General features: G+C 71.5%; 37 protein-coding genes. 16 read left to right on the forward strand and 21 right to left on the reverse strand.

Annotation, left to right across the window (positions count from 1 at the left end; all coding sequences use genetic code 11):
• Window positions 1-1,558: ATP-dependent helicase (locus ACIOEW_RS25345; protein ID WP_401966131.1), on the reverse strand; the 1,558-nt coding region annotated here is incomplete at its 3' end.
• A 318-nt stretch (window positions 1,559-1,876) separates the two neighbouring features.
• Window positions 1,877-2,266: an MGMT family protein gene (locus ACIOEW_RS25350; protein WP_401966134.1), complete on the reverse strand. Its 390-nt coding sequence runs from the start codon at window positions 2,264-2,266 to the stop codon at window positions 1,877-1,879.
• Window positions 2,267-2,487: 221 nt separating this feature from the next.
• Here ACIOEW_RS25350 and ACIOEW_RS25355 point away from each other — a divergent pair, with 221 nt between their 5' ends.
• The 3 genes from ACIOEW_RS25355 (at window position 2,488) to ACIOEW_RS25365 (ending at window position 8,543) form a co-directional block, all read left to right on the forward strand.
• On the forward strand, window positions 2,488-5,220 hold the full coding sequence (locus ACIOEW_RS25355; protein WP_362557520.1) for a lysylphosphatidylglycerol synthase domain-containing protein: 2,733 nt from the start codon (window positions 2,488-2,490) through the stop codon (window positions 5,218-5,220).
• 78 nt (window positions 5,221-5,298) lie between these two features.
• Window positions 5,299-6,885: an alpha/beta hydrolase gene (locus ACIOEW_RS25360; RefSeq protein ID WP_401966136.1), complete on the forward strand. Its 1,587-nt coding sequence runs from the start codon at window positions 5,299-5,301 to the stop codon at window positions 6,883-6,885.
• A gap of 83 nt (window positions 6,886-6,968) precedes the next feature.
• Window positions 6,969-8,543 carry an alpha/beta hydrolase gene (locus ACIOEW_RS25365; protein WP_362557516.1) on the forward strand — a complete coding sequence of 525 codons (1,575 nt, stop codon included), beginning with the start codon at window positions 6,969-6,971 and terminating at the stop codon, window positions 8,541-8,543.
• Window positions 8,544-8,612: 69 nt separating this feature from the next.
• Here the strand turns inward: ACIOEW_RS25365 and moeZ are convergent, their stop codons facing one another.
• The 12 genes from moeZ to ACIOEW_RS25425 all read right to left on the reverse strand — a co-directional run bounded on the left by moeZ (window position 8,613) and on the right by ACIOEW_RS25425 (window position 23,977).
• Window positions 8,613-9,791, reverse strand: coding sequence for an adenylyltransferase/sulfurtransferase MoeZ (moeZ, locus tag ACIOEW_RS25370; RefSeq protein ID WP_362557514.1), 1,179 nt, complete (start codon window positions 9,789-9,791; stop codon window positions 8,613-8,615).
• An 85-nt stretch (window positions 9,792-9,876) separates the two neighbouring features.
• Window positions 9,877-10,719: a spherulation-specific family 4 protein gene (locus ACIOEW_RS25375; RefSeq protein WP_401966139.1), complete on the reverse strand. Its 843-nt coding sequence runs from the start codon at window positions 10,717-10,719 to the stop codon at window positions 9,877-9,879.
• Window positions 10,707-11,672 carry an NAD-dependent epimerase/dehydratase family protein gene (locus tag ACIOEW_RS25380; RefSeq protein ID WP_351002632.1) on the reverse strand — a complete coding sequence of 322 codons (966 nt, stop codon included), beginning with the start codon at window positions 11,670-11,672 and terminating at the stop codon, window positions 10,707-10,709. The genes ACIOEW_RS25375 and ACIOEW_RS25380 overlap by 13 nt, the downstream gene beginning before the upstream one ends.
• A 219-nt stretch (window positions 11,673-11,891) precedes the next feature.
• On the reverse strand, window positions 11,892-13,685 hold the full coding sequence (locus ACIOEW_RS25385; RefSeq protein WP_401966142.1) for a hypothetical protein: 1,794 nt from the start codon (window positions 13,683-13,685) through the stop codon (window positions 11,892-11,894).
• Window positions 13,686-13,782: 97 nt separating this feature from the next.
• A complete protein-coding gene (locus tag ACIOEW_RS25390; protein ID WP_401966184.1) occupies window positions 13,783-15,624 on the reverse strand; it encodes a DUF3492 domain-containing protein in 1,842 nt (613 codons plus the stop codon).
• 190 nt (window positions 15,625-15,814) lie between these two features.
• Window positions 15,815-17,407 (reverse strand): dipeptide ABC transporter ATP-binding protein, encoded by a 1,593-nt coding sequence (locus ACIOEW_RS25395; protein ID WP_401966143.1) that lies wholly within the window; start codon window positions 17,405-17,407, stop codon window positions 15,815-15,817.
• Window positions 17,404-18,393, reverse strand: a complete 990-nt coding sequence (locus tag ACIOEW_RS25400; RefSeq protein ID WP_362556235.1) for an ABC transporter permease — start codon at window positions 18,391-18,393, stop codon at window positions 17,404-17,406. The genes ACIOEW_RS25395 and ACIOEW_RS25400 overlap by 4 nt, the downstream gene beginning before the upstream one ends.
• A complete protein-coding gene (locus ACIOEW_RS25405) occupies window positions 18,390-19,373 on the reverse strand; it encodes an ABC transporter permease (RefSeq protein WP_401966146.1) in 984 nt (327 codons plus the stop codon). Before ACIOEW_RS25405 ends, ACIOEW_RS25400 begins: the two co-directional genes overlap by 4 nt.
• A gap of 2 nt (window positions 19,374-19,375) precedes the next feature.
• Complete coding sequence (locus ACIOEW_RS25410; RefSeq protein WP_362556239.1) at window positions 19,376-21,103, reverse strand: ABC transporter substrate-binding protein; 1,728 nt, start codon at window positions 21,101-21,103, stop codon at window positions 19,376-19,378.
• Window positions 21,104-21,330: 227 nt separating this feature from the next.
• On the reverse strand, window positions 21,331-21,426 hold the full coding sequence (locus ACIOEW_RS25415) for an Ms4533A family Cys-rich leader peptide (protein WP_326738590.1): 96 nt from the start codon (window positions 21,424-21,426) through the stop codon (window positions 21,331-21,333).
• A 158-nt stretch (window positions 21,427-21,584) separates the two neighbouring features.
• Window positions 21,585-23,027, reverse strand: coding sequence for a DUF3152 domain-containing protein (locus ACIOEW_RS25420; RefSeq protein WP_401966150.1), 1,443 nt, complete (start codon window positions 23,025-23,027; stop codon window positions 21,585-21,587).
• Window positions 23,012-23,977, reverse strand: coding sequence for an alpha/beta hydrolase (locus ACIOEW_RS25425; RefSeq protein WP_362556243.1), 966 nt, complete (start codon window positions 23,975-23,977; stop codon window positions 23,012-23,014). The genes ACIOEW_RS25420 and ACIOEW_RS25425 overlap by 16 nt, the downstream gene beginning before the upstream one ends.
• A gap of 109 nt (window positions 23,978-24,086) precedes the next feature.
• On the opposite strand from ACIOEW_RS25425, the gene ACIOEW_RS25430 reads away from it, so the two are divergent.
• The 4 genes from ACIOEW_RS25430 (at window position 24,087) to ACIOEW_RS25445 (ending at window position 25,989) form a co-directional block, all read left to right on the forward strand.
• The gene (locus ACIOEW_RS25430) at window positions 24,087-24,302 is read left to right on the forward strand and encodes a hypothetical protein (RefSeq protein WP_362556244.1); all 216 of its coding nucleotides are present in this window, start codon (window positions 24,087-24,089) and stop codon (window positions 24,300-24,302) included.
• 168 nt (window positions 24,303-24,470) lie between these two features.
• Window positions 24,471-25,112, forward strand: a complete 642-nt coding sequence (locus ACIOEW_RS25435; RefSeq protein ID WP_362556246.1) for a TetR/AcrR family transcriptional regulator — start codon at window positions 24,471-24,473, stop codon at window positions 25,110-25,112.
• A gap of 132 nt (window positions 25,113-25,244) precedes the next feature.
• On the forward strand, window positions 25,245-25,472 hold the full coding sequence (locus ACIOEW_RS25440; RefSeq protein WP_024490505.1) for a DUF3107 domain-containing protein: 228 nt from the start codon (window positions 25,245-25,247) through the stop codon (window positions 25,470-25,472).
• Between the two features lie 247 nt (window positions 25,473-25,719).
• A complete protein-coding gene (locus tag ACIOEW_RS25445) occupies window positions 25,720-25,989 on the forward strand; it encodes a hypothetical protein (protein WP_362556248.1) in 270 nt (89 codons plus the stop codon).
• Window positions 25,990-26,012: 23 nt separating this feature from the next.
• On the opposite strand, the gene ACIOEW_RS25450 is transcribed toward ACIOEW_RS25445, so the two are convergent.
• Window positions 26,013-26,756 carry a ferritin-like fold-containing protein gene (locus ACIOEW_RS25450; protein WP_401966186.1) on the reverse strand — a complete coding sequence of 248 codons (744 nt, stop codon included), beginning with the start codon at window positions 26,754-26,756 and terminating at the stop codon, window positions 26,013-26,015.
• A gap of 466 nt (window positions 26,757-27,222) precedes the next feature.
• Here ACIOEW_RS25450 and ACIOEW_RS25455 point away from each other — a divergent pair, with 466 nt between their 5' ends.
• Window positions 27,223-29,160 carry a DEAD/DEAH box helicase gene (locus tag ACIOEW_RS25455; protein ID WP_401966154.1) on the forward strand — a complete coding sequence of 646 codons (1,938 nt, stop codon included), beginning with the start codon at window positions 27,223-27,225 and terminating at the stop codon, window positions 29,158-29,160.
• A 107-nt stretch (window positions 29,161-29,267) separates the two neighbouring features.
• Window positions 29,268-30,113: an alpha/beta fold hydrolase gene (locus ACIOEW_RS25460; RefSeq protein WP_401966157.1), complete on the forward strand. Its 846-nt coding sequence runs from the start codon at window positions 29,268-29,270 to the stop codon at window positions 30,111-30,113.
• Between the two features lie 41 nt (window positions 30,114-30,154).
• Here ACIOEW_RS25460 and ACIOEW_RS25465 read toward each other — a convergent pair whose 3' ends face one another.
• Entirely contained in the window at window positions 30,155-31,042 is an 888-nt protein-coding gene (locus ACIOEW_RS25465; RefSeq protein WP_362556255.1) for an NYN domain-containing protein, read from the reverse strand.
• A gap of 221 nt (window positions 31,043-31,263) precedes the next feature.
• Here ACIOEW_RS25465 and ACIOEW_RS25470 point away from each other — a divergent pair, with 221 nt between their 5' ends.
• Entirely contained in the window at window positions 31,264-31,416 is a 153-nt protein-coding gene (locus ACIOEW_RS25470; RefSeq protein ID WP_177328023.1) for a hypothetical protein, read from the forward strand.
• A 93-nt stretch (window positions 31,417-31,509) separates the two neighbouring features.
• Here the strand turns inward: ACIOEW_RS25470 and ACIOEW_RS25475 are convergent, their stop codons facing one another.
• The 3 genes from ACIOEW_RS25475 to ACIOEW_RS25485 form a co-directional block, all read right to left on the reverse strand.
• Window positions 31,510-32,115, reverse strand: a complete 606-nt coding sequence (locus tag ACIOEW_RS25475; protein WP_351002313.1) for a MarC family protein — start codon at window positions 32,113-32,115, stop codon at window positions 31,510-31,512.
• A 175-nt stretch (window positions 32,116-32,290) separates the two neighbouring features.
• Complete coding sequence (locus ACIOEW_RS25480) at window positions 32,291-33,157, reverse strand: PHP domain-containing protein (RefSeq protein ID WP_362556257.1); 867 nt, start codon at window positions 33,155-33,157, stop codon at window positions 32,291-32,293.
• 75 nt (window positions 33,158-33,232) lie between these two features.
• The gene (locus ACIOEW_RS25485) at window positions 33,233-33,877 is read right to left on the reverse strand and encodes a DUF6758 family protein (RefSeq protein ID WP_362556259.1); all 645 of its coding nucleotides are present in this window, start codon (window positions 33,875-33,877) and stop codon (window positions 33,233-33,235) included.
• A gap of 157 nt (window positions 33,878-34,034) precedes the next feature.
• Here ACIOEW_RS25485 and ACIOEW_RS25490 point away from each other — a divergent pair, with 157 nt between their 5' ends.
• Window positions 34,035-35,267 (forward strand): MFS transporter, encoded by a 1,233-nt coding sequence (locus ACIOEW_RS25490; RefSeq protein WP_401966161.1) that lies wholly within the window; start codon window positions 34,035-34,037, stop codon window positions 35,265-35,267.
• A gap of 70 nt (window positions 35,268-35,337) precedes the next feature.
• Here ACIOEW_RS25490 and ACIOEW_RS25495 read toward each other — a convergent pair whose 3' ends face one another.
• Window positions 35,338-35,922, reverse strand: coding sequence for a suppressor of fused domain protein (locus ACIOEW_RS25495; RefSeq protein WP_351002309.1), 585 nt, complete (start codon window positions 35,920-35,922; stop codon window positions 35,338-35,340).
• A gap of 410 nt (window positions 35,923-36,332) precedes the next feature.
• Between ACIOEW_RS25495 and ACIOEW_RS25500 the strand changes: the two genes are divergently transcribed.
• The gene (locus ACIOEW_RS25500; RefSeq protein WP_362556263.1) at window positions 36,333-37,454 is read left to right on the forward strand and encodes a magnesium and cobalt transport protein CorA; all 1,122 of its coding nucleotides are present in this window, start codon (window positions 36,333-36,335) and stop codon (window positions 37,452-37,454) included.
• 32 nt (window positions 37,455-37,486) lie between these two features.
• Entirely contained in the window at window positions 37,487-38,005 is a 519-nt protein-coding gene (locus ACIOEW_RS25505) for a hypothetical protein (RefSeq protein ID WP_401966163.1), read from the forward strand.
• Here the strand turns inward: ACIOEW_RS25505 and ACIOEW_RS25510 are convergent, their stop codons facing one another.
• A complete protein-coding gene (locus ACIOEW_RS25510; RefSeq protein ID WP_401966164.1) occupies window positions 38,006-38,788 on the reverse strand; it encodes a hypothetical protein in 783 nt (260 codons plus the stop codon).
• 252 nt (window positions 38,789-39,040) lie between these two features.
• Between ACIOEW_RS25510 and ACIOEW_RS25515 the strand changes: the two genes are divergently transcribed.
• From ACIOEW_RS25515 to ACIOEW_RS25525, 3 genes are read left to right on the forward strand one after another with little or no spacing between them, the layout of a single operon-like run.
• The gene (locus ACIOEW_RS25515) at window positions 39,041-40,315 is read left to right on the forward strand and encodes a magnesium transporter MgtE N-terminal domain-containing protein (RefSeq protein ID WP_362556268.1); all 1,275 of its coding nucleotides are present in this window, start codon (window positions 39,041-39,043) and stop codon (window positions 40,313-40,315) included.
• Window positions 40,305-40,859: a DUF1003 domain-containing protein gene (locus ACIOEW_RS25520; RefSeq protein WP_362556270.1), complete on the forward strand. Its 555-nt coding sequence runs from the start codon at window positions 40,305-40,307 to the stop codon at window positions 40,857-40,859. Before ACIOEW_RS25515 ends, ACIOEW_RS25520 begins: the two co-directional genes overlap by 11 nt.
• Window positions 40,860-40,903: 44 nt before the next feature.
• Window positions 40,904-42,037 carry an Mrp/NBP35 family ATP-binding protein gene (locus ACIOEW_RS25525; RefSeq protein WP_362556272.1) on the forward strand — a complete coding sequence of 378 codons (1,134 nt, stop codon included), beginning with the start codon at window positions 40,904-40,906 and terminating at the stop codon, window positions 42,035-42,037.
• The last annotated feature ends 146 nt before the right edge of the window (window positions 42,038-42,183 follow it).

Consider the following 42,183-nt stretch of genomic DNA (forward strand, 5'->3'; position numbering starts at 1 on the left):
ACTCGGACTCGGACTCGGACTCGGACTCGGACTCGGACTCGGACTCGGACTCGGACTCGGACTCGGACTCGGACTCGGACTCGGACTCGGACTCGGCCCCGGCCTCCGGCACCGGGCCCGCGTCCGCGTGCCTGCGAAGCGCCGCCATGGCCACGGTGCGCAGGGCGGTCAGCAGCGGGGCCACCGCCGGTTCGTGGCGCAGGGGCAGGTCGTCGCCGTCGACCTCCAGCGGCACGCCCGCCGAGGTCAGGGCCCGGCGCACCGCGGGGATGGTGCGGCCGCCGGCCCTGACCAGGACCGCCATCTCGTGCCACGGCACCCCGTCCTCCAGATGCGCCCGGCGCAGCAGGTCGGCGATGTTCTCCAGCTCCGTGGACGCGGTCGGGTAGGTGTACGTCTCCACGCTGCCGCCCTCGCGGACAGCGCCGAGCTCCCGATGGGCGCGCACCTTCGCCGACGGCAGCCGGGTGAGCGGCATCCGGCGGGTGAGGAGCCGGGTCGCGGCAAGCAGCCGGTCGCCGGAACGGCGCGAGGTGGTGAGGACGCCGACCGGGGCCGGGTCGCCGTCCGCACGCCGGAACTCGTCCGGGAAGTCGAGGATGCCGTTCACATCGGCGCCGCGGAAGGCGTAGATCGACTGGTCCGGGTCACCGAACGCGATCAGATTCCGGCCACCGCCGCCGCCCGGGGCGCTCCCCCGGTTCCCGGCCAGCGCATGGAGCAGCCGCACCTGCGCCGGGTCGGTGTCCTGGTACTCGTCGACGAACACGGTGTCGTACTGACCGGCCAGCAGCGCCGACACCTCGGGTCGCTCCGCGAGCAGCACGGCGCGGTGGACCAGCTCCGCGTAGTCCAGCACGCCCTGGGCGTCCAGCACGTCCAGGTACTCGGCGAGGAACGCGGCGGCCGCACCCCAGTCGGGGCGGCCGGTGCGCCGGGCGAAGTCGGCGAGGGCGTCCGGGCCCAGGCCCAGCTCACGGCTGCGGGCGAGCACCGCGCGTACCTCGTCGGCGAAGCCGCGTGTGGTCAGGCAGGCCCGCAGTTCGTCGGGCCAGCGGATGTGGGCGCGCCCCTGCTTCTCCAGGTCGAGCTGGCCGGCCAGCAGATCGCGGACGGTGACGTCCTGTTCCGGTCCGGAGAGCAGCCGCAACGGGTCCGCGAAGAGGTCGGCGTCCTGGTGAGCGCGCACCAGGGCGTAACAGAAGGAGTGGAAGGTGGTGGCCTGCGGTCCGCGGACGGCTCCGAGCCGGGCGGCCATCCGGTCACGCAGCTCCACGGCGGCCTTGCGGCTGAAGGTGAGGATCAGCATGCGGGCCGGGTCGCCGCCCCTGGCGACACGGGCGGCGACCGCTTCGACGAGCGTGGTGGTCTTGCCGGTCCCGGGCCCCGCGAGAACCAGCAGCGGGCCACCGGCGTGGTCAACCACCGCCCGTTGCGCCGCGTCCAGGAGAGGGGGATCCACGGAGCCCGGCAGGGTTCGCACCAGCCGGTACGCGCCCGTGGTCCGACGCCGTGCCTGGCGGTGCGGACTGTTCCGGGTGGTGGAGGAGGAGCTCACGTGGCGATCGCCGGTCCTGGTGGGTGTGCTGGGGTGCTGGAGGTGAGGGCGCGACGCGTGCCGCGAACTGACGACGCTACTCCGGCGAGGCCGCCGATTGGGGCGGGACGGATGCGTGGATCGTCACGTTCCGCCGGGGATCGTGGTGCTGCGTGGGCGAAGAGCGCGGCACGGCCGGCGAGTGGGACCGGGACGCGAGGCTCCGCCGGGCCGGAAGGACCCACCGGCGGGAAGAACCCCGGGCCGTACCCGCTTCACGCTTCCTCTACGTCGTACGGGCCCGGCTCCGCCCGATGTGCCGCCGGATGGCCGAAGCTGTCAGGTGTGAGCTCCCCCGCCGTCGTCGCCCTCCCTGCCCGGCCCGCCCGGTGCGCCGTCCCACCGTGCACTCCGCATGTCGAGACGCGGGACGTGGCCGTCCGCGGAGCGCGAGGCCTCGCGCAGCGGGGTGTTCTCCTCGCGGTAGTGATCGAGCGCCCGCAGCTCGTGGCCGGGCAGCAGCGCACCGTCGGCGCGCACCACACGCCACCACGGCACCGCCGCCCCGTAGAGCGCCATGACCCGGCCGACCTGGCGCGGGCCGCCGTCTCCCAGCCACTCCGCGACGTCGCCGTACGTCATGACGCGGCCGGGCGGGATCAGCTCGGCCACGTCGAGCACGCGCTCCGCGTACTCCGGCAACGCGTCGCTCGTCGGTTGTTCGCTCATCCGGCCCATCCTGCCGTACGCCACCGACAGTCCGGCCTCTTCCGTGTCCGGCCGGACACGGAGTGTGCGCGGGAGCGGAATGGAGCGTATCTTGCGCATCGCGCGCCCCCGCATCGCACCCTGATGCCCCCCTCAGCCCGGCGGCCGTGCCACCATCATGCGGGCGGTGACCGGTGATACGAGAACACGAAGACCAATCAGAGGCGACGAAGGAGCAGGGCGTGCAGCCACCGAAGGCGGCCGACGCCTCTGATGCCGAGCCCCACCCCGAAGAGAGCGGGCAGGAGCCCGGCACCGGCCCGCAGACCCCCTCGGATCACCGGGAAGGCTCGACGCTCTCGACCTCCGACGCGGCACTGTCCGACCGCGTCTCCGGGGACGAACCCCTGCTCCCCGCCCGGGTGCACCGCCCCTCCGATCTGCTGCGGCTCCTCATCGGGGTCCTTGCGGTGGTCGTGCTGTTCGCCGTCGCCGCATTCGCCCACGGCACGACGGCCGGCCTCGAACAGGACATCAACAAGGGCACAGGACAGGCGCCCGATCTGCTCATCAAGATCGCCGGTCTCGTCTCCAGCATCGCCGTGCTGCTCGTCCCGGTGGCCTTCGCCATCGAGCGGCTGATCAAACGCGACGGGCTGCGGATCGCGGACGGTGTCCTGGCCGCCGTGCTCGCGCACGGGGTGACGCTCGCCACGGATCTGTGGGTGTCCAATTCCGCGTCCGGCACCATTCAGGACGCCCTGACCCAGCCGCAGCCCGGTGACGCGCTCACCGACCCCGTACACGGCTATCTCGCCCCGGTGATCGCCTATATGACGGCGGTCGGCATGGCGAGACGGCCCCGGTGGCGGGTCGTGCTGTGGGTGGTGCTGCTGCTCGACGCCTTCACCATGCTGGTGGGCGGCTACACGACCCCGCTCTCGATCATCCTCACGGTGCTGATCGGCTGGACGGTCGCGTACGGCACGCTGTACGCGGTCGGCTCGCCGAACGTCCGGCCGACCGGCCAGCACCTGATGGCCGGTCTGCGCCACGTCGGCTTCCGGCCGGTCACCGCGATGCGCGCCGACGACGCCCCCGACTCGGGTGGCGACCAGAGCGACCGCGGGCGCCGCTACGTGGTCTCCCTGGAGGACGGGCCACCGCTCGACGTGACGGTCGTGGACCGCGAACAGCAGGCGCAGGGCTTCTTCTACCGTGTGTGGCGCAGGCTCACCCTGCGCGGCATCACCCAGCGGCGTTCCATCCAGTCGCTGCGCCAGGCACTGGAGCAGGAGGCGCTGCTCGCGTACGCGGCGATCGCCGCCGGCGCCAACGCCCCCAAGCTGATCGCCACCTCCGAGCTCGGTCCGGACGCCGTGATGCTGGTGTACGAGCACATCGGCGGGCGCTCGCTGGACGCGCTGGAGGACGCCGAGATCACCGACGACCTGGTGCGCGGCGCCTGGCGGCAGGTGAAGGCGCTCCAGTCGCGCCGGATCGCGCACCGCAGGCTCACCGGTGACGCCATCCTGGTGGACCGTTCCGGCAAGGTGTTCGTCACGGATCTGCGGGGCGGCGAGATCGCGGCCGGTGACCTGGTCCTGCGGATGGACGTCGCCCAACTGCTCACCACCACCGGCCTGCGGGTGGGCGCCGAGCGGGCGGTCGCGTCCGCACTGGCGGTGCTCGGCCCGGACGCCGTCGCGGACTCACTGCCGCTGCTCCAGCCGATCGCGCTCAGCCGCTCCACCCGCGCCCACCTGCGCAGGCTCGCCCGGGAGCGGTCGCAGCGCGAGCGCGAGGCCGTACTGGACGCGTCGGACGCGGCCAAGCGGGCCCGGGCCCAGGACGCGGAGCTCCCCGACGACGCCGGCCGCAAGACCGCCCGCAAGTCGCTGCGCACCGAGAAGCAGGCCGAGAAGCGGGCCATGGACGACGCGCTGGACGGGGCCCGCGAGGAGGATCTGCTCTCCCAGATCCGCCAGGAGGTGCTGCTGATCCGGCCGCAGGCCCCGGTCGAGCCGGTCCGTCTGGAGCGCATCAAGCCGCGCACTCTGTTCAGCTTCATCGCCGGTGCCATCGCCGCGTACTTCCTGATCTCGCAGGTCACCGAGGCCGACTTCGGTGCGGTTGTCGAGCAGGCGGAATGGGGCTGGGTGGCGGCCGCGCTCGGATTCTCGGCGCTCAGCTACATCGCGGCCGCGATGAGCCTGCTGGGCTTCGTGCCCGAACGGGTGGCGTTCGGCAGGACGGTACTGGCGCAGGTGGCCGGCTCGTTCGTGAAGATCGTGGCCCCTGCCGCGGTGGGCGGAGTCGCGCTGAACACCCGGTTCCTCCAGCGTGCCGGCGTGCGCCCGGGGCTGGCGGTCGCGAGTGTCGGCGCCTCGCAGCTTTTCGGTCTCGGGTGCCACATCCTGCTGCTCGCCGCCTTCGGGTATCTGACCGGTACGGAGAAGACCCCGTCCTCGCTCACCCCGTCCAGGACCGTGATCGCGGGGCTGCTGACGGTCGCCGTGCTGGTGCTGGTGGTGACGGCGATCCCCTTCCTGCGGAAGTTCGTGGCGACCCGGGTGCGGTCGCTGTTCGCCGGGGTCGTGCCGCGCATGCTCGATGTCGTGCAGCGGCCCCAGAAGCTGCTCACCGGAATCGGCGGGATGCTGCTGCTGACCGGCCTGTTCGTGATGTGTCTGGACGCGTCGGTCCGGGCGTTCAGCGGTCCGGACACGCCGCACCTCAGTTACGCGAGCATCGCGGTGGTCTTCCTCGCCGGCAACGCGCTGGGCTCGGCGGCGCCGACCCCGGGCGGTATGGGCGCGGTCGAGGGTGCGCTGACCCTCGGTCTGATCGCGGTCGGCCTGCCCAAGGAGGTCGCGGCACCCGCGGTGCTGTTGTACCGGCTGCTCACGCTGTGGCTGCCGGTGCTTCCCGGCTGGCTCTGCTTCAACCATCTGACGCGCAAGGGCGAGCTCTAGAGGCTGCGGCCCGCAGGCGTCCACCCGCTTGGACCGGCGCCCCGTGCACCCCCCGGGGCGCCGCTACACGATGGAGCGATGAGGACCTCCCCTGCCCTGCGCACCGCGGCCCTCGCCGCCACCGTGACCGTGCTGCTCCCCCTCGCCGGCTGTTCGGACGGGGGTGGCGAGGAGAGCCCGCCCCGCTCCGCCGAGGCCGCCGCGGCCACCACCCCCTCCGGCCTCGCCTCCCAGCAGCTGAAGTGGACGCCGTGCCCGGCCCCCTCCCAGGCACAGGGCGGCGGAGCCTCACCCACCCCACTGCCCGGCGGGGCCGTCTGGGAGTGCTCGTTCATGAATGTCCCGCTCGACTACGCGGAGCCGGACGGCGAGACCATCGAGCTGGCGCTCGTCCGCGCGAAGGCGATGAACGCGAAGAAGCGGATCGGCTCGCTCATCTTCAACTTCGGCGGCCCGGGCGCTTCCGGTGTCGCCACCCTGCCCGCCTTCGGCACGGAGTACGACAAGCTCCGCACACGGTACGACCTGGTGAGCTTCGACCCGCGCGGAGTCGGCCGCAGTGCGGGCGTGGAGTGCGAGGACGACGCACAGCTGGACGCGCGGTACGAGGGCGACGGCACGCCCGACGACGCGGCGGAGGAGAAGGAGTTCACCGAATCCACGAAGGCGTACGCGGCGGCCTGCGAGAAGAACTCGGGCAAGAAGCTCCCCTTCGTGGGAACGACGAACGCGGCCCGCGACATGGACCTGATGCGCCAGGTCCTCGGCGACGACAAGCTGTACTACTTCGGCATCTCGTACGGAACCGAACTGGGCGGCGTCTACGCGCACTTGTTCCCCAAGCACGTCGGCAGGTCGGTCCTGGACGCGGTGGTCGACCCGACGGAGGACGCGGAACAGTCCTCCCTCGGCCAGGCCAAGGGATTCCAGCTCGCGCTGGACAACTTCGCCAAGAACTGCGTGGACCGGGGCGACGCCTGCACGCTGCCCGGCTCCACCGCCGAGGAGGTCGAGCAGGGGGTGTCCGGCCTTCTCGACCGGCTGGAAACGAAGCCCGTACCGGGCATCGGTTCCCGGAAGCTGACGCAGACACAGGCCACCACCGGCATCGCGGCCGCCCTCTACTCCAAGGAGACCTGGCCCCTGCTGGAGCAGGGCGTGGACGAGGCCGACGGCGGCAACGGCGCGCTTCTCCTCGCCCTCGCGGACTCCCTCAACGGGCGCTCCGAGGACGGCCGCTACGACAACTCCGCCGCGGCCAACACCGCCATCAACTGCGCCGATTCCAAAGAGCGGTTCACCCTCGACCGGACCAAGGAGAAGCTCCCCGCGTTCCACGACGCCTCACCGGTGTTCGGCGACTACCTCGGCTGGGGTCTGATGGCGTGCACCGGGTGGCCGGTGGCGGGCGCCTGGGACACCCCGGACGTCAGCGCCGAGGGCGCTGCCCCCGTCCTGGTCATCGGCAACACCGGCGACCCGGCGACTCCGTACGCGGGCGCGAAGGCGATGGCCGAGGAGCTGGGCGAGGGCGTCGGCGTGGAGATGACGTACAGGGGCGAGGGCCATGGCGCGTACAACAGCGGCAGCTCCTGTGTGCAGAAGGCGGTGGGCGGCTACCTCCTCGACGGCAAGGTGCCGGCCGCCGGGACGGTCTGCGGATAGGTGTGCGACAGACGTGCCGGTCCGCGCGCCTACCATGGGCGCGAACTGCCGGACGGGCAGGCACGACGGGGAGGGATGTACACGTGGTCGCATACGTACGGGCCGGGGCGCTGGCCGCCGCCGCACTGCTGCTGACGGGAGCGCTCGCGGGCTGCGAGGACGGCGCGGACGACAAGCCGGGCAAGCAGGCGGAAGGCACCACGGCTCCGGCCGCCTCACCGTCCGCCGCCCCGTCGGCCGAGGCGAGCGACAAGCCCGTGCCCTCCTCCCTCACCTCGCAGCGCCTTGACTGGAAGCGGTGCGAGGCCCCGGAGGGCGGCAGCGCCCCGGGCTCGGCCTGGCGCTGCACAACGGTCAAGGTCCCGCTGGACTACGCGAAGCCGGACGGCGACACGATCGGGATCGCGCTGATCCGCAAGGAGGCCCGGAACAAGGACCGGCGACTCGGCTCGATGCTGTTCAACTTCGGCGGACCGGGCGGCTCGGGCGTCTCCATACTGCCTCGCGCCGCCGGCTCGTACGGGACGCTCAACACCCGCTACGACCTGGTGGGTTTCGATCCGCGGGGGGTGGCGCAGAGCGCCGGGGTGCGGTGTCGCACGGACCGGGAGCAGGACAGCGCCAACCGGAACGTCGACATGACGCCGGACACGGCGGCGGAGGAGGCGGCGTTCATGAGGGACGGCGCCGGCTTCGGCGCGGGCTGCGAGCGCCGCTCGGGCAAGGTCCTGCCGTTCGTCGGCACGACGAACGCCGCCCGGGACATGGACCTGATCCGCGAGGTCCTCGGCGACAAGAAGCTGACGTACTTCGGTATGTCGTACGGCACCGAGCTGGGCGGCACCTACGCGCACCTCTTCCCCGAGAAGGTCGGCCGCACCGTCTTCGACGCCGTCGTCGACCCGACCGCGGACACCACCGGTCACGCCCGCAACCAGACCACCGGCTTCCAGCGGGCGCTGGAGAACTACCTCAAGGACCGCGGCCAGGACCCGGAGAAGGGGACGCAGCGCATCGCCGCGCTGCTGAAGCGGATCGACGCGAAGCCGCTGCCGACCGGTACGAGCCGCGAGCTCAACGAGTCGCTGGCGATCACCGGCATCGTGCTGCCGCTCTACTCCAAGGACAGCTGGCCGACGCTCACGCAGGCCCTGGACGAGGCGGAAGGCGGCACCGGCTCCATGCTGCTGCAGCTCGCCGACTCGTACAACGGCCGCGACGAGAAGGGCCATTACGACACCCAGAACCACTCGCAGCGCGCCATCTCCTGCGCGGACTCCACGGCCCGGCCGACGGCGGCCGAGGCGAAGGCGTTGCTGCCCGAGTTCAAGAAGCTGTCCCCGGTCTTCGGCCCGTTCCTGGCCTGGGACACCGCGGGCTGGTGCTCCGACTGGCCGGTGGCGGGCGAGCACGACACCCCGGAGGCCAGTGCTCCGGGCGCCGGTCCCATCCTGGTCGTGGGCACGACCGGCGACCCGGCGACACCGTACGAGGGTGCGCGGAAGATGGCGGACGAGCTGGGCAAGGGCGTCGGCATCCTGCTCACCAACAAGGGTGAGGGGCACGGCGCGTACGGCGGGAACAGCTGTGTGACGTCGACGGTGGACACGTACTTCCTGGACGGGAAGGTGCCGACGGACGGCAAGACCTGTTCGTAGCGCAACCGTGTGTACGTCGAAGGGGCCGGCCCGCGTGATGCGGACCGGCCCCTTCGAAGCGTTCAGCCTCTAGTACACCGGCTTCTCGGGCTCGATCTGGTTGACCCAGCCGATCACGCCGCCGCCGACGTGCACCGCGTCGGCGAAGCCCGCCGACTTGAGGACCGCGAGGACCTCGGCACTGCGGACACCGGTCTTGCAGTTCAGGACGATGCGCTTGTCCTGCGGGAGGTCCTGGAGGGCGTTGCCCATCAGGAACTCGTTCTTCGGGATCAGCTTGGCGCCGGGGATCGCGACGATCTCGAACTCGTTCGGCTCGCGAACGTCGATGAGCTCGATCTTCTCGTCCGCGTCGATCCACTCCTTGAGCTGCTTGGGAGTGATCGTGGAGCCGAGCGCCGCCTCCTGGGCCTCCTCGGACACGACGCCGCAGAAGGCCTCGTAGTCGATGAGCTCGGTGACGGTCGGGTTCTCGCCGCAGACCGCGCAGTCGGGGTCCTTGCGGACCTTGACCTGGCGGTACTGCATCTCCAGCGCGTCATAGATCATCAGCCGGCCGACAAGCGGGTCGCCGATGCCGGCGAGCAGCTTGATGGCCTCGTTGACCTGGATGGAGCCGATGGACGCGCAGAGCACGCCCAGGACACCGCCCTCGGCGCAGGACGGAACCATGCCGGGGGGCGGCGGCTCCGGGTAGAGGCAGCGGTAGCAGGGACCGTGCTCGGACCAGAAGACGGACGCCTGGCCGTCGAAACGGTAGATCGAACCCCAGACGTACGGCTTGTTCAGAAGCACCGCGGCGTCGTTGACGAGATAGCGGGTGGCGAAGTTGTCCGTGCCGTCCACGATCAGGTCGTACTGGGCGAAGATCTCCATCACGTTCTCGGCTTCGAGCCGTTCCTCGTGAAGGATCACGTTCACCAGCGGGTTGATGCCCAGCACCGAGTCCTTGGCGGACTGGGCCTTGGACCGGCCGATATCGGCCTGGCTGTGGATGATCTGGCGCTGCAGGTTCGACTCGTCGACCTCGTCGAACTCCACGATGCCGAGCGTTCCGACACCGGCGGCGGCCAGGTACATCAGAGCCGGGGAGCCGAGACCGCCGGCGCCCACACAGAGCACCTTCGCGTTCTTCAGCCGCTTCTGCCCGTCCATCCCGACATCCGGGATGATCAGGTGGCGGGAGTACCTGCGGACCTCGTCGACGGTGAGCTCAGCAGCTGGCTCGACCAGGGGTGGCAGCGACACAGGAACCTCAACAATGCAGGTGGTCGGTTTTTACGTACTTCGGCTACGTACGGTTGTTCTTGCCGTAACACTGCCACGCCCCCTCTCATTCCGAGATACCAGGTCCGATCCGCGAGACAATTTCGTCCCAGTACCTGGGCAGAGTCGCAAATGGATCACTTTGTCCGCGCCCGTTTCCGGGATCGGCCTCTCCGGTGCGGTCCGTGAAGAAGATCGTCCCTGCACCCTGCCAGCGGGCGATGCGCATCGCCTCGTCCAGATGGGTGCGCGGAACACCGTGGACGAAGTGGGCGAAACGGCCGGGCGGGTAGGCGGCGGTCCACTCCGCCACCTGCGACCAGCGGTAGTCGGTCCACGCGCCGCGGAAGGTGACGAGCTGGTCGGCGGCCTCCGCGTAGCCGGGATAGGGATGGGTGTCGTGCCCGAGCACCAGATGCCCGCCGTGCTGTGCGCTGTCGCTGTCCGCCAGGAGGGCGGACAGGGTGCTCGTGAGACGGCGTACGGCCGGGAGGCCCGCGCGCTCCGCCGGGCAGCGGTCGACATAGAAGCCGTCGACGCGGTACCAGTCCAGATAGGACCGCGCGTCGGCGACCAGCTCACCGAAGGGCCGGTTGCCGTGGGCCAGGTCGAGCCGGCCGAGCAGCCGGCCGGCCGAGGCCCGCACCGCGTCGAGCGGCTCTTCGCCGTGTACGGCCCGTTCGCGGGCGTTGCGGAGCCGGCCCGCGGCTTCCAGGCAGTGCGGGTCGGGGCGGGCGCCGGGGCCGTTGTCGATATCGAGAACAGCCCAGTGCAGCGGGGTGCCGGGGCGGGCGAGTTCGGCCCATTCGGCCGGTGCGAGCAGCGGGTGCGCGTACCCCGGGACGCCGAAGCCGAGCTGATCGGCGCCGCTGGTGCGGCGGGCGGTGCCGGTACTGGTCAGATACGGCACGCCGCCTCCATCCAGATATCGGCGAGCGACTCCTCCAGATTGATCCGGGGCCGCCAGCCGAGCCGGTCCCTCGCGGTGCGCACATCGGCCTGCTGCCACGCACCGCAGCCGTCCGGATAAGGGGACGGGGTGACCGCGAGGTGCTCCATGACCGATTCGGCGGAGGTTCGCGGGGCGCCGATGGGCAGGCGGGCGGGGGGCGTGTCCAGCTCGTGGAGTGCGCCCGCGTATCCGGCGACCTTGGCCAGGACGGCCGCGGCGTCGCGCAGGCGCACGGCGCGGCCGGTGCCGATGTTGACGACGCCCTGCGCGGCGGAGAGCGAGGCCGCGTGCACGGCGCGTGCGACGTCCCGGACGTCGACGAAGTCGCGCTGTACGCCGAGGCCGCTGAGCTTCAGCTCGCCGTCGCCCGACTGCATGGCGCGGCGCATCGCCTCGGCGAGCCGGCCGAGCGGGGAGCCGGCCGGGGTGCCGGGGCCGACCGGCGAGAAGACCCTGAGCACGACCGCGTCGAGGCCGGAGCCGAGGACGAGCTCGGTGGCGGCGAGCTTGCTGACACCGTACGGGCCGCCGGGGCGCGGAATGGCGTCCTCGGCCGTGGACGAGCCGGGCTGCGAGGGTCCGTACTCCGAGGAGCAGCCGACCTGGACCAGCCGGGCGGTGCAGCCGCTGCGCCGCATCGCCTCGCAGACCGTGGCGACGGCGACGGTGTTGTGACGGGTCAGGTCGCGGGCCCCGCCCCGGGTGGCGCCGGCGCAGTTGACGACGACTCCGGGGTGGACGGCGTCCAGGAAGCGGGTGAGCGCCCCCGGGCTGCCGCCGGCGAGGTCGAACCGTACGTCGGCGTCGTCGCCGCGGCCGAGCGCCGTGAGGTGGACGGCGGGGTCGGCAAGCAGCCGGTCGGCCACGAACCGGCCGAGGAATCCGTTGGCTCCGAGCAGCAGCACCCTCATCGCGCGCCCCCTCGGTGCCGACGGCGGGCTGCCGGTGCGAGGTATTGGGGGGTCATGTCCGGTTTCTCCTTGAGCAGTTGTGTGCGTTCGGGAAGGGGCCCGCGGCGTCGGCTCCGCGGGGTTCTGGTGTGCGGGGTAACTCGTGTGCGGAGGGGCTCTGGTGTGCGGGGGTGTTCGTGTGCGGGGGTGTTCGTGTAGGGAGGTGTTCGTGTGCGGGGGTCAGTCGGCGGTGTGGGCGGACGCCCGGGAGAGCGCCACGGTGGCGGTGGTCAGCAGGCCGAGCGCGGCCGCGCCGCAGGCGACGGCGGGTACGGCCCCGGCGCCCGCCGCCGCGACGAGCACGTCGACGGGGCGGGCAAGGGCATCGAGGCCGGGCAGCCGGCCGGCCAGGACGAGGGCGGGGGCGGCGGCCTCGACGGCGCAGGCGGCGGCCAGGCCGGTGGCTGCCGGTTCGGGGAAGCCGTGGACGGTGAGGAGGCGGGCCAGCAGAAGCAGCACGCCCAGTGCCGCGGCCCCGACCGGGGCGCCGCCCGCGCCGATCCCGAGCCGGGCCACGTACAGCAGCCCGCCGAGGACGCAGAGGAAGAAGGCGACGGCGGCGAACAGCAGGGGGCGCACACCTGCGGCGAACTCCTCCAGCGCCCGGCTGCCGTTGAGCTTGCGGTGCGCGTGTACGGAGAAGAGGTGGGCGCACCAGGCTGCGGGAGCGACAGCCACGGCGAGGCCGAGCAGCGGCGCCGGGGTGATGTCCCAGGGGCCTTCGGGGCCACCGCTGAGGACCTGGTGGAGCAGTGCGTCGCCGTACAGGACGTAGCCGAGCAGCCAGCAGCCGAACAGGCCCGCGGCGCCCGACGAGCGGCCTTCGGCGGAGAGGGGGCCGGTACGCAGGGCGAGGGCGAGCCCGATGAACGCGAGGAGACCGCCGCCGATGCCGATGGCGAGCCGTGCCCCGCTGTCGAGCACGCCCTCGGTGAGCCGCAGCGCGACGAAGGTCGCGAGACAGGCGGCGCCCGGCAGCAAGGCCCGGAGCGACCACGCGGCGCGCGTCTCGATGTCGCGCGCCGGGGCGAAGGCCGCGCCCACGGGCTCCCCCGCAACAGCCGGAACCCGTGCGAACAGCTCCTCGGCGAGCGAGAACACGTCGCGGTGCCGGTAGCGGGCCGCGGTGCGGTCGGTGACTCCGTGGGCCTCCAGTCCGGCGGCGATCTCCAGGGGGTCGACGGCCCGCTCGCAGAGCTCGCGGTGCCGGTGCATCAGGGTTTTCACCGGATCGGCCGGCCCGCGCCGCCCGGTGGCGAGTTTGCGTGCCGGAGAGGTGTGGGCGACCTCGGGAGCCCGGGAGGTCGGGTGCTGCGCGGGGTTGCCGGGGGGCGCCGGATCGTCGGGGGGCGTCGGAGCGTCGGGGGGCGTCGGGTTCTTGGCGGGCGCCGGATCGTCGAGGGGCGTCGGGTTCTTGGCGGGCGCCGGAGCTTCGGGGGGCGTTGAGCCCGTGGCGGTTGCCTGGTCCTTGGCGGGCGCCGAACGAGGCGACGGGTCCCCGGGGGCGGAGGGCGCTTCGTCAACGGCTTCGGGGGGCGTGGGGGTTGAGGTCGGCTCGGGCCCGACCGCCTCGGGCCCGACCGCCTCGGGCCCGGTCGGCGTCGGGCCGGACCCGGTCGGCGTCGGCTCGGGCCCGACCGGCTCGGGGGCGTGCGCGGGCGCGGCGTCGGGCTCCAGGAGCGGCCCGCCCCCGGAGGCGTCCTCCCGCGCCGGGCGCGCGCTCCCCATCCCGTCCACCGGCGTACCCACTGCCTCGTTCACCGGCGTACCCACTGCCTCGTCCGCCGGCACACCCACGGCCCCATTCACGGGCACACCCGCCGCCCCATCCGGTTGCGCGGCGGGCAGTCCCCACGCCGGTTCGGAGATGTCGGCGAGCAGGGTGCCGGAGGTCGACGCCCACGAGCGATGGTCCCCGTTGCTGCTGGTCATCGGCGTGCCGAGCGCCTCGGGCACTTCGGTCGGGCGGCCCATCGTCGTTCCTCCGTGCTCGTCACCCCGGGCAGCGACTGCCCCAGGCGCACCGGTCGGACCCGGTCGGTTCGTGCGGCCCCGTGCGGCCGCTTCCTGGTCACGCATCGCCGTCCCCCACGCCGTGCGCTCCCGCGCCGACTTCCTGCACGGCCCAGCTGGGTGTCCGCCCGGCCGGCCCTTGGCCGCGGTCGAGACCGGAGCCGTCTCCCGGCTCCGCCCAAAGACCGAGGACATGGGCCTCCGGCGGGGTGGCGAAGGGGCGTGGCCCGCCGGCGGCAGGCACCGGCCCCCTGCGCACCGGTGCCTGCGCGATCAGCTCCAGGTAAATGCCGCGAAATGCCGCGAGGTTCTGTTCGACGGTAAAGAGTTCAAGTGCGCGGGCGCGCGCCGCCGCTCCCAGGCGCGCACGGCGCTCCGGATCACGCAGCAGAGCCAGGCAGGCGTCCGCAAGGGCCCGGGGATTGCGCGGCGGCACCACTAGTCCCGTACCGCCGATGACCTCGACGACCGCACCGACGTCCGTGGACACCGTCGCCCGGCCGCAGAACATCGCCTCGACCAGACTGATCGGGAAGCCCTCGACCACGCTGGAGAGCACCACGACCCCGCCCGCCGCGTACGCCTGGACGAGATCGGGGACCTCGGCCCCGCCGATGTCCTCGAAGGAGACCGGACTGTCGCCGACGGCGTGCGCGTCCACGGCCTCGTCGGGGAACAACTGCGCGGCGAGCGCCCGGCAGTGGGCGAGATAGTCGGCGCCCTCCGCCCCCTGGGCAGCCGCACCGATGATGCGTAACCGGGCGTCGGGCTCGGTCCTGCGCACCTCGGCGAAGGCGTGCAGCAGGGCGATCAGGTCCTTGGCCGGCTCGATCCGGCCCACCCAGACCAGCGTGTCCGGGCCACCGTCGTCCTCGTTCTCGCCGAGCGCCGCGAAGCGGCCGGACTCCATGCCGGGATAGACCGTGCGCACCTTGGCGGGTTCGGCGCCGCAACGCTCCTGCCAGCGGCGGGCGTGGTTGTTGCCCGGGGTGATGAGCGCGGCCTGCCGGTACACCTCGGCGGCGAGCCGCCTGTGGAAGTTCGCGAGCAGCGCGCGTACCGGCGCACTCACCGGCGTACCGATGTCCGAGAGGTAGTGCGCGCGCAGCTGCACGGCGTGCTCGGTGACGAGCAGCGGCACCCCGAAGAATCGCTTGGCCAGCAGTCCCGGCAGCGCGGCGGCGCCGCCGGACGCGGCATGGCACAGGTCGACGGCGCCGAGGCTCTCCTCGTCGTACCAGTCGAGGGAGAGCGGCCGCAGCACGCGGTCGAGCTCCCGGGCGAAGGCGAGGAGATCGGGGACGGTGGCGGACTGGACGGTGCGTCCGGTGCCATGGGCACGGCAGGCGGCCTCGAGGATCCTCACCGCGGTCTCGGAGCGGAGGGCGGCGGGAAGCCCGCCGTGCTCGCAGGCCAGCTCGGCGAGCCCGTAGAGACCCTCCGTGAACTGCGCATCCGCGACCGCGTCCGTGGACCGCGGGTCGTCCGGCCGTGCGCCCGTACGGTCGGCAACGGCGTTCGCGCCCTCGCCCCCGTCGCTCTGGTCGCCGCCCGTCACGCACACCGAGCCCGCGAGCGCCGTGAAGTGGGTGATGAAGCGCCGCCGTTCGCGCCGCCCGTACGTCCGTGCGCCCCCGCCGGTCAGCAGCCGCGAGAGCAGTCCTCTGGGGGCGTGGAGGCCGAGGGTGTCCTCGTCCGCGGTCCACAGAGGTGCCGTCCGCACCCGGCTGACCTGGGCCGGGAGCTGGACCCAGCCCTGCGCCTCCTGTTCGGCGCTGCGGCTGAGCGCGAAGAGATCGAACTCGTGCTGCGCGAGCCCGCGCACCAGACGGTCGCACCAGAGTCTGGACTCACCGGACGCATACGGATAGCCACCTTCGGTGAGCAGTCCGATCCGCACGAGCACACCCCCGATCTCCCTTGTGAGCGGCCGCCGTTGAATCGGCGACTCGCAGCGGGACGACCGTAAGCGGATACGCCGGTGGTGCGACGGACGGTTGTCCGTCGCACCACCGAAAGGGGTGAACCGGCGTAACTTTCCCACCCCGGTAGCGTTCTGTCGCGCTATAGAAGCGGTAGGTCACCTACCGTCAGGCTGCAGCCAGCTCTTTGCGGGCCGCGCGGCGCACCGCCGCGAGGGCCGGATCGAGCGCCGGCACGGCGGCCAGCAACTGCCGCGTGTACGGGTCGCGGGGGTCCGCGTACACCTGCTCCACCGGGCCCTCCTCGACGATCCGGCCCCGTCGCATGACGGCGACCCGGTCACTCACCTGCCGTACGACAGCGAGGTCGTGGGCGATGAAGACCAGGGCGAGCCCCAGCTCCTGCTGCAGTTCCGACAGCAGGGCGGTCACCTGGGCCTGGGTCGTCACGTCGAGCGCGGAGACCGCCTCGTCGCAGACGATGAGTTCGGGTTCGGCGGCCAGGGCCCGGGCGATGCCGACGCGTTGGCGCTGGCCGCCGCTGAACTCGTGCGGGTAGCGGTCGTACTGCTCCGGGTCGAGTCCGACGCGCTCCAGCAGATCCCGTACGCGCGCCCTGATCACGTCCTCGTCGCGCTCCCCGCGCGCCCGCAGCGGGTCGGCGACCGACTCGCCGACGGAGCGGCGCGGATTGAGCGAGGAGACCGGGTCCTGGAAGACCATCTGCACCCGGGCCGCCCGGCCGATCCGGCCGGACGTGGGTTCCAGCAGGCCGACGAGCATCCGCCCCAGGGTGGTCTTGCCGCTGCCGCTCTCGCCGACGATGCCGAGCGTCTCGCCGCGCCGGACGGTGAGGGAGACCCCGTCGACGGCGGCCAGGGCGGACTTCCCCCGACCGAAGACCTGGCGCACCTCTTCGGCCTCGACCAGCACCTCGGCCTCGGGGTGCGCCGCTCCCACGGTCGCGGCGGCGGGGCCGCCGGGCCCGGGGCCGATGCGCGGCACGGCTGACAGCAGCGCCTTCGTGTACGGCTCGCGGGGCGCACCGAGCACCTCGGCCACCGGCCCGCGTTCCACCGCGAGGCCGGACCGCATGACGAGCACCTCGTCCACCGACTCCGCCGCCACGCCGACGTCATGGGTGACCAGCAGCAGTCCCATGCCCGTCTCGCGGCGCAGGTCGTGCAGCAGGTCGAGGATCTGGGCCTGGACGGTGACGTCGAGCGCGGTCGTCGGCTCGTCGGCGATCAGCAGCTGGGGCTCGCAGGCCAGCGCCATCGCGATCAGCGCCCGCTGGCGCATGCCGCCGGAGAACTCGTGCGGCCGGGACCGTGAGCGGCGCACCGCGTCGGGAATCCCGACCCGGTCCAGCACCTCCACGGCCCGGGCCCGCGCCGCCCGCCGGGTGACGCGGTGGTGGACGCGGTACACCTGGGCGATCTGGTCGCCGACCGCGTAGTACGGGTCCAGCGAGGAGAGCGGGTCCTGGAAGACCATCGCGGCCTTCGCCCCGCGCAGCCCGCGCAGTTCCGCGTCGCCGGCGGCCTGGACGTCCACGCCGGCGACCCGGATCGAGCCGTCGACCTTCGCACCGGTCCCCCGGTGCAGGCCGAGCAGCGCGTACGCCGAGGCGCTCTTGCCGGAGCCGGACTCACCGACGACGCCGAGCGCGCCGCCGGCCTCCAGCGAGAACGACAGTCCGCGCACCGCGTGCACGTCGCCGAACGAGATCGAGAGATCGGTGACCTCGACGAGACTCATGACAGCACCACCCGTCGGTCGGCCATCGCCTGGAGGATGTCCGCGACGGCATTGGCGAGGACGACGAAGAATCCGGTGACGAGCACCAGACCGACGACGACCGGAAGGTCCACCTGCTTGACGGACTCGACGAGTTCGCGGCCGACGCCCGGAATCCCGAAGAGCGATTCGGTGAGCACGGCGCCGCCGAACATCGAGCCGACGTCGAGTGCGCCCAGCGCGATCACGGGGGCCAGCGCCCCGCGCAGCGCGTGCCGTCCGACGATCGTCCGCTCGCTGACCCCGTACGCCCTGAAGGTGCGCACATGGTCCTCGGCCAGCGTCTCCAGCATCGAGGCCCGGGTCATCCGGGCGTACGGGGCGGCGGTGATGAGCGCGAGCGAGATCCAGGGCAGCAGCAGGTTCCAGGCCCACTGCTCCGGGTTCTCGGTGAAGGGGACGTAGTCCGGGAAAGGCAGGATCTGGAGCGCCGTGACGCAGATGATGATCAGCAGCAGGCCGATCACGAAGACGGGCGTGGCCATGCCGGCCAGGGTGATCCCGGTGAGGATGCGTTCGGTGACGCGGCCGCGCCGCCACACCGAGAGCAGTCCGGTACCGACCCCGAGCACCATCCACAGCACGAACGCGCCGACGGCGAGCGAGGCGGTGGCGGGCAGCTTGGCAAGGATCAGCTGGGTGACCTGCTGACCACTCTGGTACGAGAGTCCCAGGCACGGGGCCTGGCAGTGCACCACACCGGTTCCGGTCGAGTAGTCGCGGCCCGCGACCAGGCTCTGGAGGAAGTGCGCGTACTGCACGTACACCGGGTCGCCGAGGCGCAGTTGCTCGCTGACCTGAGCGACCTGCGCGGGCGAGCAGCGCGGTCCGCAGGCGATCTGCGCGACGTCGCCCGGGGCGACGTAGAAGGCGGCGTAGACGACGACGCTCAGGGCGAGGAGGACGAACAGCGCCCCGCCGAGGCGTCGCAGCAGGAATCCGCTCATGCGCCGGCCTCCTTCTTGCGTCCGGTGCCGATCCGCAGCCGGGAGGCGGCGCGCGGGTCGAGCGCGGTGCGCACGCCCTCACCGAGGACGGTGAGCGCCAGCACGGTGACGAAGAGCAGCAGGGCCGGGATGAGCAGATAGGTGGGCGCCGCCTGGTACCAGGTGTCGGCGTCGCTGAGCATCTGTCCCCAGGAGGGTGTGGGCGGCTTGATGCCCACACCGAGGAAGGACAGGGCCGCCTCGACGACGATGTTGCTGGGGAAGAGCAGGACGGCGTACGTGATGACGGGCGCGGCCAGAGCCGGCAGCAGCTCGCGCCGGGCGATCTGCCAGGAGCCCCAGCCGCTGAGCCGGGCGGCCGCGACGTGGTCGCGCGACTTGAGGGACAGCGTCTGGGCGCGCACGATCTTCGAGATGCCGGACCAGCCGACCAGGCCGACGATCACGGAGATCAGTACCGGGCGGGGGAAGCCCGCCGGGACGACGGCGAGCGCGCCGAGCGCGGTCACCATGACCGGCAGGGCGACCACGACATCGGTGACCCGGCTGAGCGCCTGGTCGACGAAGCGGTTACCGAGACCGGCCGAGAGGCCGACGACGACGCCGATGACAACCTGGAGCAGGGTCGCGCCGAGTGCGACGCCGAGCGAGACCCGGGCGCCGTACGCGACGCGGGCGAAGAGGTCGCGTCCGGTGAGCGGTTCGACGCCGAGCCAGTGCTCGGCGCTGATGCCGCCGAAGGAGCCGAGCGGAACCCCGCCGGTGGCGGAGTCGACGAGGTCGGGGTGGAACGTGGTGGGGTTCTGGCCCTCGATGCCCGTGAGGAGGGGGGCGGCGAGCGCGAGGAGGACCAGCAGGGCGACGACGGCCGCCGCCACGAGGGCGGAGCGGTGGGCGCGCAGCCGCCGCCAGAACGGATGGGCCCCGGAGGCGGGGGCCACGACGGCCCCCGCCTCCTTGACCAGCAGTGCTTCGGCCATGGTTACTTGACCGCGACCTGCGAGATGTCGAGTACGCCGGTCCAGTCGCTGATCACGACGTTCTTGACGGACTCGCCGTACAGGCGCTTGTAGACCGGGTGGAACAGCGGCACGGTCAGCGCCTGCTCACCGACCTTCTTGTCGAGCGCGCCCCAGCGCTTGGCGGCGGCGCTCAGGTCGGTCAGCTTGTTGATCTCGTCGATCTCCTTGTTGACCGCGGGGTCGTTCAGCTGGGCGGAGTTGAAGTTGTACCCGGCCTTGACGATCTGGCGTCCGTCGAAGATCGGGGCGAAGAACGGACCGCCGGAGGGCCAGTCGGCACCCCAGCCGCCGAGGAAGAAGCCGGGCTCGGTCTTCACGTTGTAGACCGTGTCCGAGTAGGCGTTGTCCTCCAGGCCCTGGAGCTTGACGGTGATGCCGGCCTTCTTCAGCGCCTCCTGGAGCGCGGTGGCGACCTCCGGGCTGGTGGCGAAGTTCTTCTCGTTGTTGTGCGTGAGGGTGACGGTCAGCCCGTTGGGATAGCCGGCCTCCTTCAGCAGCTCCTTGGCCTTCGCCGCGTTGCCGTTCTTGCCTGCCGGGAAGGAGTCGTACGGCGTGTAGCCGAAGGACGCCTGGTCGGGCAGGAAGGTGGTGGCGGGCTCGGCGAGCGAGGAGCCGCCGGCGGCGTTGACCACGGAGCCGCGGTCGACGGCGTACGAGATGGCCTGGCGCACCTTCGGGTTGTCGAACGGCTTCACCTTCGGGTTGAAGGCGATGTAGTTCGTGTAGCCGAAGTGGCCGGTGCCGACGCGGGCGGCGAGCTTCTTGTCGCCGCTGACCTTGGCGAGCTCGGCCGGGCCGAGGTTGGTGTCGGTGGTGACGGCCGCGGCGTCGGCGCCCTGCGAGGCGGACAGCCGCTGGTTGATGACGGCGGAGTCGAGCCCGGAACGGACGTCGATCCGGTCGGGGTAGGCCTTGCGCTCCTCGTCGGTGGCGGCCGACCAGTGGGTGTTGCGCTCCAGGACGAGACGCTCGCCGTCGCCCTCGTTCCTGACGACCTTGTACGGACCCGAGGAGACCGGGTGCTCCTCGTACTTCGTGCCGGTGTCCTTGGCCTTCGGCACCGGGGTGGTCTGCGTCTGGGTGGCCAGGTAGGGGAACTCGCCCTCGGGCTTGTTGAGGTGGAAGACGATGGTCTTCGCGTCGGGCGTCTCGATCGAGCCGAGGCCCTTCTTGTCCTTGTACGGGCCCTGGTAGTCGGCCCCGCCGATCAGCCAGTCACGCAGGTAGGGCGCGCCGCCGGAGAGCTCGGCGGCGAAGGAGCGCTCGATGCCGTACTTGATGTCGGCGCTCGTGATCGCGGTGCCGTCCTCGTACTTGATGCCGTCCTTGAGGGTGTACGTCCAGACGGTGGCGTTCTTGCTGGGCGTGCCCAGGTCCGTCGCCAGGTCGGGGACGACCTTCGCACCCTCCGCGCCGTCCTCCCGGTTGCGGGTGGTGAGGGTACGGAAGACGAGGGAGGGGAGGTTGCCGCCGCCGGAGGTGTAGAGCCGTGCCGGGTCGAAGTCCTCCTGAGAGGCGCTGTTGAGGACGGTGAGCGTGCCGCCCTTCTTGGGCGCGCCCGCTGCGCCGGAGGTGCCGTCGCTGTCCTTGCTGCTGCCCTCGGGCCCGCAGGCCGCGGCGCCCGCGGCCACGAGGAGTACTGCGGCGGCCGCTGCTACGCGGCGCGATATGACGGACGGATGACGCATCGGAAGATGACCTCTCGGAGTACTGCCTGGGTGAAGGAAACAGAAAGTGATTCCGTGCAGGCGGCGACGAGAGGCATGTGCACACGACCGGTCGTGACGGGTGAAGGTGACCGGAACACTGGAACTGCCGCGCCTGCGGACGGAGTACGCCCGGGCGCGGCAGTCGGGGAAGGGCGGTCCGGACCGTCAGGGTCCGGACGGGGGGCCGACGCGCACGCGGGCAGGCGTCAGCAACAGTCGATGTCGGCGACGCTGTGCCCGGTCACGCCGATGAGCGCCAGCTCAATGGCGGCGCGATCGGAGGTGACGAGGCTGCGTGACATGCCGAGAAATATCGGCCACGGCCTGCCCGATGTCAACGCAATATGAGACAGCCGTCTCGCTATACGGACACCCGTTCCGGGCGAGCGGTCCGCGAGCCACCCCCCTGCGCGCCCGTCCGGGGCGGCCGGACGGCCACCTCGGCCGCCCCGTCCCGGGCTCAACCCTTCGGGTACACCCAGGCATTGGGGCGGCATTTGATGCCGTCGATGTCGAGCGACTTGGTCTGCTGCTGCATCACCGGAGCGAGGGCACCCTTCGTGCCGCAGCTCACATGGTTGTGCCCCAGCCGGTGGCCGACCTCGTGGTTGATCAGCATCTGGCGATAGGCGAAGAGCTTGTCCGGTCCGAAGGTGGCAGAGCCCTGGGCCCAGCGGTAGGCGTTGATCATGACGCGCTCGGTGGCCGCGGAGTCGCAGGACACGTTGTCCTCCATCGTGTCCAGACCCGACTTCTCGCACCACTCGCCCGTGGTCCCGGGGCTCGCCAGCGTGATGACGAAATCCGGCTCCCCGGTGGAAATCCGTTCGAAGGTCATGTCGCCGTCGTGCGCCCAACTCCGGTCATCATTCAGAGTTTTCTGTACCGCCTCGGCAAAGAGCGCGGAGTCGAGCCCGAGCCCCTTCTCGACGTCGATCCGGTAGCGGTACCTGTGCCCCTTGCCCGGGGCCTTCGCCGTGCCGGCGACCGCCGCGAATTTCCCCGAAGCGGTCAGCTTCGGCGCCAGCGGATAGGCCTTGGCCATCTTCTGCTCGTACGAAAGGGGCTTGGCCACCGCCACCTTCGGGGCGGGTGTCGTCCGGTCGTCCGAGCGGGAGGCGTCGCCGTCGCCGCCCCGGCCCACACCCGCGGCCTGCGCGGCGCCGGTCGGGCTGCCGCTGTCGTGGGCGACCTGGCCGGCCACGACCACCGCGAGCACCGTCGTCACCGCGGCTGCGGCGATGCCGGTGAAGGTGCGGCCCCTGCCGCCCCTGCTGTCCTTGGCGCCCTTGGCGTCCTCGGCGCCCTTGGCGTCCTTGGCAGGAGCCTCCGCGGCCTCGTCCGCAGCCGGCGGGCGTTCGTCCCACTCGGTGACGGAGCGGTACGGATCCGCCGGCCCGGAACGCGCCGCGGCCGGGCCACGGGGTGCCGGTGGGACAGGTGAGCTGTCGAAGGCCTCGACGAACTCGCGCCGCGGTCCCGGCACCAGCGGCCTGGTTGCGGCGCCCTGCGCGTTCCGCGGTGTCTGTGGAGTCCGCGGCCCCTGCGGCCGTCCCGGCGCCTGCGCCTGGGCCTGGTTGCCGGTGCGGCCGCCCGGTCCCGCGCCGTGCGGCGGGGCCGGGCGTTCGCCGTACCGCCCGACGGGCCCGGCCCCCCAGCCGCCGCCCGGTTCACGCTGTTCGGGATGGCCGCCGCGCACCTGGGGCGCGCCCTGGAACGGGGTGTGGCCCTCGGTTCCGGGAGGCGCGTCACCCGGCCGTCTGCGCCGGCCGCTGCCTACGGCGGGCCGGGCGCCCTCGCGCCCCGCTTCCGCGTTCGCCCCGTCCGGCCCGGTCTCGGGCGCCCTGGGCGCAGGGCCCTTTCGGCTGTGTCGTCCCACGCCCCGGATCAGCTCCCGCCGCATTCGTCGAGCAGTTCCCGGAACGCCTGGGCGACCGCTTCCGGGTACTCCATCATCGCCACGTGCCCGGCGTCGGGCAGTGTCAGCAGTCGCGCATCGCGGAAGGCCGCGGACGCCCTGCGTGCCATCCGGTGCGAGACGAGTCTGTCCCGTCCGCCGTACACGAGCTGGGTCGGCGCGAGCACCCGCCCGGCCTGGCGCCACAGCCCGTGCTGGCCCCCCAGTGTGTACGCGTCGACGATGCCACGTGCCGAGCGCGCCATCGCGTCCCAGAAGTACGGCAGCGCCAGCCGCCGCTCCATTTCGGCCACCGCGTTACGGAAGCCCTCCGCGGAGACACGTGCCGGATCGCCGTAACAGAGTGCCATGACTCCGCGGGTGCGTTCTTCCGCGCTCCAGCCCCGGGTCATCCGGGCGAACAGGGACACGATGCCCGGAACGGCGAGCAGTGCGGTCGGCGCGGCCGACCACTGCACCCGGATCTCGGGGAGCGCGGGCGAGATCAGGGTGAGGGTGCGCACCAGGTCGGGACGGACCGCGGCGACCCGCGTCGCCACCGCCCCGCCCAGCGAGTTGCCGAACAGGTGGACGGGGCCGCGCTCCCCCGCGTCCAGGAAGCGGATCACCGCACGGGCGTGGCCGGTGACCGAGTAGTTGCCGTCGTCCGGCGGCGGGGAGTCCCCGAAACCGGGCAGGTCGAGCGCCTCGCTGTCCAGCACGTCCTGGAGCAGCGGCATCAGCGCGGTCCAGTTCTGCGAGGAGCCGCCGAGCCCGTGCACGAAGAGCGCGGGCGGCAGTCCGGTCCGCTCCGGCGGCCGCGAACGGACGGTCAGCGTCAGCCCGGGCAGCGTGACGGAGCGAAGCCTCTCCCCCTCCGCGACTCTGACAGCGCTCACCGTGGGGGCCACCGCTGCGGCGGCGGCACGGACTCCCGGCAGCTCGGTCGAAGACATGCGGCAATGTTACGAGACGATCACACCGTGGTTCATGTGTTCGCCATCACAGACCGCATGGCGGCTTCGGGGGGTAGCTCCTAGGCTCGGAGCAAGGAAGGGAGTCACCATGACGGTCGACCCCAGTGACCCGGATACCTTCGAGGACGTCCAGCCGGACGAGCGCAGCCAGGAGGCACCCGACGCCGACGCTGCCGAGCAGCAGGCGGATCTTCATCCGCAGGACGACGAACCGCTGGCCGACGTCGACCCGGACCGTGCGAACGAGGCGGATGCGGCGGAGCAGGCCCGCGTCGTCCCACAGGATGAGGACGATTACCGCTGATACGCCCCGCTATGCGGCAGGGGGTGCGGAAACTGTGGCTACCGCAGTCGGCCGGTCCGTGAAATTCTGCGTCCGCGCCGCGCATACCCGGGTTACCCAAAAGTACGATGTCGGTATGGCGCAGCGTGCACGGAACTGCTGGGTCCGATCACAATTTTGGGAGGCGGCGTGACAGCCATCGAGCAGACCGAGGCGGCGCGCCCGCGGGGCACTCGTTTGCCCCGCCGCGCCCGACGCAATCAGCTCCTGGGGGCCGCCCAGGAGGTCTTCGTGGCACAGGGATACCACTCCGCGGCGATGGACGACATCGCGGAGCGGGCCGGCGTCAGCAAGCCGGTGCTCTACCAGCACTTCCCGGGCAAGCTGGAGCTCTATCTGGCCCTGCTCGACCAGCACTGCGAGTCGCTGCTCCTCGCGGTGCGCACGGCGCTGGCGTCGACCACCGACAACAAGCTGCGTGTGGCCGCGACGATGGACGCCTACTTCGCGTACGTCGAGGACGAGGGCGGCGCCTTCCGGCTGGTCTTCGAGTCGGACCTGACCAACGAGCCCGCCGTGCGCGAGCGGGTCGACCGGGTCTCGCTCCAGTGCGCCGAGGCGATCTCCGACGTGATCGCAGGTGACACGGGGCTGTCCAAGGACGAGTCCATGCTGCTCGCGGTCGGGCTCGGCGGGGTGTCCCAGGTGGTCGCCCGCTACTGGCTCTCCAGCCGGTCCACCATCCCGCGCGACACGGCGGTGCAGCTCCTCACCTCGCTGGCCTGGCGGGGCATCGCGGGCTTCCCGCTGCACGGCATCGATCAGCACTGAGCGGGGCGGCCCACGCCGGTGTTCGCTGCGGGCGTTGCCCGCGGAGCCCTGCCCGGTCCCCTCAGCGGGCTAATGTGTGCTGCGTACGGCGCGGTTCACCGCGCAGGGACTGACCGTCGGAGGGACATAGCCGTGGAGGTCAAGATCGGGGTGCAGCACACGCCCCGGGAGATCGTTCTGGAGAGCGGGCTTTCCGCCGAAGAGGTCGAGAGCGCGGTTTCCGAGGCTCTCGCCGGCAAGGCGCAGCTGCTCAGCCTCACGGACGAGAAGGGCCGCAAGGTCCTGGTGCCGGCCGACCGGATCGCCTACGTGGAGATCGGCGAGCCCAGCACGCGACGGGTGGGGTTCGGCGCGCTGTAGAACCTGTCCCCGGACAGGCTCTCCCGGCACGCCCGGACGCAGAGACCGTGGAAGCGGCCCGGTGGGGATTTCCCCGCCGGGCCGCTTTCCGTCGTGCCGCAGGTGCGGGGCGGCACCGCCTCACCGGGCGCCCGTTCCTGTGCGACGGCTGAGCGAAGCCTGTCCGCAGGAGGGTTGTCCTCCGCTGCCCGGGGGTAGTACCGCCTAGACCGATTTGCCCGCCCCCTCACCTGCGAGGTGATCACCTGTGATCTTGGAAACCCTGGGCTCCGTCGTGCTCGGACTCGCCCTCTCCTGGGCGGCCCTGCGCACCCTGTCACCCCGCCTCCCGTCCCGCCGGGCCGTGCTCGGCACGGGCGCGCTGGGAGCCCTGTTCGGCGCCTGGCTCACGCACTCGGTGCTGGGGCCGGGCCACGCGACGGCCACGCTGGTGGGCTCGGTGCTGATCTCCGCGGTGACGCTGTCCTTGTTGCTGAGGCCGCGAAGCCGCCGGCTCGGCCGGTCAGCGGCGGCCTGAGGCCGCCGCGGTCCGGCAGCGTCCTACGCCGCCAGCCCCAGAGCGGCCATCCGCTTGGTGTGCGCCTCGGTGATGCGGGAGAACATCCGGCCGACCTCGGCCAGGTCGAATCCGTCGGCCACCCCGCCCACCAGCATGGTCGACAGCGCGTCGCGGTCGGCCACCACCCGCTGCGCCTGCGAGAGCGCCTCGCCCATCAGCCGTCGTGCCCACAGCGCGAGCCGGCCCCCGAGCCTCGGGTCCGCCTCGATCGCGGCGCGCACCTTCTCGACGGCGAAGTTCCCGTGCCCCGTGTCGTCGAGCACGGCGAGGACGAGGGAGCGGGTGTCCGTGTCGAGCCGGGCCGCGACCTCGCGGTAGAAGTCGCTGGCGATCGAGTCGCCGACGTAGGCCTTCACCAGGCCCTCCAGCCAGTCGGACGGCGCGGTCATGCGGTGGAAGTCGTCGAGGGCCTTGGCGAACGGCTCCATGGCACCGGTCGGCTCCACCTCGATCGCGGTCAGCCGGTCGGTCAACCGCTCGAAATGATGGAATTCCGCGGAGGCCATCTTCGCCAGCTCCGCCTTGTCGGCCAGGGTCGGCGCGAGTTTCGCGTCCTCGGCGAGCCGCTCGAAGGCTGCCAGTTCCCCGTAGGCGAGTGCTCCCAGAAGGTCGACGACGGCGGCCCGGTACTGCGGCTCCGCGGACGCGGTGGCCCAGTCCTGGTCGGCGATTTTGGTGGATGCGGGGGTTTCCGTGGCGTTGTCAGGCGTCTCCATGGAGCGCAGAATAGCCCGCCCGCCGAGGGGCCGAGGGGCCCGGCCGCCGACTGACGTCACACCGTTCCGATGAATTCGCCCAACACAGATGCGCGAATCCGGGGTACAGTGGTATTGCGCTTACTGAGCATTTTGCAACTGCTCGTTGCGCGAAATTGAATGAGGATGCCCGGTCGGTGGCCCGATCGGCTCCGACCCGACAGCCCTCCACGCGGTGCGTACGACAGGTACGACCGCAGATGAGGGGCCCCCTCAGCGGCACGAGCGCTCGAGCGACGGCAGTGGTCCCGCGCCACCCGGCCAATCCACGGCCGGATGACCAACCCCGGCACGGTACGACCCCCTTCGTTCGCCTCGGACCGCGTTTCACAGAAGAGGCAGCACCCTGACTACGTTCCGAGACCTCGGTATCCTTTCCGAGACGGCCGAAGCCCTCGAGGCTGTCGGCATCACGTCCCCCTTCCCCATCCAGGAGATGACGCTCCCCGTAGCGCTCTCCGGCTCCGATGTCATCGGGCAGGCCAAGACCGGCACCGGCAAGACGCTCGGTTTCGGCCTGCCGCTGCTGGAGCGCGTCACCGTCCTCGCGGACGTCGAGGCGGGCCGGGCCAAGCCCGATAAGCTGACCGACGCCCCGCAGGCGCTGATCGTCGTCCCGACCCGCGAGCTCTGCCAGCAGGTCACCAACGACCTCCTGACCGCCGGCAAGGTGCGTAACGTCCGCGTTCTCGCCATCTACGGCGGCCGGGCGTACGAGCCCCAGGTCGAGGCCCTCAAGAAGGGCGTCGATGTGATCGTCGGCACCCCGGGCCGTCTGCTCGACCTGGCCGGCCAGCGCAAGCTCGACCTGTCGCAGGTCCGCGCCCTCGTCCTCGACGAGGCCGACGAGATGCTCGACCTGGGCTTCCTGCCCGACGTCGAGCGCATCATCACGATGCTGCCGGCGAAGCGCCAGACGATGCTGTTCTCGGCGACCATGCCGGGCGCGGTCATCAGCCTCGCGCGCCGCTACATGTCGCAGCCGACGCACATCAACGCCACGTCGCCCGATGACGAGGGCACGACCGTCAAGAACACCGCGCAGTACGTCTACCGCGCGCACAACATGGACAAGCCCGAGATGGTCTCGCGCATCCTCCAGGCCAACGGCCGCGGGCTCGCGATGATCTTCTGCCGCACCAAGCGCACCGCGGCCGACATCGCCGAGCAGCTGGAGAAGCGCGGTTTCGCCTCCGGCGCGGTCCACGGCGACCTCGGCCAGGGCGCCCGCGAGCAGGCGCTGCGCGCCTTCCGCAACGGCAAGGTCGACGTGCTCGTCTGTACCGACGTCGCGGCCCGCGGTATCGATGTCGAGGGTGTCACCCACGTCATCAACTACCAGTCGCCCGAGGACGAGAAGACCTATCTGCACCGGATCGGCCGGACCGGCCGTGCGGGTGCCAAGGGCATCGCGATCACGCTGGTCGACTGGGACGACATCCCGCGCTGGCAGCTGATCAACAAGGCCCTGGACCTGAAGTTCCCGGACCCGCCCGAGACGTACTCCACCTCCCCGCACCTGTACGAGGAGCTCGACATCCCGGCCGGCACCAAGGGTGTCCTGCCGCGCACCGAGCGGACCCGTGCGGGTCTGCGGGCCGAAGAGGTCGAGGACCTCGGCGAGACGGGCGGCCGTGGCCGCAAGTCCGCCGCCGCGTCGGCCCCCGCGGTCCGCGAGGAGCGCGCTCCGCGTACGCCGCGTCAGCGTCGTCGCACCCGGGGCGGTTCAGGTGCGGAGGAGGGCACCGTGACGGTGCCCGCACCGGCCACGGAGGCCGTCGAGGCTCCCGAGGCCGTTGACGGCCCGTCCGAGCCGCGTACCCCGCGCCGCCGCAGGCGCGGCCGTGTCGGTGCCGCGGACATCGCGGCCGAGGCAGCGGTGGCCGTGGCCGAGGCTCCGGCCGTGATCATCGACACCGAGCCCGCGCCCGAGGCCGCCGAGCCGAAGAAGCGGACCAGGGCCAGGGCGGCCAAGGCCGAGGTCGTGGTCGACACCGAGATCGAGATCGAGACGGAGGCGGAGGCGGCGGCGGCGGCCGAGGCGAAGCCGCGCCGCCGCCGCGCCCGGGTCGTCAAGCCGGTGACGGAGGAGGTCGACTTCCAGATCGCTCCCGTGGCCGAGCCCGCGCCCGTCGCCGCGACGGTGACCAAGCCGCGCCGCCGCGCCCGGGTGATCAAGCCCGCCGAGGACGAGGTCGACTTCCAGATCGCGCCGATCGCCGAGCCCGAGTCGGACTCCAGGCCGCGCCGCCGCCCCCGTGCGGCAGCGAAGCCGAAGACGGAGACCGTGGCGCAGACGCCGGCCGCCGAGGGCGAGGCCAAGCCGCGCCGCCGCCGGGCCCCGCGGACGACTGCCGCCAAGTCCGAGGGCTGAGCACGCACCACGCGTCAAGGATCGCCGGACGGGCCCGAGGGATTGACTCGGGCCCGTCCGGCGTTCCACGGCATGACGGACCTCGCCCGCGGTCGTAACCTCGTGCCATGAGCAGGCCACCCACCTTCACCCCGCCCCCCTGCGCCCGTCCCCGCGCACTGCACACCGAGCGCGGGGACTTCGCCGTGCTGGACGCGGTGCCGCGTACGCGATCACGGGGCACCGTCCTCCTGCTGCCCGGATACACCGGCAGCAAGGAGGACTTCATCGCGCTGCTGCAACCGCTCGCCGACGCCGGCTACCGCGCCGTCACGGTCGACGGGCGCGGGCAGTACGAGACCGACGGGACGGACCGTCAGGAGGCTTACAGCCAGGATGAGTTGGCCCGTGACGTGCTGGCGCAGACAGCGGCACTCGGCCTCGGGGACGGCGCAGTCGACCTGCTCGGCCACTCACTCGGCGGGCAGATCGCGCGCGCCGCCGTACTCCTGGACCCCGCACCGTTCCGTTCGCTCACCCTGATGTCCTCCGGCCCGGCCGAGGTCGTCGAGGCCCAGCAGGTCAAGCTGAAGATCCTCGGTGACGCGCTCGCCACGATGAGCATGGACGACGTCTGGACCGCCATGCGCGCCTTCGACCCGCCGGCCGAGGCGGAGACGGACAGCGAGGACCTGCGGCGGCGCTGGCTGCGCCACCACCCCGCGCAGCTGATCGCCACCGGCCGCCAACTCGCCACCGAACCGGACCGGGTGGCCGAGCTCGCCGCCACGGGGCTGCCCGTCCATGTGATCTCCGGCGAACGCGACGACGTCTGGCCGGTCCCGTTGCTCGACGAGATGGCCGTACGCCTCGGCGCGCCCCGGACCCGGATCGAGGGCGCCGAGCACTCCCCCAACACGGACCGGCCGGGGCCGACCGCGGCCGCGCTCGTCTCCTTCTGGGGCAGCCTGTAAGCGACTGCGAGGACACGGGTGGCACACGCGGGCGACCGGCGTCAGTACTGCGCCTGAAGGTGCTGCCAGAAGCCGTCACGCAGCGCCCGGCGCAGATGGGCGTGGCCGCGCAGCGAGTGCTGGAGCAGCCGCTCGGCCTCGACCAGCAGGTCCTGGTCGACGGAGCCCGGCAGATACGGATGCCCCGGCAGCAGGTCGGCCAGAGACTCGCGGCCGCGGGCGGAGAGCCAGGTGGCGGCGATCTGCGCCCCGACGAAGCGGACGTCCTCGCGCGAGGGCGCGGGGCCGTCCTCCTCATAGGTGGTGACGGGGCGTCTGGTCACGTACGGACGGCAGAAGTCGAGGTCGAAGGTGCGCTGGCTGTCGACCTCCCAGAGCAGCGGTTCGGCCTGGTTGCGCCCTTCCCCGGCCTCGATGCCCCACAGATGGACCCGGGCTCCGTACCCCTGCGCGGCCTCGACGGCCGACACCAGGTCCTCGTCGCCGCCGACCAGCGCGGCGTCGCTGATGGCGCGGTGGCGGGCGAGGGATTCGAGGTCGGTGCGGATGAGCGAGTCGACGCCCTTCTGCTGGTTGTTGGCGTTGAGGTTGCCCAGCCTGACCTTGACGTCGGGGAGTTCGGCGATGGACTGCTGCTCGACGGTGTGGGTCCGGCGCCTGGCGCCGTCGTACCAGTACACGCGCAGCAGCCTGCTGTCCGCGAAGATGGTGCGGGCCTTGTCGATGAAGGCCTCGATCAGTCCCTCGGAGTCGAGGTCGAAGGAGCGCCGGTCCTCGGTGCCGGTGACGAGCAGCCCGGCCGCGGCGTACACATAGCCCGCGTCCACGAAGATCGCGTGGGTCGAAGGGGTCTTCGACACCTCGGCGAGCACGCGCTGGAGCAGTTCGTTGGTGCGGTCCAGACGATCGCCGATCTCTGCCTCGTTCATGCGGGCCTCGTCGCGGAAACCGTCGTCCGCGCATGCTCGGTTACCTGCTGGTACTTAGACATCCAAAAAATTTCCTTAGCGTAGGGAATGATTGCAGGGAGCAAGTCGTTGTACACCCCGTGGGGCGCGAGACAGAGATGCCTGCGCTCCTCATCCTTGCGGACGGGCCACCCGTCCTCCCAGTAGTTCTCCAGCAGGAGGATCAGACGAAGGGAAGCCATATGCGCTTCGAGATCATGCGACTCGACGATGTCGACGGTACCGCCGTGGACAGCACCGTCGTGGACGCCGCCTCCGTCAACCGGATCGTGCAGCAGGCAGCAGCAATCGGCCAGCGCATCTATATCCGCCCGGCCGAAACCTCGGCTTCGTAACGCATTGCCGACGTAATAAAGACGCCGACGTATAAAGACGAAGCGCCCCCGCACGGATGTCCGTGCGGGGGCGCTGTGGTGTCCGGGGCCGGGTCAGGCGTTCTGGATGACCTGGGTGACGCCGTTGATGATCTGCTGGACGGCGATGGCGGACAGCATCATCCCGGCGAGCCTGGTGACGAGCACGACGCCACCGTCCTTGATGACCCTGATGATCAGCAGCGAGTAGCGCATGGTCAGCCAGAGCACGACGTGCATGGCGATGATCGCCGTCCAGACCGAGATCTGGCTGCCGACGGTGTCGGCGTGCTGCACCGCGAGGATCACCGAGACGATCGCTCCGGGGCCTGCGAGCAGCGGCATGCCGAGGGGGACGAGCGCCACGTTGACGTCCTTGGTCTGCGTCGGCTCGTCGGTCTTGCCGGTCAGCAGATCGAGCGCGATCAGCAGCAGGAGCAGTCCGCCCGCGATCATCAGCGCGGGGACGGAGACATGGAGATAGTCCAGGATCTGCTGGCCGAGCAGCCCGAACACGGCGATCACACCGAAGGCGACGGCGACCGCCTGCAGCGCCATCCTGCGCTGCATCCGGGCGGGGCGGCCCGCGGTGAGGGCGAGGAAGATCGGGGTGATTCCGGGCGGATCCATAATCACAAAAAGGGTGAGAAAAAGGGATCCGAAGACAGCGACGTCGAACACAGTGAGCCTTGCGAGGAGAGAGCGGAAATGCGGCGGGAAGGAGCGCCCCGCGAACCGACGGCCGTCGCACAGGGCGGCAGCAGCGGCGCGGGCCGGTGCGTGAGAGGGGAACGAGCGGTGTCACGCGGTCGCGCCGCACAGCGGGCGGGGGCGTGAAGGGGTGGCGCGTGGGCCGTTACGAGGCGACGGGTCCGCCGGCCCCCGGCACCGGGAAGGCTCCCGTGGCGCGCCGGGTGATCTCGCCGTAGATCTCCGGGTCGGTGGTGTACTCGCCGAGCGCCACGGTCTTGCGGCTGCCGTGGTAGTCGCTGGACCCGGTGGTCAGCAGCCCGAGCTCGCGGGCGAGTCCGCGCAGCCGGGCCCGGGTCGGCTCGTCGTGGTCCATGTGGTCGACCTCGATGCCGTCGAGTCCCGCCGCGGCAAGCGCCGCAATCGACGACTCGGGGACCACCTCGCCGCGTTTGACGGCGGCCGGGTGGGCGAAGACGGTGACACCGCCGGCGGCCTTGACCAGCCGGATCGCGTCGAAGGGGTCGAGTTCGTGCTTCTCGGCGTACGCGCGCCCGCCGTCGGCGAGCCACTCGGGTGTGAAGGCGTCGGAGACGCTCGCGACGACGCCGAGCTCGACCAGCGCGGTGGCGATGTGCGGCCGCCCGACCGAGCCGTCCCCGGCGATGCGTGCGACCTGCTCCCACTCGACCGGGACGCCCAGCTCCCGGAGCTTGCGCACCATGGTCTGCGCGCGCGGCACCCGGTCGTCCCGCACCAGCTCGCGCTCGCGCGCCAGCTCGGGTTCGTCGGGGTCGAAGAGGTACGCCAGCATGTGCAGCCCCACGCCGTCGATGCGGCAGGAGAGCTCGGCGCCGGTGACCAGGGTGAGGCCCTCGGGGAGCGCGGCCTTCGCCGCCGCGTGACCGCGGACGGTGTCGTGGTCGGTGAGGGCGACGACATCGAGCCCCGCGGCGGCTGCGTTGCGCACCAGGTCGGCGGGGGTGTCCGTACCGTCCGACGCGGTGGAGTGGGTGTGCAGGTCGATGCGCACGACACGTACTCCAGTGCTCGCAGCCGGGTGGGGGACGCTCAAGGATAACCGGCGAGCGGACCCGCCCCGGCCCGCTCAGGGTCCCGTCAGCAACCGGGGCGTGAGGGCGCCGCAGGGCACCAGGTCGACCTCTCCCCCGGCGTCGCGCAGATCGGTCAGCACCAGCTCGTCGTACATCAGCAGGCCCGACTGCTCGGGCCACACGATCGCCCAGAGCCAGAGCCCGCGCGCCTCACCGGCGAAGACCGCCCGGTCGGCGGGGGCGCCCTTCACGTGCCAGAGGGGGGTCGGGCGGCCGGCGGCGAGCACCTTGACGTCCGGCGGGCCGTCGACCCGCAGCAGCGGGCCCGGGTCCGGGCCGTCGATCCCGGCGTACCGCGCGCCCAGCCCGACGCCGAGCTCCTCGGCGACGAGCAGCAGTTCACCGATTCCGCCGAGCGGCCCCGGTCCGGAACAGGCGACAGCGGTGGCCCGGCCGCCACTGCGGTCGTCCCCCGCGGCCGCGACGCCGGTGAACAGCCAGCCGACCGGCAGGGGCCAGGGCATCCACACGGGCACCTGGGCGCGGTGCACCACCACCCCGAGCCCCTCGACGCTGGGCGGGACGACCGGCTGCATCGGGTGCACGCTGCCATGCGCGTCACACTGCCAGGTGTCGTCGAAGAAACCGGGCGCCTTGACCCGGCCTCCGCACTTCGGGCAACTGGGTTCGCCCCTCATAGCGACCAACGGTCCTCCCCGGTCGTCGCCGCGTCAAGGACGATCACCCTTCCGCAGCGTGGCTCCGGCCGACAGATTTAGATGTAGCTTGCATTTATTAGACGCTCTAACTTATTCTGTGCACAACACACCGACCTAGTGGAGAGCGAGAAGTCCCATGCAGGGAGAGGATCCGTTCGAACAGGGAACGGCGAGCATCCTGCGCCAGCCGAAGGCCGTCTGGGCCACGGCGGGCGCATCCGTGGTCGCGTTCATGGGAATCGGCCTGGTGGACCCGATTCTTCCGTCCATCGCGAAGGGACTGGAGGCGACGCCGAGCCAGGTGTCCCTGCTGTTCACCTCGTACTTCCTGATCACGGCCGTCGCGATGCTCGTCACCGGGTTCGTCTCCAGCCGCATCGGGGGGCGCAGGACGCTGCTGGCCGGTCTCGCGCTCGTCGTGGTGTTCGCCGCGCTCTCCGGCACGTCCTCCTCCGTCGCGGAGCTCGTCGGCTTCCGGGCGGGCTGGGGCCTGGGCAACGCCCTCTTCGTATCGACCGCGCTCGCGGTGATCGTGGGCGCGGCGGCGGGCGGCAGCTCGGCGGCGATCCTGCTGTACGAATCGGCGCTCGGCCTCGGCATGGCCTGCGGGCCGCTGCTCGGGGCGCTGCTCGGTGACGCCAGCTGGCGCTACCCGTTCTTCGGAACGGCCGCACTGATGGCGATCGGCTTCGTCTGCATCACGGCGTTCCTCAAGGAACAGCCCAGGCCCGCCCGGAAGACCTCGCTGCTCGACCCGGTCAAGGCGCTCGGCCACGGCGGGCTCGCCTCGGTCGCGACCTCGGCGTTCTTCTACAACTACGCGTTCTTCACGATCCTGGCCTTCACCCCGTTCGTGCTGAACATGACGCCGTACAAGTCCGGCGCCGTCTTCTTCGCCTGGGGTCTGCTGCTGGCGGTCTTCTCGGTGCTCGTCGCGCCGCGGCTGCAGAAGCGCTTCGGGTCGCTCAAGGTGGTCGGCGGCTCGCTGGTGCTGCTCGCCGCGGACCTGGTGATCCTCGGCTACGGCAACCACACGACGGCGATCGTCTGCACCATCGTCTCCGGCGCCTTCATCGGCATGAACAACACCGTCTACACGGAGCTGGCGCTCGGGGTCTCGGACGCGCCGCGCCCGGTGGCCAGCGCCGGCTACAACTTCGTCCGCTGGTTCGCGGCCGCCGCCGCTCCCTACCTGGCCCCGAAGATCGAGGAGTGGAGCAACATCCACATCCCGTTCGTGGTCGCCGCCGCCGCCGCGCTGCTCGGCGCGGTCGTCGTATGGGTCCGGCGCTCGGCACTGTCGCACGAAGCGGAGGAGCTGGAGCCGAAGCACGCCACCGAGGACGGCGTCACCGTCTTCGCCAACTGACCGGCCGGCGCCCCGTACAGCCCCGCCCACGGCTCCGGCCGCGCGGCGGGGCGTCCGTGTTCCGTTCGTCTCAGTCCAGGGCGACCGAGGCCCGCAGCGGATCGCGCAGATCCGTCCCCTGCGACAGCCACCGCTCCTGGAGTTCCTGCGCGCCCCTGACCCGCTTCCAGGCCGCCTCGTTGTGCGTCATCGGCAGCAACGGCAGGAAGCGCACCGGCTCCATCGGCTCGTCCAGTTCCAGATCCTCGACCAGCCCTCCCGACTCTGCGACCAGCACGGAGCCGAACGGTGCCCCGGGCCACAGCGGTTCACCCACGTCCAGGGAGGCGCCGGGGGCCACGATCACGCCCTCCACCTGGGGCGAGGCCGCCAGCACTGCGAGCTTGCGCAGCACCTGGTCGGTGTCGGCCAGGCCGACCCGTACCGAGAGGACCAGTTCGGCGCGCGGGCCCTTGACCGGGTCGGCGAGGGTGGCCGTCGGATCGGCCATCGGCTGGGCGGACATGCCGAGGGTGGCGTACCTCACCACGTCGCCGTCGATGAATCGGAGCACCTCGATCCGGTCCGTCCCGAGAAACGTCACTGCTGCGCGTGCGTCCGGTTCACCCAGGGCCGTCCGCAGACGTGCCTCGACCAGCGCAAGAATTTCTGCCATGCCGTGAGCATAGGACGCGTATGGAACGGGCAAAGTAAGGGATTGGCCCTGTACCGGCTGCTAGCCTGGGGTGCCGGTCGGGACAGCACGCAGAAGCGTCGCTCTCAAGTCCCGACGAAACGTCATCCCCCACGGGGGACCGACCGGAGGAGGTGGGGCTGCGGTGGATCCAAGTCGACCGTGCAGTACTAGCCGCTCTTCCGCTCGACACCTTTCTTCTGTGATCTGACGCCTTCTCGGTCAAGGCCTCCGGCATTTCGCACGACGGAAGAGCACTCCCTTTTTGCCTGTCTGTAGCGAACGCCGTCGTCGTGCCTCCGCGGTGCCGCCCGCTTTGCGGACGTGAGCCCACGTCCCCATTCCGGGCTGTTCCACGCCTGCGCCGGCGGCCCTCCGTGAAGGAGCCAGCCATGTCGATGATCCGTGACCTGCGCGCCGTGGTGCGCCCGTCCCTGCGCAAGACCAACACCCTGCACAGCGGTTACGACACCACGCGCGATCCGTCCGCCTCGAGCGCGGTCGTCGACTGCGCGGTCTACCGCGACGGCCGCCGTATCGCCGAGGTGGAGGGCACCTGCCGTACGCCGCACGAGGCGATGCTCCGCGTACGGGAGAACGGCGGCTTCGCCTGGATCGGCCTCCATGAGCCGACCGAGGAGGAGTTCGCGGGCATCGCCCGGGAGTTCGGCCTTCACCCGCTCGCAGTGGAGGACGCCGTCCACGCCCACCAGCGGCCGAAGCTGGAGCGGTACGACGACACGCTGTTCACCGTCTTCAAGACGATCCACTACGTCGAGCACGCCGAGCTGACCGCGACCAGCGAGGTCGTCGAGACCGGCGAGGTGATGTGCTTCACCGGCCGGGACTTCGTCATCACCGTGCGGCACGGCGGCCACGGCTCGCTGCGTGCGCTGCGCCACCGGTTGCAGGACGACCCCGAGCTGCTCGCCAAGGGCCCGTCCGCGGTCCTGCACTCCATCGCCGACCATGTCGTCGACGGTTACATCGCGGTGGCGGGCGCGGTGCAGGACGACATCGACGAGGTGGAGATCGAGGTCTTCTCCACCCCGGACAAGGGCAGCCCACGCGGTTCGGACGCGGGCCGGATCTACCAGCTCAAGCGCGAGGTGCTGGAGTTCAAGCGGGCCGTCTCGCCGCTGCTGCGCCCGATGCAGCTGCTCAGCGAGCGGCCGATGCGGTTGATCGACCCGGACATCCAGAAGTACTTCCGGGACGTCGCCGACCACCTGGTCCGGGTGCAGGAGGAGGTCATCGGCTTCGACGAGCTGCTGAACTCGATCCTCCAGGCGAACCTGGCGCAGGCGACCGTCGCGCAGAACGAGGACATGCGCAAGATCACGTCCTGGGCGGCCATCGTCGCCGTACCGACGATGATCTGCGGCGTCTACGGCATGAACTTCAAGCACATGCCGGAGCTGCGCTGGACGTACGGCTACCCGATGGTGATGGGTTTCATCGGCGTGGTCTGTTTCTCCATCCACCGCATGCTCAAGCGCAACGGCTGGCTCTGACCCGTACGCCGAGGGGCGTCTAAGCTCTGCCCATGACTGCTGCTGACACGCTGCTCGGGCCCGCCATCGTCGAGGAGGCCACCAAGAAGTCGGGCCTCGTCTGGGTACGCGGCACCGGCCCCGCGCGGGCGCTGTGGCACGTGTGGCACGAGGGTGCGGCGCTGCTCGTCGGGGACGGCCCGGGTGAGCAGCCGCTCCCGGCCGGACTCACCGACGGCGCGACAGCGGAGGTGACCGTCCGCAGCAAGGACAAGGGCGGCCGTATCGTCGCCTGGTCGGCCTCGGTGGCGCAGCTCGCACCGCACTCCGAGGAGTGGGAGGCCGCGGTCGCCGAGCTCAAGGGCAAGCGGCTCAACGCACCGGACGCCGAGCAGATGCCCGAGCGGTGGGCCCGCGAGTGCCGGATCGTGCGGCTGACGCCGCTCGACTCCCGTACGGAACTGCCCGACACCTCGGGGGCGGCGGCCCCCCTGCCCACCACCGCGACCACGCGGCTGCCGGTGCCTGCCGGGCTGCCGCGACTGCTGAGGAAGTCCCTGCGCAGGTCGTAGCTACGACGAGGACGACTTCGGCAGCTGCTGCCCGTAGTCGACCGTCTCGTCCTCGGCCGGGGCCGCCAGCGCGAAGTCCTTGCCCCAGTCGGCGAGCGTGATGACGCCCCCGCCTCCACCGCGGGCGAAGCTCAGCGGGTACGGGGCGCCCTCCAGGGACACGTCCAGGGCGCCCCCCTCCCCCTTGCCGCCCAGGATCCGGATGGTGCGCACACCGCCGACCTTGTCGCGGTCGCCCTTGCCGACCTCGCCGTGCAGCGTGAGCAACCCGTCGAGCAGCACCTTCTTGTCCGTGAAGCCGCGCAGCTGCTTGTACGTGGGGTCGTCCTCGGGGACTTTCACGTACTTGTCGTCCAGCTTGTCGGCGGCGGCGCCACCCGCGTCACTCGTCGTCTCGTCCGTCTTCTTCTTCTCGTCGTCGTGGTTCCAGAAGCCTGCGCCGGCCTTGAGGTAGAGCTCGTCACCGATCCGCAGCAGTTCGAAGGTGCTGTTCTTCGAGGTGACGGAGCCCGCACCGCCCTTGTTCTTGAGCTGCATGTCGATCTTGTACGTGCCGCCCTTGCTCACGAGCGTGCCGGCCAGGCGGACCGCGTCGGCGGAGTCCGCCGCCGTCTGCGCCTTCTTCTCGATCTCCGGCCCGGTCAGTCTGCCGACACCGTTGGTCCCCTTGTCCGGATCCTCACCCGCGCACGCGGTCAGGGCCGCGGTCAGCCCGGCACAGAGCACTAGGGCGAGGGCGGCGGTCCGGCGGCGGGCCCGGACGGGCGGGACAAAAGAGGTCACAGGCGCACTGCCTCTCATCTGCATGGCGGGGGTGGCAGACGGCAGCGTACCCGTGCGGCCTACGTCTTCCTGCAGAGAGCCGTACGGACGGCTCGCCAGGGCACCACGGAGCGGTACGGGCTAGCCTGATCACGTCATAAGGGTGCAAGAACTGTCGGAACAGACCGGATGCGTAAGAGTCTCCGGCCATCGGGGACGCCGCCCCCGATAGCCGGACGCTCCGCGCCCGGCGGCGAACGAGGAGGCGCAGGCATGGCACCGGGCACTCCCCGCGTCTTCGTCTCGCACCTGTCCGGCGTGCCGGTCTTCGACCCCAACGGCGACCAGGTGGGACGCCTCCGCGACCTGGTCGCGATGCTCCGGGTCGGCGGCCGGCCGCCCCGGCTGCTCGGCATCGTGGTCGAAGTGGTGAGCCGGCGCCGGATCTTCCTCCCGATGACCCGGGTGACGGGCATCGAGTCGGGGCAGGTCATCACCACCGGCGTGATCAACTTGCGGCGCTTCGAGCAGCGGCCCACCGAACGTCTGGTGCTCGGCGAGTTCCTCGACCGGCGGGTCAGCCTGGTGGAGACCGGCGAGGAGGTCACCGTCCTGGACGTGGCCATCCAGCAGCTGCCGGCCCGCCGCGACTGGGAGATCGACAAGTACTTCGTCCGCAAGGGCCGGGGCGGGGCGCTGCGCCGCAAGGGCGAGATGCTGACCGTCGAGTGGTCGGCCGTCAGCGGCTTCTCGCTGGAGGAGGACGGGCAGGGCGCCGAGTCGCTGGTCGCCACGTTCGAGAAGCTGCGTCCCACCGATGTGGCCAACGCCCTGCACCACCTCTCCCCAAAGCGCCGGGCGGAGGTCGCCGCCGCCCTGGACGACGACCGGCTCGCCGACGTCCTGGAGGAGCTCCCCGAGGACGACCAGGTGGAGATCATCGGCAAGCTCAAGGAGGAGCGCGCCGCGGACGTCCTGGAGGCCATGGACCCCGACGATGCGGCGGACCTGCTCTCCGAACTGCCCGAGGCGGACAAGGAGCGGCTGCTGACGCTGATGCGCCCGGACGACGCGGCCGACGTGCGACGCCTCATGTCGTACGAGGAGCGGACCGCGGGCGGTCTGATGACCACCGAGCCGATCATCCTGCGGCCGGACGCGACGGTCGCCGACGCGCTCGCCCGGGTCCGCCAGTCGGACCTGTCCCCGGCACTCGCCGCGCAGGTGTACGTGTGCCGGTCGCCGGACGAGACGCCGACGGGCAAGTACCTGGGCACGGTGCACTTCCAGCGGCTGCTGCGGGACCCGCCGTTCACCCTGGTCAGCTCGCTCGTCGACAGCGACCTGGTGGCACTGCCCCCGGACACCCCGCTGTCGGTGGTGACGAGCTACCTGGCGGCGTACAACATGGTCTCGGTACCCGTGGTGGACGAGAGCGGCTCGCTGCTCGGCGCGGTGACGGTCGACGACGTCCTGGACCACCTGCTGCCCGACGACTGGCGGGAGACCGACTTCCACGGCCGCGAGGGGGTGCTCCGTGACCGGTGAGGACCGCTCCAGGGCGTCGAACGGCTCGACGGCGCTGACCCGCGGCCCCAGGACCCGGCTCGACCAGCCCAAGTCCCCGCGCCGGCGGCTGCTGCCGGAGTACGACCCCGAGGCGTTCGGCCGGTTCTCGGAGCGCATCGCGCGCTTCCTGGGCACCGGACGGTTCATCGTCTGGATGACGCTGATCATCATCCTGTGGGTGGTGTGGAACATCTTCGCGCCCGGGAACCTGCGGTTCGACGAGTACCCGTTCATCTTCCTGACCCTGATGCTCTCGCTCCAGGCCTCGTACGCGGCCCCGCTGATCCTCCTCGCGCAGAACCGGCAGGACGACCGCGACCGGGTCACCCACGAGCAGGACCGCAAGCAGAACGAGCGCTCCATCGCCGACACCGAGTACCTGACCAGGGAGATCGCCGCGCTGCGGATGGGCCTCGGGGAGGTCGCCACGCGCGACTGGATCCGGTCCGAGCTGGAGGACCTGGTGAAGGACCTGGACGACCGACGGGCGCTGCAGCCCGCCGAGAGTGACGAAGACCGCTGACGGGGCTACCCGCGCGTAGCGGCAGGCGCCGTAACATCGTCTGTATGGCTACGGAAGACGCGGTGCTTGAGGCACTGGCGACAGTGAACGACCCGGAGATCCACCGCCCGATCACCGAACTCGGCATGGTGAAATCGGTCGAGATCGATCCTGACGGTGTGGTCGCTGTCACGGTGTATCTCACCGTCTCCGGCTGCCCGATGCGCGAGACGATCACCAAGAACGTGACGGACGCGGTGGCCCTCGTCGAGGGGGTGTCCCGGGTCGAGGTCACGCTCGACGTGATGAGCGACGAGCAGCGCAAGGATCTCGCGACCTCGCTGCGCGGCGGCACGGCGGAGCGCGAGGTGCCGTTCGCCAAGCCCGGTTCGCTGACCCGGGTGTACGCGGTCGCCTCCGGCAAGGGCGGCGTCGGCAAGTCCTCGGTGACGGTGAACCTGGCTGCGGCGATGGCGGCGGACGGCCTCAAGGTCGGTGTCGTGGACGCGGACATCTACGGGCACAGCGTGCCGCGGATGCTCGGTGCGGACGGCAAGCCGACCCAGGTCGAGAACATGATCATGCCGCCGTCGGCACACGGCGTGAAGGTCATCTCCATCGGCATGTTCACCCCGGGCAACGCCCCGGTGGTGTGGCGCGGCCCGATGCTGCACCGCGCTCTCCAGCAGTTCCTCGCCGATGTGTACTGGGGCGACCTGGACGTCCTGCTGCTCGACCTGCCGCCGGGCACCGGTGACATCGCGATCTCCGTGGCCCAGCTGGTGCCGAACGCGGAGATCCTCGTCGTCACGACCCCGCAGCAGGCCGCGGCCGAGGTGGCCGAGCGGGCCGGTTCGATCGCCGTACAGACCCACCAGAAGATCGTCGGCGTCGTCGAGAACATGTCGGGCATGCCGTGCCCGCACTGCGACGAGATGGTCGACGTGTTCGGGTCGGGCGGTGGCGCGCGGGTGGCCGAGGGCCTGACGAAGACGGTCGGCGCCGAGGTGCCGGTGCTCGGCTCCATCCCGATCGACCTACGGCTGCGCGAGGGCGGCGACGAGGGCAAGCCCGTCGTCCTGTCCGACCCCGACTCCCCGGCAGGCAAGGCCCTGCGTTCCATCGCCGACAAGCTGGGCGGCCGTCAGCGCGGCCTGTCCGGCATGTCCCTGGGCATCACCCCGCGCAACAAGTTCTGACCGCGGGCACGACGCGGAAAGGTGGCGGGGCCCCGCGGGGCCCGCCCCCGTGCGCGGCGGTGGTGGACAGGCCCGCGGGGACGCCGGCCCCGGGGTTTGCCCCCCCCCCCCCAACCCCCCCCCCGACCCGCCCCAACCCCCCCCCG

The organism is Streptomyces sp. NPDC087901, from assembly GCF_044742205.1.
Lineage (GTDB): Bacteria > Actinomycetota > Actinomycetes > Streptomycetales > Streptomycetaceae > Streptomyces.

Bases quoted from the DNA above. Each gene is read 5' to 3' on its own strand.
- ACIOEW_RS25350 (WP_401966134.1), bottom strand. From the start codon at position 2,266: ATGAGCGAACAACCGACGAGCGACGCGTTGCCGGAGTACGCGGAGCGC.
- ACIOEW_RS25360 (WP_401966136.1), top strand. From the start codon at position 5,299: ATGAGGACCTCCCCTGCCCTGCGCACCGCGGCCCTCGCCGCCACCGTG.
- ACIOEW_RS25380 (WP_351002632.1), bottom strand. From the start codon at position 11,672: ATGAGGGTGCTGCTGCTCGGAGCCAACGGATTCCTCGGCCGGTTCGTG.
- ACIOEW_RS25385 (WP_401966142.1), bottom strand. From the start codon at position 13,685: ATGGGCCGCCCGACCGAAGTGCCCGAGGCGCTCGGCACGCCGATGACC.
- ACIOEW_RS25395 (WP_401966143.1), bottom strand. From the start codon at position 17,407: ATGAGTCTCGTCGAGGTCACCGATCTCTCGATCTCGTTCGGCGACGTG.
- ACIOEW_RS25400 (WP_362556235.1), bottom strand. From the start codon at position 18,393: ATGAGCGGATTCCTGCTGCGACGCCTCGGCGGGGCGCTGTTCGTCCTC.
- ACIOEW_RS25405 (WP_401966146.1), bottom strand. From the start codon at position 19,373: ATGGCCGAAGCACTGCTGGTCAAGGAGGCGGGGGCCGTCGTGGCCCCC.
- ACIOEW_RS25410 (WP_362556239.1), bottom strand. From the start codon at position 21,103: ATGCGTCATCCGTCCGTCATATCGCGCCGCGTAGCAGCGGCCGCCGCA.
- ACIOEW_RS25415 (WP_326738590.1), bottom strand. From the start codon at position 21,426: ATGTCACGCAGCCTCGTCACCTCCGATCGCGCCGCCATTGAGCTGGCG.
- ACIOEW_RS25420 (WP_401966150.1), bottom strand. From the start codon at position 23,027: ATGCGGCGGGAGCTGATCCGGGGCGTGGGACGACACAGCCGAAAGGGC.
- ACIOEW_RS25425 (WP_362556243.1), bottom strand. From the start codon at position 23,977: ATGTCTTCGACCGAGCTGCCGGGAGTCCGTGCCGCCGCCGCAGCGGTG.
- ACIOEW_RS25430 (WP_362556244.1), top strand. From the start codon at position 24,087: ATGACGGTCGACCCCAGTGACCCGGATACCTTCGAGGACGTCCAGCCG.
- ACIOEW_RS25455 (WP_401966154.1), top strand. From the start codon at position 27,223: ATGACGCTCCCCGTAGCGCTCTCCGGCTCCGATGTCATCGGGCAGGCC.
- ACIOEW_RS25460 (WP_401966157.1), top strand. From the start codon at position 29,268: ATGAGCAGGCCACCCACCTTCACCCCGCCCCCCTGCGCCCGTCCCCGC.
- ACIOEW_RS25465 (WP_362556255.1), bottom strand. From the start codon at position 31,042: ATGAACGAGGCAGAGATCGGCGATCGTCTGGACCGCACCAACGAACTG.
- ACIOEW_RS25470 (WP_177328023.1), top strand. From the start codon at position 31,264: ATGCGCTTCGAGATCATGCGACTCGACGATGTCGACGGTACCGCCGTG.
- ACIOEW_RS25485 (WP_362556259.1), bottom strand. From the start codon at position 33,877: ATGAGGGGCGAACCCAGTTGCCCGAAGTGCGGAGGCCGGGTCAAGGCG.
- ACIOEW_RS25490 (WP_401966161.1), top strand. From the start codon at position 34,035: ATGCAGGGAGAGGATCCGTTCGAACAGGGAACGGCGAGCATCCTGCGC.
- ACIOEW_RS25495 (WP_351002309.1), bottom strand. From the start codon at position 35,922: ATGGCAGAAATTCTTGCGCTGGTCGAGGCACGTCTGCGGACGGCCCTG.
- ACIOEW_RS25500 (WP_362556263.1), top strand. From the start codon at position 36,333: ATGTCGATGATCCGTGACCTGCGCGCCGTGGTGCGCCCGTCCCTGCGC.
- ACIOEW_RS25505 (WP_401966163.1), top strand. From the start codon at position 37,487: ATGACTGCTGCTGACACGCTGCTCGGGCCCGCCATCGTCGAGGAGGCC.
- ACIOEW_RS25515 (WP_362556268.1), top strand. From the start codon at position 39,041: ATGGCACCGGGCACTCCCCGCGTCTTCGTCTCGCACCTGTCCGGCGTG.
- ACIOEW_RS25525 (WP_362556272.1), top strand. From the start codon at position 40,904: ATGGCTACGGAAGACGCGGTGCTTGAGGCACTGGCGACAGTGAACGAC.